This is a genomic window from Paenibacillus sp. MMO-177 (assembly GCF_037147795.1).
Taxonomy (GTDB): Bacteria; Bacillota; Bacilli; order Paenibacillales; family Paenibacillaceae; genus Pristimantibacillus.
In genome coordinates this window covers 1-57671 of sequence record NZ_JBBCUR010000016.1, presented here as the reverse complement: position 1 = coordinate 57671, position 57671 = coordinate 1, and the positions used below count along the sequence as shown (strand labels likewise).

The window sequence follows — 57671 nt, the reverse complement described above, 5'->3', positions numbered from 1 at the left end:
TAATTGGCCCGTCCCGCCGGAGCACAGAATCGTGGCTTTGCCGCGCACATGCAAGCGTTGTCCGTCCGGCTTCTGTACGATCGCTCCGCAGCATTCGCCGTCCTGCGTGACAAGATCGATCACGAAATGATCGTCCCATACGTCAATGCCCGGGTCGGCCGTTGCCTTCTCCGAAAGGGCACGCACGATTTCATAGCCCGTCGCATCTCCATTCGCATGAAGGATTCGGCGCTGGCTGTGCGCGCCTTCCTTGGTCAGCGCGAATTCACCATTCTCCAAATCGAACTGCGTCCCCATGCTGATCAGATTGTTAACGCCTTCCGGTCCTTCATGAACCAGAACGTTAACGGCGTCCTCGGAGCAGAGGCCAGCCCCTGCAATAAGCGTATCCTCACGGTGGTAAGCCGGGGAATCCTCATCCGAAATTACGGCCGCGATACCGCCCTGCGCGTAACGCGTATTGCTGTCGAGCAGTGATTTTTTCGTAATCATTAAGACAGACTGTTTATTCTCGCTTGCCCGAAGTGCGGTAAAAAGACCGGCGATGCCGGCCCCGATTACAATTACGTCCTTCTCTATTACCGGCAAGTCCTCGAGCGACAGATCAACAAGATATCTTGGTATCATCATCTTCGTAATGCGCCTCCAAGCATAGGAGTAGCGCATGCTCCTCCTATTTAACGAGTAACATGCGCTCCAGGGACTTACGGGCTTCGTCCGCAACATGATCAGGAACGTAAATTTGAGGCTGCATGGTTTCCAGGCATTTCACCAGCTTTTTCAAGTTGTTCACTTTCATGTTCGGGCAAACCAAATATTTGGATGCAAAATGGAATGTCTTGTTCGGGCTGTCCAGACGAAGCTGGTAGCCGGTACCGTCTTCCGTGCCGACGATAAACTCCTGGCAATCCGATTCCTTGCAATATTTAATAATCGCCGTTGTACTGCCGACGAAATCGCCAAGCTCCACAACCTCGGGACGGCATTCCGGATGCACAACGAATTGAGCATTCGGATATTTCGCTTTCATTTCTTCAACGTCTTTCACGGTGAGCATATCATGGGTGTTGCAGTAGCCTTCCCAGATAATCATTTTCTTGTCGGTGTTCTGCTGCACGTAATGGCCAAGGTTCTTGTCCGGTACCCAGATCACTTCATCGCTTTCAACCGAGTTCACCACTTTAACGGCGTTGGCCGAGGTACAGCAAATATCCGTCTCCGCCTTGATCTCTGCGGAAGAGTTAATATACGTAACGACGGTCGCGTTCGGATGCTGCGCCTTCAGCTTGCGCAGTCCGTCCACGTTAACCATGTCGGCCATCGGGCAGCCGGCACGTTCGTCGGGAATAATTACGGTTTTATTAGGAGCCAGAATTTTCGCGCTTTCTCCCATAAAATGAACGCCGCAAAAAACAATAACGTCCGCGTCGGTTTGTGCAGCCTTTTGCGCAAGCAGGAACGAGTCCCCGCGGAAATCGGCCACCTCTTGAATTTCATCTCGTTGATAATAATGGGCAAGAATGATGGCATTGCGTTCCTTCTTCAATTGCATGAGCCTTTCACGCAGTTCTCGATTCTGTTCCGCCTTGCGTTCCAGCGCCAGTGCTTCCACAGTTGATCCTCTCCTCTTATGAGGGATGGGCGATAAGGCCCATTCCGATTATGGCTATCCAGACTTTGTGAATTGATGCACAAACTATTTCAAAGTCAATGGCCGATTTGTGATTCTTTTGTTAAGGTTTAATTTACTCCAGGCGCAGGATGCTGTCAATGTATTTAGGCAATAAAAAACCTCTTCTCCGCAGCAAATTTTGCATAAGGCGGAGAAGAGGGCATAAACAGCTGCTGCAAGTGGATTCCGCTACCTTTTCGCCGGGTCGTACGGCTCGCCAAGGGCGCCTGGCGCCGCCGAGCGTCCCACCGCGCCCGCAAGCACAAGAAGCGTCAGCAGGTATGGCAGCATATAGAAAAATTCATTCGGAATATGATGCGACCATTCGAACAGCTGGGCCCAGTTGCGGAGCGCCTGCGCCATCCCGAAGAAGATCGCGGCGCCGGCAACGCCAAGCGGATTCCATTTGCCGAAGATCACGGCAGCAATCGCGATAAAGCCCTGCCCGGAAATCGTGTTATGGGCAAAGTTGCTTGTTGTTGTCAGAGCAATCGTTGCTCCGCCAAGACCGGCCAAAGCGCCGCTTAGCATAACGCCGATATAACGGTACTTCGTTACGCTGATGCCAACCGTATCGGCCGAGCTTGGATGCTCGCCCACCGCACGGAGACGGAGGCCAAAGGTTGTGCGGTACAAAACGATATAGCTGAGAATAACTACCCCGATCACAATATAAGTGGTTGGGTAAGCGGTGAAAATACCTTTGCCGAGCAAAGGAATATCCGATAGTCCCGGAATCGCAACCGGATTAAATACATATTCCAGCGTTGTTGTTTGTCCGGAGCCTTCATACAGGCTTTTCGTCAGATAAATGGCAAGGCCCGCTGCCAGGATATTAATAACGACGCCTACAATGGTCTGGTCGGCTTTAAACGTTATCGTGGCAACCGCATGCAGCAAAGACACCACAAGTCCAAGAACCAGACCGGCAAGCAGTCCAATCCATGGAGCGCCATGCTTCATACCGCCCTGAATGGCTTGATCGGTAAATACGGCAGCCCCGAAAGCGCCTGCGATCATAAGTCCCTCAAGACCGATGTTCACAACACCCGACCGCTCCGAGAACACGCCGCCTAGTCCGGTGAAGATCAAAGCGGTGGAGAAGACAAGCGTTATGCTTATTAATTGTCCGATTGTATCTAGTGCGTTCACAGGGCACTGCCTCCTTCCGATTTGCCTTTATTCGAGCGGCGAGCCATAAACGGCTTCAGGAAGAACTTCACGAGACCATGCGAAGCGACAAAGAAGATAATGGATCCGATAACGATCCTTACAATCTCGGGAGGCACATTCGCTCCGAAGCTCATGCCGGCCGAGCCGTAGCTCAATCCGCCAAACAGCACGGCGCCAAGGAACACGCCGATTGGCGTATTGCCGCCAAGCAGGGCAACGGCGATGCCGTCAAAGCCATAACCCCATGATGCGGCCATAACCGTCTGGTAACCAAAGACGCCGAGAATCTCGAATACGCCGCCAAGTCCGGCAAACACACCGCTAATAAACATCGAAGTAATGATCGTGCGGTTAACGTTCATCCCCGCATACAGAGCTGCATTCGGATTAAGGCCAACCGCGCGAAGCTCATAGCCTTTTTTCGTACGCCACAAGATGACATAAAACACAATCAAGCCGATGATCGCAAACAGCGTTCCCCAATGCATACGGGCATTGCCCATGCTTTCGGACAGCCACTTGATCGATACAAGCGCCGATTCATGAACCGGCTTCGATTTCTGCTGGCCTTCCATGACGAGATACGTACCTACGATATAGTTGGACAGGAAGAGGGCAATCCAGTTCAGCATAATGGAGGAGATAACCTCGTTTACGCCTCGCGCTGCCTTCAAGTAACCGGCGAGCGCCGCCCACAACCCGCCAAACAACCCGCCTACGATAATCGCAAGCGGCGCATGGATATACCATGGCAGATCCAGCGTTACCCCGATAATCGTTGCGCCCGTCATCCCCATCAGAAACTGACCGTCGGCACCGATGTTGAAGAGGCCCGTACGGAAAGCGAAGGCTACCGAAATACCGGTAAAGATAAGCGGCGTAATCGCGCGAATCGCTTCACCGATATCGTAAGGACTGCCGAACAGCTTCTTCACCAAAGCGGTATAAGCCATCCAAGGATCATAACCGCCCGCAAGCATCGCAAGCGCACCGCAGATGAGACCAAGGATGATCGCCACAAGCGGCACGAGGAAGGAAGACTTGTCGAATATTTTTCTCATCGTGTTCATTTCGCTCTACTTCCTCCCTTCTGCTGTAGCGGCAGCGGATGCATCGCCCGCCATCATGAGGCCAAGCTGCTGATCATCGCGATGATCGGCATCCACTTCGCCCATTAAACGTCCTTCGTACATAACCGCAATCCGGTCGGACAAGGAATAAAGCTCATCCAGCTCAAAAGAAACGAGAAGAATCGCTTTGCCTTGATTGCGCGCTTCGACCAGACGCTTATGCACGTATTCAATTGCGCCGATATCAAGGCCGCGTGTCGGCTGAACCGCAATAAGCAGGTCCGGGTTTTTCCAGAGCTCGCGGGCGATAATCGCCTTTTGTTGGTTGCCGCCGGAAAGCGATCGCGCTTTCGCATGGATACCGGAGCCGCGGACATCAAACTCGTTGACCAGCTTATCGGCCAGCATGTCCATTGCCTTAAAGTCGATAAAGCCATTCTTGCCGAATTGAGGATCGAAATAGCTGCCGAGAATCATGTTCTCGCTCAAGGTAAAGTCAAGGACGAGTCCATGCTTATGCCGGTCCTCCGGAATATGACTCACACCGGCTAGCGACACTTCGCGCGGCGTTCGGTTCGTTATATCCTTGCCGTTCAGGGTTACGCTTCCATCATTCACGCCGCGCATCCCCGTAATCGCGTAAATAAGCTCGCTTTGGCCATTGCCGTCAACCCCCGCGATACCGAGAATCTCGCCAGCCCGAACCTCAAAGCTTATACCATTGAGAGCCTGCTTGCCTTGATCGCCTTTCATACGCAGCGAATCAACGGACAGCACAATATCGCCAGGCTCCTGTTTCGATTTCTCGACTTCGAAGGTGACGTCTCTTCCGACCATCAACTCGGCCAAATGCCGTTCGTTTGTTTCCGAGGTTGGAAGGGTACGAATAACCTTGCCTCTTCGGATAACGGTTACCGTATCAGCCAACGCCATAACTTCCTTCAGCTTATGGGTAATCAGAATAATCGACTTGCCCTCTGCGGACAGGTTGCGCAAAATTTCAATCAGCTCTTCGATTTCCTGAACCGTAAGTACGGCCGTTGGCTCATCGAAGATGAGAATATCGGCACCGCGGTACAGGGTCTTCAGAATCTCTACCCGCTGCTGCATGCCGACTGTAATATCTTGAATCCGCATCTGCGGATCTACTTTCAATCCGTAACGTTCGGAGAGCTCCCGAACTCTCTGATTTGCTTGTCTATATTTCAGAAATCCAAATTTCGACGGCTCGTTGCCGAGCACGATATTTTCCGCAACCGTAAACGGCTGCACAAGCTTGAAATGCTGATGGACCATGCCGATCCCAAGTTCAATTGCTTTACCCGCACCGTCAATGACGGTCTTGTTGCCGTTAACCCAAATCTCGCCTTCTTCCGGCTGATACAAGCCGAACAGAATATTCATCAGCGTCGATTTGCCCGCCCCGTTCTCGCCGAGCAGGGCATGAATCTCGCCTTTTTTCAGTTCAAAATTGATGTTGTCATTGGCCACTAACCCTGGAAAACGTTTTGTTATTCCTTTTAGTTCAACAGCCGTTGTGCTCCGGTCCATTCTTCCATCATCCCCCCGGGGTTTCTACCTGTATGGCAAAAAAGGACAAGACCGGCTTCCTGCCGGCCTTGCCTTGACACAGCGACATCAAATTATTTTCGCAAGGAAAATTATTTGACTGGTACTGTAATCTCGCCGCTGATGATTTTTTGTTTGAATTCATCCACTTTCGCAAGAACGTCAGCCGGAACGTTTTTCGTCGAAGTCTCAGGCAAACCTACGCCGTTGTCTTTCAGACCAAGCGTAACCACTTTACCGCCTTGCCATGTACCGTTAATCAGATCCGTTGAAACTTTATATACAGCCGCTTCCACACCCTTCATCATCGAAGTCAGTGTAATTGCGTCGCCGAATTCAAGCGATTGGTCTTTGTCTACGCCGATAACCCATACGTCTTTGCCAGCGTCTTTACGGGATTTTGCTTCGTTGAAGACGCCATTGCCGGATGCGCCGGATGCGTGGAAGATGATGTCAACGCCAGCGTCATACATCGTTGCAGCCGCTTGCTTGCCAAGGTCAGGCTTGGAGAAGTCGCCTACATAGTTAATTTTCATATTTTTCGCAGCTTCAGGATTAACCGCTTCTACGCCCGCTTTAAAGCCGGCTTCGAACTTTTTGATAACCGGAATTTCCATGCCGCCTACAAAACCGATTTTGTTCGTTTTTGTCATCAGACCGGCAACAACACCAACGAGGAACGAGCCTTCATTCTCCGCGAAAGATACGGATTCAACGTTAGGCAGGTCCACTTCGGCATCGATAAGCGCGAATTTGGAGTTTGGATTTTCTGTCGCTACTTTGGTCATCGCATCCGTAAACAGGAAGCCGATACCCCAAGTCAGATCATATTTCTCCGATACGAAAGCCTTTAGGTTCGGCTCCATGTCGGCATCGCCTTTAGATTCAAGATATTTCGTTTCAGCGCCGGTATCAGCCGTTACTTTTTTCAGAGCTTCCCAAGCGCTTTGGTTAAAGGATTTGTCGTTAACGCCGCCAACGTCAGTCGCCATACCGATCTTCAGTTTGGAGGCTGCTCCAGAAGTTCCCGGGGATGCGGCACCTTCGTTGCTGCCTTTGTTAGAGTTATTGGTGTTGTCATGACTCTTGCTTCCGCATGCGGACAAGACAAATGTCAACGCCAGGATGATCATTAGCATTAAACCAACTTGTTTCTTCATACCTGTTCTCTCCCCTGCTTTTATTTGTGTTTAGGGCAATTGCACTATCTTTATTATTCTTGATGTCCAGCGCCACTATTCTCCTTAATTATAATTACAATCTAACAGCCGTCAATCACATTATGTCAACTAATTTGACACAGAAATTTTGTTCACCTTACACCGCATTAATAATTTTACATTTGTGCGAGTAAAATTTGGAATTTTCCGACAAATATCTTACATCAACCGGATATGCCACTTCGTTAATACCCCTAAAGCCCAAACGCCAAACAAAAACAGCTGCCCTTCGTTTGCTATGAGGCAAACTTCGGACAGCTGTTTTCTTATTAAGATCCCTTGTTTGGATCTTCGTCATCTGGTTTTTGTTCGTCCAGTTCAGGAGGTGTAATCTCACCTGCATCGCGGGTTTGAATACGAACCTTCACACCGCCGATCGTATCCACGATTGGCTCGGAAGAGGACTCCGCCGCACCGCTGCCTTCACCTGCAGGCTCGGTTCCGCCTGCAAGATCACCGGATTCGATCAAATTCTTGATTTGCTCAAGCTCGAGCGTTTCTTCTTTAAGAAGCGTTTGAGCGATCAGATGCACTTCTCTGCTCTTCTCCGTTAACAACTGCTTCGCGCGAGCGTAGCAATCATTGATGAAGAATTGCATTTCCTGATCAATCTCGTAAGCGATCTTATCGGAGTAGTTCTGCTCATGCCCAAGATCACGGCCCAGGAATACTTGGCCTTGCGATTGGCCGAACTGCATCGGACCAAGCTTGTCGCTCATACCGTATTCCATAATCATGCTGCGGACGATACCGGTCGCTTGCTTGAAGTCGCTGTACGCGCCAGTGCCAATCTCGCCGATAAACAACTCCTCCGCAACGCGTCCGCCAAGCAGACCCGTTACTTTATCAAGCAGCTCTTGCTTCGTTACGAGCATACGGTCTTCCTTCGGAAGCATAATGACGTAACCGCCGGCACGGCCGCGAGGGATAATCGTAACTTTGTGTACCATGTCCGCATGCTCCAGGAAGTAGCCGACAATGGTATGACCAGCTTCGTGGTAAGCGACAATCCGTTTCTCGCGGTCGCTGATGACACGGCTTTTCTTCTCCGTACCAACGATTACGCGGTCAATCGCCTCGTCAACCTCTTGCATGGCAATGTCTTTCTTGTTGCGGCGGGCTGCAAGGAGCGCTGCTTCGTTCAGCAGGTTCTCGAGATCCGCGCCGGTAAAGCCCGTCGTACGTTTCGCAATGACGTCTAGCTTCACGTCTTTTGCCAGCGGCTTGTTGCGCGCATGGACTTTCAGTACCGCTTCGCGTCCTTTTACGTCTGGACGGTCAACCGTGATTTGACGGTCGAAGCGTCCCGGACGAAGAAGCGCCGGGTCAAGAATATCCGGACGGTTGGTCGCAGCGACGATAATAATGCCCTCGTTGGCACCAAAGCCGTCCATCTCAACGAGCAATTGGTTGAGCGTTTGCTCGCGTTCGTCATGTCCGCCGCCAAGTCCGGCGCCGCGCTGACGGCCAACCGCATCGATCTCGTCGATAAAGATGATACAAGGTGCGTTTTTCTTCGCATTCTCGAACAAGTCGCGGACACGGGATGCGCCGACACCGACGAACATTTCCACGAAATCCGAACCGGAGATGCTGAAGAACGGCACGCCTGCCTCGCCGGCTACCGCGCGGGCAAGGAGCGTTTTACCGGTACCCGGAGGACCCACAAGCAATACGCCCTTCGGAATACGCGCGCCCACGACGTTGAATTTGCGAGGGTCCTTCAAGAAGTCGACGACTTCGACAAGCTCCTGCTTCTCTTCGTCGGCACCTGCGACGTCCTCAAATGTAATGCGCTTCTTCTCTTCGTTGTACAGCCTTGCGCGGCTCTTGCCAAAGTTCATCACTTTGCCTCCGCCGCCCTGAGCTTGATTCATCAGGAAGAAGAACAAAATAAATATGATCACAAACGGAATTATGGAAGTAAGGAACGTAAGCCAGATGCTGGGTGTATCCATTGGCTTGTAGTTCAGCTTAAATCCGTATTGCTTCTCTGCATCAAGAATATCCTGCCCCGCTTCTAGACCGATACGCGAGGAGAAGTTCTTTTCTCCGTTTTTGGAGTCCGCAGGCGGTTCTTTATATTTACCTGAAACCAAATAAGTATAACCATCGTACTTCACGGTCAGCTCTTCCACGTTATTGGAACTGATCGCTTGGCGAAGCTGATCGTAACGAATTCCGACGGTAGTATTATTTTGGCTGCTGATAAACTGAATAATCCCAACCGTTACTAAAAAGATGATCAAATAAAATCCAGTATTACGGATGATCCGATTCATCCCCTACCTCCTCTCAAGACGCTTTTAATATTTTAACATAGCATGACTTTCCATCTCAATAGAACCAAGAGTAAGGGGAGACATGCCGGTTTAACCGCAAATTCTATTTCTCGTAAACTTCCGGCTTCAGAATGCCGATGAACGGAAGGTTGCGGTATTTCTCTGCGTAATCGAGGCCGTAGCCGACAACAAACTCATCCGGCAGCGAGAACCCGGTGTAGTCTGCCTCCAGATCAACCGAACGGCGCGCAGGCTTGTCGAACAGCGTGGCAACCGTTACCGACTTGGCATTGCGGCGTTCCAGCACATCGATCAGGTAGCTGAGCGTCAGACCGCTGTCAATAATATCTTCGACGATCAGGACGTCACGCCCTTCTACGGAAGCATCAAGATCTTTAATAATCTTTACGACGCCCGACGATTTGGTCGAAGCCCCGTAGCTTGATACCGCCATAAAGTCGAGCTCAAGTTTAATCGGCATCTCTTTGACCAGGTCGGACATGAAAATAAACGCGCCTTTGAGGACGCAAATAACGAGCGGATTACGCCCGTCGAAATCGCGGCTTAACGTTTCCCCAAGCTCCTTCACCTTCGCCTTGATTTGTCCTTCGTCATAGAGTACCTCTTTAATATCGTTCAACAAAATGTAAATCCTCCTATATCTTTCACTTTATAATTATGAATACAGCAGTGCTTCTTATTCGTTCTCCATTCGAATGAACAGGAAGTCCGTTGTCTCATGACCGGTTTGAGCATGGCTTGAACGTCTTATCCCCGGAATCCAGAGCAGGCGGTTATCCGCGTCAACGAGCAGCGGATATCGTTCACGCTCGGATGGCGCGATCTTTTCGTCAACGAACATATCTTGCACTTTTTTGGACCCATTTAATCCTAAAACCTGAATTCGGTCGCCAGGCTGCCGATTACGTATCGTAAGCGGAAAAACAAGCTGGTCCGCATCAAAGCAAACCTCGCTCCGTCCCGCAGGTCTTACCGCTTCACCCCGCTTCAGCCGCTCGATATGCAGCGCTCTTCCGCCGGCTGTGATATGCACCGACTTCGAATCCCCGGAAATGGAAAAGGCATAGCCATCTTCGGACATGTCCGATGCCTTCAGCACTCGCACCCATCGGATGCTGCTATACTCACGGATGCACCGAACACCCGAGCCCGCGTCGTATCGCCAGGTACTCGGGGCTGCAGGGGCTGCCGCAAGCCGCATCGTCTCAATCGCGTCAAAGGAGGCAATTTCTGCATCCTTCGAAAGATAATTTAATATTAGTTTAATCAATCTTCTTTGTAAAGCGACATGAAGACCGTTCAGCTGACCGGTATTCAGCTTGCATTCATCCGCGGATAACGTTACAAGCGATGTGAACATCCGCCGCGCTTCATGCTCCATCCAGTCATCCTCCGCCCCCGCTACGTCGGCGATTCGCCTTAACGAGTGGGTAAGCTGAGGGTTAAATTGCGAAAGATAAGGAATAACATCGAGCCGAACGACATTCCGGAAGTAATATCTCTCATTGTTGCTGCTGTCGAGGCAATACGGAATATCCTGCTCGGAGCAGTAGCGCACAATGTCTGACTTGTTCATACGAAGCAATGGTCGAATAAGTTCCACGTTTTTTTCTTGCCGTTTTGCGGCCATTCCCGCAAGGCCGGTTAAGCCCGCTCCGCGGATGACGCGCATCAGCACCGTCTCCGCCTGGTCATCTGCATGATGGGCAAGCGCTATGGCGGACGCGCCGTATTTTACCGCGGTTTTATGTAAAAAAGCATACCGCTTCTCCCGCGCCGCGGATTGCGCATTCATTCCCGTTTCTTCTATGTATGCGGGCATATCGAGCTCGATCATCTCGAAGGGTACGCCCAGCTTCTCCGCATATTGGCGCACCATCTCCGCCTCCTGCCGGGAAGCCTCCTTGCGGAAGCCATGATTAACATGGGCCGCAATAATCGCGAGCTGCTCCTGCCGGGCCGCCAGCCAGAGCAGATGCAGCAGAGCCATCGAATCGGGACCGCCGGATACGGCGGCCACAATCCGGTCGCCCATTGACCATAGCTGTTCGGTTGCTCTGTATTTCATCATCTCGGTCAGCAGCTTATGGTCCCCCGTTTCCATACGCGTATGTATCTCTCCATTCCCCTCTAATGACATGTTCCTTCTATATATTACCTATATACCACTGCGAAGCAGCCAGTAAACCGAAATACCTAGAACAACCGCGGAAACAGCGGCAAGCCCCTTCAGCCATCCGGGCGTCTTGGCGCTTTTAACTCGCGTATCCCTGCGGTGCAGCAATCTCCGCCAGGCCTCCGCTCCTTCCGAAGCATCGAAGAATTGCCCGCTGAGCGCCTGTTTCAGCCATCCCGCTACGGGAGCCAACCCCTTGCACTCGCCAATTAAACGTTCCAGCTCTTCGGTTGAACGGATCTGCGGCAACCCTCCCGTCAGCGCGTGAAGCTTCTTCGGCTCATGAAGCATGATGCAAAGCACGGCGAAAGAGAATAGATCGTATCTGGCATCGGCCGAACGCGACCCGGCATTCCAAAAGCCACGGTCATAAATTTCCGTGAACTGGCGGATTCCTTTGCCCATCGCGGTAACGCCGCCATAGTCTACAAGCTCTACGTATCCGTAATCGGCAACCAGCACATTGTCGATCTTCAGATCGCCGAATACCCAGCCCTTACGGTGAAGCTCGGACAGCTTGCCAAGCAGGTTAAGACCAATGAGCGGGAACCACTCGGGCCCGCTTTTCTCCAGGAAGTCGGAAATCGTTACGCCGCGCACGTATCTCATAATATAGAAAGGATACTCTTTGCCATCCGGTCCAAGCAGGTCATCCACTTCAAAGAGGTAGGTCTGCTTCCGGTCCTGCTTCTCGAGAGCCTGCAGAACATTGATCTCAGACTGCAGATCAATGGCGTCCATCCCTACCTTTAACGCACACCAGCCGCGGTCAGCATGAACGAGATAAACCTTGCCGTTCGCTCCCTCTCCAAGCAACCGCTCGACTCGGTAACGGGACTGCTTCCATTTCCCCGTTACAACGGCACCGCGGCGGAGATTCAACCTAAACGACGTAGTCACTCATCATCCCATCCGTTTCATCGTTTCTGCTCTTCTTACCATAATCCCCCTGCCGATAAAAATCAATGACTTGCATCATGGCCGGCCCCGTTGGCGTCGTTCCGCTCATAGGGAATTTTGTAAATATGGAAGAAATGCCTTTCAGATTATCGGTCCAGTCCAGATCCAGCTTGCAGTCCTCGCCATGCTTGCTGCTTGGAAAATGGAATACGGCAATCTCGCTCTGCCCTTGGCGCGCCTGCAGGCTTAGCATAAGATCATGAATCGCTTCTTCCACCGCGCGAAGCTTAGGCTTCATGCTGGCGCTTGCGTCTATGAGCAGGGCAACCTGCAGCTTGGAGGTCTCGCCAAGCTCGTCGATGACCCGGACGACCTCGCTCCGCTTCTCGGGCGGGAGCGCCTCGATCGAGCCGTTTCCAAGCACCTGCTTCAATTCCTTTTGGACGGCCAGCTGAATCGTTTGAACGGCCGTTTTTCTCGTCATCATTTGAACCGTCTGCGACAGCTGCCGCATATTCACAAGCCTGCTCAGGCCGCCTCCGGCACGAGCAATCTCTTCTATTTCGGATGCACCAAGTTCTCCTACATCGCCGTAATCAAGAATACCTACCACGTTGACCGCGATACCTTCCGCCTTCGCATGCGCCGCCGCAACAACTGGACTCATTCCTACGTTGGAGCAGCCGTCCGTCACCAGCAAAATTTGTTTCATTATTCCTTGCCTCCTCTTCAAAACAAGCATAACCTCCCTATTAGTTTTGCCGTTTGAAGCGAGGGATAAACCGCTAGATTGCCCTATTTCCCGAGAAATTATGCAGCCTTCGCAAAGAAAAATTATTTTCGCGCTAAGCCATGCAAAAAAGCCCTTGGGCCAAAACGCAAACTGCCGCGCTTTAGTCCAAGAGCCTGCATCCGCCCATTTGTCATCTGCCTCCTTCAGCTAACCGTCCGCGGCCGCTCCAGCCGGTTAATTCCCGGCCAGCGGAATGACGCCCATTCCGGCAAATGCTTATCGATCTTTGCGACAAGCACCGTCATATCGTCTTTAATATCGCCCTCATGATACCTCACCACGGTCTCCAGCAAGGCATCGGCCATTTCCTGCGGTTCATCGGTCTTCAGCTCCTGAATAATTCTCTTCATCCACATCTCCTTATTGACCGCATGTCCCGGCGCGTCATAAATTCCGTCGCTCATCATGACGATCGTGTCACCCGGCTGCAGCGGCATGGAGATCAGGTCGAATTCAATATCCTGCAAAATACCGACCGGCAAATTATTTGCCGTTACCGGAATCACCTCGTTTCCTCGTTTAATAAAGCTTGGCGTCGAGCCAATCTTCATAAAGGTCGTCCTCGCTGTATATAAATCAATCATCGCAAGGTCAATGGTCGCGAACACTTCATCCGGCGACCTTAAAAGCAGGATTGAATTAACGGATTTGATGGCAAGCTTCTCGTCCATCCCGGACTTCAGAAGCTGCTGCAAAATCGACAGGGCTGCGCTGCTCTCCTGGCGCGCGCGTTCTCCATTGCCCATGCCGTCACTAATGGCCACGGCGAATTTGCCATTGCCAAGCTCGAGCATACTGAAGCTGTCTCCCGACAGCAGATCGCCTCCTTTGGCGGCACCGGCAATGCCTGTCTCTACCTCGAATTCCTTGGCTGAACCAAACACGACAAGGGTTGGCTCACCATTCTTCTCGGCTGGTCTCTCGGATTTAACGGCCACATGCTCGCCCAGAATATCCGATAAGAGCGGAGCGATAATTTTGCGGCATTCATCGTAGCCCCTGGCAAAGTGGTGATACAGCTCGATTTCCACATTCCCCTCTTCCAGATTAATAACCTCAATTTCCTGTATGGATAATCCTAGTCCCTCCAATGCTTCACGGATCTGTTCTTCCTGCAGGTGCAGGGTCTGCCCCTCCCTTTTAATTTCATGCGCCAGGTCCTCCATTACCTGCGATACGCCTGATAATTGATCCGCGACAAGCTGGCGGGAATCGAATATTTGTTTTTTCCAGTGCATATCATTCTTATAAAGCTCGTACTCCTGCTCGATAATGCCAAGCACCTGTGCTGGCCTCACGCAATGGGACGCCCATGTGCGCGGCATATTATGCGTAGGGATGCGGTCCTCGTCGACCGCCGAGATCATATCCTTCATCATTTGATAGGTTTGAAAGTACTTGCCCTCCCAGCAAGCTTTGTTCCTATGGCAGTCCGCGCAGCTGCGCGCCGATACCGCCTGCATGAAATGATTAAGCTCCTCCTCCTGCTTCACGGCCCCCGCCGTGTTATTGAGCTGGCCAAAGCTCTTCGAGAGCTGGCGGAACACCTCCGAATATTGGGATACCCGCTCCGCGGTTACATCGCGCACGCGCTTGGCATACTCATGCTGCGACTTGGCATGCTCGTTTGTACCCGGAACATAGCGGGCGATGGTTCTAATCATAATTTTTGGGGTAAGCATAAGCAGGACAGCCGCGGTGACCGACTCCCATGTCGAGGTCATCACGTCCGATCCGCTTCCCACGTAGATGGCAAGGATTGAGGTGCCGAGCAGCATGCCGAAGGCAACCGCCGCTTTGCCTCCTTCGCGCAGAAGGCCGGCCAGCAGCCCCGCGAAAGCAAGCAGGCTCATTTGCACAACCGCGTTAAAGTCGGCGAGACTAAGGATGAGTCCGGCTACCACGCCGACACAGGCGCCAAGCGGTGCTCCGCCTGCAAGGGCAAACAATAAGAGCAGGAAGCGCGACATAATATGTTCAACGGACAGACCGTAAATTTGCCAGCCTACCGCACCGGTCATAACGGAGGCAAGCAGAATCATGAGGCAGATAATCTCTTCATTCTTGAGAGAGGCGGTTTTCTTCGCCATGGTCAGAACCGGTATGGCCTGAATAAAGACAAGCGTAAGCACAAAGCTGAGCGCCGCCTCCACCACTACCATCATGAACCCATACCAGCTCATCGTGTCTCCTATGAAGAGTCCAAATAGCTGCACAAGTAAGGTGGAGATAAAGACGAGTATGGGAGCAGTCCCGAGCTCCGCCTTCTCGTAAGCCTCCAGGCCTTTAAATAATAAGAACAGTACGGCGAGCTCCATCCCGATCCATAAGGGTGCGGGCGTAACCGCGAACCAGCTCCCGGCCACAAGCGAAACGGCTGTCCAGGCGAACGCGTCTTTTCGAAGAAAGTAGACGACCGCAAAGTAAGCCGCTGCGAAGGGCATCAGGGATTCCAGAATCACCGCCCTTCCAAGCAGAAAGCCAAGCCCCACGAGCATGATTGTCCATTTCTTCGCCAGCACCAGCTGGACCAGCCTTCTCGAAGATAACCATCCACGCCCCTTCTCCATTATGGAACGTCCCCATCCCATCTGTTGTTCACCTGCGGGAAACATAATCACGTTTTCTTTTTTCATACGAACACCACCTATTCGTTTTGTTGTGGTTCTCATTATAGGAGCATGTCCGTATGAAGTTTGTCAGTTTACCGTGGGCGTACCAAAGTTTTTTCCGACAAAAGCCAAATGGCCCGCCCACAAATTGTCAGCGCTATCAAAACCGCGTCATTCCTCGCTTTAAACCTGACACGTGACTATTGGCACTGCTGCCGCTTCAACAAAAACCGTCGCGCCGCGCCGTGGGCTTCCCGCGAAATCTTTGTTTTCTGCTGTCGGGAATGCAGAGAGTATCGGGGAAACAAGCTAAAACTTTTTTTGAAAGGAGGTATATTTTTTGAAAAAAGCGCATAGCAGGGGTTGAAAAACGTTAAAAGGGCATCTTTTTCTTGTATCTGCGGCCAGCAAAGGCGTAGTGGAACTCCTTAAGCAGCTTCCTAGGGCTGCTGGAGTCTTCTTTTTATGAGGAAGTTTGTCGCTCCGTACGGGATGATCTTTATCCAAGCAATTCGAAGATGGGCGACCGCGCTTAGCGGTAGGTTTTATCGCCGAATGGATGTGGTGAGAAAACCTTTATCGAAGCAATTCGAAGATGGGCGACCGCGCTTAGCGGTAGGTTTTATCGCCGAATGGACCATATTCATGGTCCATTGCGGTAAAAAAGGCAGAACCGTTTAGGTTCTGCCCTCATATGATTGTATAAAATCCAGCTTAGACCCGTTTAGCGCCGCGTCCGCCGCGTTTGCCTTCGGTATTTTTCTTCAGGGAGGAGATACGTTCTTCGCTATCTTTCAGGAAGCGAGACATTTTATCCTCGAATGACGGTTTGTTGTAAGACGGTCTGCCAGCCGACTGCTTGTTGAAAGGACGTCCACCGCGATCTTGACCGCCGCCGCCTCCACGGTTAAAACCTCCGCCACCGCCTGCACGTGGTTCACGTTGTGGTGCTGCTTGGCCCTCAGGCCGGTCAACTGCCTGTTTGATGGAAAGTCCGATCTTACCGTCTTTATCAACGTTGATCACTTTGACTTTAACAACATCGTCAATTTTCAGGTGATCCTTCACGTCTTTGACGTAGTTATCGGCAATTTCCGAGATGTGAACGAGCCCTGTGACACCCCCGGACAAATCAACGAATGCTCCGAAATGCGTTATGCCTGTCACTTTGCCTTCTAACTTGGCTCCTACTTCAATTGCCATAAAATAAAATGTTCCTCCCTAAGCTAAATAGCGTTACTATCGTGATTATAACCGAATCGTCAAAGTAAGGTCAACAGACGTTCACCCGTTGTAGCGTCTATTTAATGACCTGAATCTGCTGTTCCCCAGGTGTTACCATTCCTTGTTCCTTCGTTGCAAGTTGTCTGATATATTCCGGATCGTTAAGCCGATCTATCTGTTGTTGAAGCTGCTTGGACTGCAGATTGGAGTCGTCGACCTGTTTCTTGATCTCCGTCAATTGCGCCTGTGTCGCACGCGCATCCTTGATTTGACCTATAAAGGTATACGCCGCCCAGCACAAAAATAGAGTGATGCACATGGCCCATATGCGCAGACGGCGTTTGGATCCTGCGTTCCCTGTCGATTGATTGGCTGTGGCAGTCGTCATAACGGTAAACCTCCTAAAATGAGTAACACATTAAAACAGGCGTTTCCATAATTTTATAACACCCGATAGGATCTTGTCCCATCTTTCTTTGAGCTGCAGACCGGAAAGCTTTGGTCCAAGCCATCGCCATAGCGGGCGTGTAAGCGGACCAAGCAGAAAACGCAGCAAAAGCCAGAACGGACGTACCAATTGTAGCACAATTTTTAACAGGAAAATAGTGAGTGCGGTCCCAAATCCGATTAAGACGCGGATAAACCGGTACAACAGAACAATCGGCTTCACAATTAGAAGGTCAAAAGTCCGCAGCGTGAACCGGATGAGGGCTCGTACCGCATCAATCAGCCATTTTACCGTACGGATAACCGGTTTGCTCAGCAGCCAATAATAGCATAGCACGCCAATAAGCAAGCCGAGGAATACATACGCCCGCACCTCGCCGTAGTTGCTGGCGTACAGCACACGAAATACAATGAGCGATGCGGCCAGCCAGTACACCATATCGAGTACCGGCAGCGTCCACCGCGGAAAGCGCAATTCGTTCGACACAACCCGGTAGCCGTCGAAGATCACGCCCATCCCGATGCCTGACAGCAGCATCATCCCCATTGTGAGAAACTGTAGGCTTAAGGAGGTCACTTAAACAGCTTTCCGAATAAGCCTTTTGTTTTGGTAGAGGTATTGGCGTCCAAATAGGCGAGTGAATGGACATACCCCTCGATGGCAACCAGGTTCTGCTCCAGATTGAGATGCTTGATATGCAGGTTTTGCCCTTTTATCATCAGGAAGCCAAGTTCGGTATCGAGCAGAAACTCTTCGCTGTCAAAACTTTCTACATTTAGCACGCCGGTAATTTCGAGCAGCTTGCGATTCAGCATTTTGACTTCCTGCCGCTTCTGCCCTTTGCTTTGTTCAACCATTGACCCGTCCCTCCACTTCGAAAGCATAGCTTGAGACTAGCTTATGGGGGTTGGACGAACTTTAGAACATCCGCGGAGGGCTATTCTACTCTTTCATATTCGGTTTCGCTAGAGCGCCGGATTGCCTCCATCCCTCGCGCTTTTTACGCGCTTCAGCTGCGCTACGATAATGACGCTGATGACAACAAGCAGGAACCAGGAGCTGATTTTTCCCAGGTGGACAATATGCCAGACATGCTCCTGGTCCGGATAAGCCCATGCTCCCATAAACGTCGAAATATTTTCCGCCAGCCAGATGAAGAAGCCGATAAGCAGGAAGGACAGCACAACATGCATGCGATATTCCCTGCCCCCCACCTTGTAAGCAAAGGACGTCCGGTAAAAGACGATAATCAAAAGCAGCGTCAGCACCCACCGCAAATCCCACAAATAGTGATGGCTAAAAAAATTCAAATAAATAGCCGCGCAGACCATTACGGCATAACGCTGCCGCGGCCAACCGTATACCGAGATCGACAGCCTCCTCCATGCCTGGCAGATGTAACTCGCAACGCTGGCGTACATAAATCCGCTGTAGAGCGGCACTCCAAACAGCTTCGACCAGCCTTCTCCCGGATAAGACCAGGAGCCCATATGCACTTTGTACAGCTCAAGCATCAATCCGATAGTATGGAACATGCAGATTACTTTTAGTTCGTCGACGGTCTCCAGTTTAAATACCACCATGCCAACCTGGGCAAACAGGCAGATCAGCAAAAGCACATCGTAACGATGAACGTAGGGTATGGATATAACCTTGGTTAAGGCGAGCGACGCGAATATAATAACCGGAAAAATACAGGACATGGCCTGCTGATAGCCAAAAATAAAAAGCTGCCAAATACGGCGGATCCAGACGGCATTCAATAAGGGCTGCAATTCCATGGGTATGCCCCTCCTCTGCATAAGTGAAAAGTCACCATTAAAGTACCACAGCGTTTATCGTTTTACAATAAACATTTAATGATATCATTAATATATTTGTTGTTATAATAAAAAGAGCACTTCTCCGGAGAGAAATGCTCTTTTCTTTAGACGACCGTTTATGCCGTGACGGCAGCTTCTTCAGCAGCCTGAGCGGCCGCCGCATTTTGCTCCGTTCTGATCTTAAGATACAAAACAAGAGATAGAGTAACTCCAATCAGCGATACCCAATCTATGAACAGGTAATACGCCGTCACCGTAATCCCGTTGATGTTCCCCGATTCTACAAGCCATTTGCTCGCGCCCCAACCTAGGAAAAAGCTGAATAGATTTATGGCAGCGCCAAGTCCGATAAAACGCCAGAATTGCCCCACGGCCATATTGCGGCTGCTCTCGAGCGGATTCGTCACGGAAGTATTCTCGATCGAGACGACAGCGGGAAGCAGCAGAAGCCTTGCATACATGAACAACCCCGGAATGACGAACAACAGGAAACCTGCGGAAAGAATAACGCCTTGAAGAAAATTATACATAATCATCCGCAGCCACTTGCGGAGCCCCCACCGGTAAGCATCGGCCACGCTGCCCTTGCCGCCCCGAAGTCTCTCAATTAAGTAGTAAACTACAGCAGGGGTCAGCAAGGTTAGGAAAAGCTGAGAGATAATCATGTCCTTGAGGAAATTATCGATAGACAGGTCAGAAAAACCGTAACAGACGATGATTTCAACCGGCACAATCGTAATTGCCGTAATAAGCAGCAGTGCCGCGGCATTTTTAACAAAGAGAGAAAAGGTGAGTCCTAATACGCCTCCGCTTTTTGACGGACGGATTTCAGGCAAATTCGTCATGGCTGGAATCACGGCTGTCTGCCTCCTGAGCATCAAGGTGAAACGGCTTAGCCGTCCTTATAGGAAACAAATATAAACTCTTGGAATTGAAAAAAAGAGCTGCCACGAAAGGTGACAGCTCTTTGTTGTTTACCAGCCGAGGTTGTCCTCGCGCGGGCGTTGTTCTTCCTTGATCAAAGTGTAAAGCTCACCGGCTTCATCCTTGCGGGTCGTCTCGGCAATTCGTTCGACACGAACGGTTACCGTCTTCTGCCCGTATTGGATCGTAAGCTCATCCCCTGCTTTAACCGTGCTGCTGGCTTTCGCTTCACGGCCGTTGATCCACACGCGTCCTTGCTCGGACACGTCCTTTGCTACCGTACGGCGCTTGATCAACCGGGATACTTTGAGGAATTTATCGAGACGCATGAATTACTTGATAGCGTCTTTCAGTTTGTTGCCTGCTTTGAATGCAGGAACTTTGGATTCTGGGATGGAGATTTCTTTACCCGTTTGCGGGTTGCGGCCTACGCGGCCGGAACGTTTACGAGTTTCGAAAGTACCGAAGCCGATCAGTTGTACTTTATCTCCGCTTGCAAGAGCGTCAGTAACTTCGCCAAGGAAGCCGTTCAGTACGGATTCTACGTCACGTTTAGTCAAACCGCTTTTTGTTGCAATGTTGTTGATCAGATCTGTTTTGTTCATTATTAATATCCTCCTAAATTCAATTCGCTTGTTTTGTTCGGTCAGCGCTGCTATTCTGCACTGCCGTTTGTTTGGTAATTTTAAGCATAAACACAAACACGTTGATACTTATTCTGCTTGTCTGTAAAAAAATCCTGCTGCACGAGTAAAAAAATTTACCGAAAGATGCAGAAATGTTGCGATTTGTGGCGAATTTGAGGCTCTATTGTCGCTTCGCTTCCTCCCACCAACGATCCATTTCTGTTAAATCAGTCTGGTCAAAAGTTTTGCCGTTTATACGAAGCTGCTCCTCAATATAAGAGAATCGGCTCTTAAATTTTGTATTGGTTCGAGAGAGTGCTTCTTCAGGATCCGCGTGGATAAAGCGAGAAGCGTTCACAACCGCAAACAGCAAATCTCCCAGCTCTCCTGCCTGCTCTTCCGAATCCTTCGAATCTATCGCCTCGCGCAGCTCGCGAAGCTCCTCTTCTATTTTGGTCAGAACCGGCTCCAGCTCCTTCCAATCAAAGCCAACCTTCGCCGCCTTCTTCTGAAGCTGGTAGGCCTTCATAAGCGCCGGCAGATCCTTCGGAATGCCGTCCAGCTGCGACTTGCGGGCATCGGCTTCGCCTTTGCGCTTCTTCTCCTCCGCCTTCATCTGCTCCCAGTTGCCAAGCGCTTCGCTGGCATCCCCGGCGCTGCGGTCGCCGAACACATGCGGATGGCGGAAGATTAGCTTCTCGTTCAGGCTTTCGATAACGTCATAGACAGAGAACGCTCCCGTCTCCTCTTCCATCTGGCTGTGCAGCATCACCTGCAGGATCACATCGCCAAACTCCTCCCGCATATTGTCGGGATCATCGTTATCGATGGCTTCAAGCGCTTCATACAGCTCTTCAATGAAATTCTTGCGGATGGACTGATGCGTCTGCTCGCGGTCCCATGGACAGCCTTCAGGGCTGCGCAGAATGGCAACGATCTCATGCAGACGGTCGAACGTACGGTTAAGAACGGCATCCTCTTCCGTACGGGGTACCCAAATCAGCGACAGATTGCCGAAGCCCGGCGTCCGGTCGAGTTCATACAGCGGAACCTTAAGGATCTGTTCCTCGCCCGTTACTCCAAGCGCATGACCGACGACAACCTCGTAGTCATCCGGGTAACGTTCCATCAGCGCAAGTTTTACATCGGATGCCGTATAAGCATCATAGACCTGCCCAATAATCGTATGTACGCGCGGCTGAACATGAGCCGCCTTCAGCTCGGCCGCATCAAGCAGCGCAAAGCCTTCGATCGGATCAATGCCAAGACGGATAAAGGCTTGGTCAAGGAAGCTTTCGCCGCCAATAATTTCGAGCGTTATACCAGCCGGCGAGCAGCGCTCGCGCAGCAGCTGCACCGTACGCTCCGCTACCATCGGATGTCCCGGCACGGCATACAGAATTGGCGCGGATGCTTCCTGCGCCTTGCGGACAAGCGTATTCGCTATTGTATCATAAACCTCCGGAAAGGTGTCATGCTGTTCATAAACGCTGTCAAAGGACGTGTAAGCCAGCTGATGCTCCCGCAGAAGCGACATCACCGGATGCTGCTCCGTGCGGACATAAATGGCTTCCGCCTCCTGCAGCCTCCGCCACACGCCAAGCGTTAATTGATCGGGATCGCCCGATCCCAAGCCAACTACCGTTATTGTTTGTGCCATATTCGCAATGCTCCTCCCTGCCGTATGCAGATTCTACACGTAGTATACCATTTCTTGCATCAGGATTAATAATGCATGAGCGTCGAGATTTGCTTATCCGATGCTCAGAGGGAGGAGATTGGCCCGCAACGCCGGTCGCTCCCCTTTAGCAGGCATTTTACCTGCTACTGCTGGTGTTGGCTGGCCCTGCCGGCCTTACTCTCCTTTTTAGCAGGCATTTTACCTGCTACTGTATGGGCTGGCGAACCGAATGAACATTTCTTCCCCACTCGGCGCGGTGAGTACGCAATCAGGTATAATAAAAGCAATAAAGGAGAAGGAGATGGCTGCTCGTGAAAATCGTTATAGCACCGGATTCTTTCAAAGGCAGTTTGTCCGCCGCTTCGGTGGCAGAGGCCATTGCTCGGGGCATCTGGCGGTGCGCGCCGGATGCCGATATCGTTAAGCTTCCAATCGCTGACGGCGGTGAGGGAACACTTGACAGTCTGCTTGCCGCTACCAGCGGTGAACGCATTACCGTTAACGTGACCGGGCCGCTTGGGACGAGCGTTAATGCCTCTTACGGAATAATCGGACAGACGGCCGTGGTTGAGATGGCGGAAGCTTCCGGCCTTTGCTTACTAACGGAGGTGCAGCGTAATCCAGCCCTGACGACAACCTATGGTACAGGCGAGCTTATTCGCCATGCGCTGGACCTTGGGTGCCGGCGGTTTCTGCTCACCGTAGGCGGCAGCGCCACCAATGACGGCGGAACCGGCATGCTGCAGGCGCTAGGGATGCGTCTGCTGGATCGGCATGGGATGCCCGTACCGCCTGGCGGAGGAGCCCTGGCGGATATCGCAACGATTGAAGACAGCTTATGGGATCCGCGCATTTCGGAATCTTCTTTTGTTATCGCCACTGACGTGCAAAACCCGCTTATTGGGGAGCAAGGGGCTACACGCGTCTTTGGTCCCCAGAAAGGCGCGTCTCCCGAGATGGTAGACCAGCTTGAGCAAGGGATGGCGGTGTGGGCTGATTTAATCGAAGCGAATACGAGAATCCGACTTCACAATCGCCCCGGCGCAGGAGCAGCAGGCGGATTGTGCGGCGCCTATCTGGCCTTCTTCCCCGCCTCCATCCGCCGCGGCATTGATGTGGTTTTGGAGCATGTGCGTCTGGAGGAGCATCTACACGGGGCGGATCTGGTCATAACCGGTGAAGGCCGGATCGATCACCAGACCGCCTCCGGCAAAGCGCCGATGGGCGTCGCCCAACTGGCCAAGAAGCATGGAATTCCAGCGATTGCGTTGGCCGGATCCGTCGGCTCCGGTATTGATGTTCTGTACTCGGAAGGTATCAGCAGCGTGCATAGCATCATGAATACGCCGATGGCCTTGCAGGAAGCGATGGAGCGTGCCCCCATCCTGCTTGAGCAGACGGCCGAGCAAGTAATCCGTACTTTTCTGGCAGGACGCGTAAGCAACCCTTAAAAGACCGGAGGTATTCTGAAATGAAATATGAGTGGAAAAAGAACGACAAGCATCTTTATCTGCCCAAAAATGTCCCTTCCGTCGCCGAAGTCCCCGCAATGAACTATTTCATGCTAAATGGCAAAGGCAACCCCAATCATTCGGAATTTGTTGAAGCAGTGGGAGTACTCTATTCCTTATCCTACACCGTAAAAATGCTTCCAAAAAAAGGAGCTGTGCCAGAGGGGTATTACGATTATTCCGTTTTTCCGCTGGAGGGTATATGGGATCTGGAGGAAGAGGCCAGACAAGCGGCCGTTCTCGATAAGGACAAGCTCATCTACACCCTTATGATCAGACAGCCCGACTTTGTAACGGAGGCATTGGCTCAAGAAGTGATCGAGACCGCCAGCAAGAAAAAGCCTCACCTGCTTCTAAGTAACGCAACGTTCGGAAAGCTGGAGGAGGGGCGCAATTGATTCACGTTTCGTTCTTTCCTGAGGACGCATGGCGATCTCGGTTCAGAATTGTATCTCTTCCGGTTGCTGTTGCCCTTTTAAAGCTTGAACTAACTCGATTATACGAGGCTTTAAAATGGCAAAGGCGAACGCTCCGCTCCTACAGAGTACAATTCCTCCCCTCAATCCATTGCTATATATACCACAATAGGCTACCCGATGACCCGGGCAGCCGAGCTATTTTAGGGACGGCCTGAGCCCATCCAGGCCCTCAATAAAAACAAGGCCGCCCCGATATGCATGGGCGGCCTAATTATGCCTACAAAACCGCGCTTTGTGCGGTTTTTGATCGCGTTGCGATCGATAGATAGGGAAAGGGTATGTAGCTCGTGGAGGAGCGCAGCGTTTGCCTTTGTGGCCCCGAATACTCGTTATACGAGTTCATTCAAAATTCGGGGCCGCAACAGCAACCGGAAGGAGCTACATTCCCTGCCCCCGCCCACCATCGATCACCCCGCATCACTTAAATGCCGGCAGCCAATCCCCATGAGCCTCGATCAAATCGTCGCACAAAGCCACAATATCATCCATGGACAGCTCCGCCGAAGTATGAGGATCCAGCATAGCGGCATGGTAGATATGCTCTTTCTTCTGCGTCAGCGCCGCTTCAATCGTCAGCAGCTGCGTATTAATGTTCGTGCGGTTAAGAGCAGCCAGCTGCGGCGGCAGATCGCCGACATACGTCGGATTGATGCCCGAGCGGTCGACAAGGCACGGAACCTCTACGCAAGCTTCCTTCGGCAGGTTGGTAATCAAGCCGGTGTTCATAACGTTGCCGCCGATTTTGAACGGTTTGCCCGTTTCAATGGCCTCCATAATATGGGAAGCGTATTCATGACTGCGTTTATGCTCGATATTGCTGTTGGCAAGCAACGATTCACGCATATTATTCCAGCCTTTGATCTGCTCGACGCAACGGCGCGGATACTCATCCAGCGGAATATTGAAGCGCTCGATCAGCTCCGGATAATTGCGCTTGATGAAGTACGGATGATACTCCGCGTTATGTTCGGACGACTCCGTGATGTAATAGCCGAACTTCAGCATCATTTCGAACCGGACCATGTCATGATGCTTCTCCTTCTGCTTCTCCGCCGCACGGCGCTTAATCTCCGGATACAGATCCACGCCATCCTTCTTCACTTCAAGCAGCCACGCCATATGGTTGATGCCCGCAATCTTGGATTCCACTCCCGTAGCGTCCATTTCCAAGCTTCTGAACAGATCGGACACGCAAGCCTGCACGCTGTGGCACAAGCCCACCGTTCTAACGCCGCCCGCCGTCGACAGCACGTTCGTCAGAACCGCCATTGGATTGGTATAATTCATGAACAGAGCGTCCGGACATACCTCGCGCATATCCTTTGCGAAATCAAGCACGACCGGAATCGTGCGCAGGTTGCGGAAAATGCCGCCAATGCCAACCGTATCGGCAATCGTCTGACGCAGACCGTATTTTTTCGGGATTTCAAAATCGGTGATCGTACAAGGATCGTAGCCGCCAACCTGAATAGCGTTGATCACATATTTCGCGCCGCGGAGCGCTTCCTTGCGGTCCGAGTAAGCCTTCACCACACAGTTGCTGCCAAGCGATTCTTTCATATTCAACAGCAACTGCTCGGAATCGCGCAGACGCCCTGCATCAATATCGAATAAGGCAAGCTCGAAGCCTTGCAGCGGCTCCGTCAACATTACGTCACCCAGTACATTTTTCGCGAATACCGTGCTTCCCGCACCTAGAAAAGTAATTTTAGACATCTTTGCTTCCGCCTCCGTTTTCTAAAAGGAATTGACTCCTCCACTATATATCCGAAGGGGATAAGCGAACATGGCAAAGCCTCTTATTTATTTGTCATAATCCCATTTCCTTATGACGAGCCGGCCCTCCGGCTTTATAATGATAATATAAGCTGTGTACCATCCAACTGGAGGGAACCGCCCTATGCCGTTATCCGAAATTTATCTACCCAGCCCGGCAACAGAGCGTTATATGGACTTAAGCTTGTTGTTCTGGGGCAAGCAGGATTGCGATCCCGGGCACTATTGGGGGCCTGGTCTGCGCGATATGTACATTCTTCATTACATCCACAGCGGCACCGGTCAATTCCGGTTAGGCGAGCTCAGCTTTGAGCTGCATGCCGGCCAAGGCTTTCTTATCATTCCGGGTACGCTTGTGTATTACAAAGCAGATGAGAATAACCCCTGGACCTACTCCTGGGTCGGACTTAAAGGGCTTCACGCGAAATCTCTGCTGCAGCGGGCCGGGCTTAACCATACGAGTCCAATATTTGACGCAACGGAGCAGAAGGGCTTTTTCGAATCGGTCTATGAACAATTCCATCAGGCCCTTGAAGGTCATGCCGGCAGCGGAGATCTATTCAGCCAAAGTCTTTTGTACCAGTACATGGCTCGGCTGATCGCCTGCAATAAACAGGCGTCTGCTCCGGCGCATGCCGTCAATACGAAAGAAGCCTACATCAACAAAGCGGTAGCTTTCATCGAGAACAGCTACAGCCTCCCAATCTCCGTTCAGGACATCGCGAATTTCGTGGGACTTGACCGTACTTACCTGTCCGGTTTATTTAAAGCGCAGCTTGGAGTCTCCTTGCAGGCCTTCCTGCTCCGTTTCCGGATGAACAGGGCCGTTGAGCTGCTGCATCATCATGAGCTTGCCATCGGCGACATCGCCCGCTCCGTCGGTTATACCGATCCTTTTCTGTTCTCGAAAATGTTCAAGAAAGTAATCGGCAGCTCGCCCCGGGCATCCCGGGATCATATCAACAGCGCGACACAAGCGTAATCGCCTGCCCCGTTCTTTAAGAGAAGCATACGTTTCATGAGCGAAATAGGAAAAGACTTGGTTTCCGTCACGATGCACCCTGCAGTCGGTTTACGGGAACCAAGCCTTCATTTTCGCTTTATTATTGTTCCATTTGTTTCGCCAGGAAGCCTGCCGCCGTTTCCACCATTTTGGTTTCCATCTGCGCCATTTTTACCGCTTCGTCTTTGCTGAGCAGGACAACGGTGCCGATCGGATCTCCTCCTGCAACAATTGGTGCTGCTACATAAGCGGAGTATGTGTCATGCATATCCTTAACGATCTCGTATGTGCCGGAAGAGCCTTCAATCGTCTTGCGGTTATCCATGCATCCTTCCAGAATCGAGCCGATTTGCTTCTCCAGCAGTTCTTTTTTCGAAGCGCCGGCTACGGCAATAACCGTATCGCGGTCGGTAATGAGGGTAACATGGTTTGTGCTTTCAAATAAGGATTCAGCATACTCTTTGGCGAAGTCACCAAGCTCACCAATCGGAGAGTATTTTTTCAGGATTACTTCACCATCGCGGTCAACAAATATTTCGAGCGGATCTCCTTCACGGATACGTAAAGTACGGCGGATCTCCTTCGGAATCACCACACGCCCGAGATCATCGATGCGACGTACAATTCCAGTTGCTTTCATTTCTTGTTGCCCCACTTTCCTAAAGGATTTTAAGTCACTGGATACGATTAGCCTTCATAACAAGCGATTGCCGTCTTCCCCGTTATAAGCCAAGGATTAAAGCGTTCTCGCGGAAAAAGAATGATTCAGCTAGCGGAGCGCCTATTCTAAAGCTGCCGTTATGCTGGTTGTGGTTCGGCGGCTCTTATGTCTAGCGCGTTCGATAACGAATTCTTTTGTGAATCTGACCATAGTATTCATCGGCTCCCAATTTCTTATGCACCGCTATCCGCCGCATCATGCGGGTTTCCTGCTGAAGCCAGGCATTCTCGGACAGGCATCGTAAGATAAGCCTTAAAGCACCATTTAAAGCATTCCCTTCTATGCCAAAAACCTTGCTTCATTTCCTCTTTTTTAATAATTAACCCCACTAATTGTTCCACGTGAAAAAACTTATTCAAAAAAAACCGCCGCTCCCCCTTAAGGTTGGAACGGCGGTCTGCTAAGCATCACTCATTATTGACCGGGTTATTGGGCGCCCTCTTAGGCAGCCTTCCGGCCTTGCCAAGCGCTTCCCGGAGCAAAAACTCGATATGCCCGTTCACGCTGCGGAACTCATCATTCGCCCATTGCTCGATGGCACGGTGTAAATCTGGATCAAGCCGGAGCGCAAAAGCTTTCTTCTCTTTCCCCATTGGACTGCCCTCTAAGAGTACAGCGTGCCCGTATTAATAACCGGCGTTGCACCGCGGTCGGATACAATGGCGACCATCAGATTGTTGACCATTGCCGCGCGACGCTCCTCATCCAGCTCGATTCCATTCTCCGCCAACTGCTTCAAAGCGGAGTCCACCATGCCAACCGCTCCTTCTACAATTTTTTGACGTGCCGATACGATTGCAATTGCCTGCTGGCGCTGCAGCATCGCGTTTGCGATCTCAGGAGCGTAAGCCAAATGCGTCAGGCGGGTCTCCAGCACCTCTACGCCGGCTACCGCAAGACGATTCTGCAGCTCATTCATCATCTCCGCCGCAACTTCATCCGCATTGCCGCGCAGCGACTGCCCAGCGGTGTCGGAGAAGGTATCGTAAGGGTATTGAGCAGCGATATGACGAACAGCCGTCTCGCTCTGAATTTCCACGAAGCGTTCGTAGTTATCCACGTCAAAGGAGGCCTTTGCGGTCTCCGTCACTTTGAACACGACAACGGCGCCAATCTCGACAGGATTGCCCTCCGCGTCATTTACCTTTAATGTCTGGCTGTTGAAGTTGCGGACCTTCATCGATACCTTCTTTTTGTTCGTAAACGGCACAACAATCCACAAGCCGCTCGCGCGGACAGTCCCTACATACGTACCGAAGAACGTAATGACCTTCCCTTCATTCGGCTGAACGATTGTGAGCGAGGATACCGCTACGATAAATACCACTTCAAGCAATATCCCGAGAACAATCAGAAAAACATTCGGATCCGGCTGATCGGAGCCAAATATGATTAATGCAATACCTCCGGCAAAAGAAATAATCGCGGCGAGCAATGCGAGGAATCCATTGATATGCCAAGCCTTATATTCCTTCATAAGAACACTCCTTATATTACTTCGATATAATAATGATATCACTTTTTACAAAAACAAGAAAGTCCCTCAAACAATAAAAAAAGCTGATCCATCATGTACATGATGAGATCAGCTTTCTTTAAAGGCTTTATTTAGCTGCCGGGGACTCCGATGCTGCCGGAGATTCGGATGCCGCAGGCGACTCCGAAGCACCTGGCGATGCGGATGCGCCTGGGGAAGCGGATGCTTCAGGCAGCGTGATCTTTACGTCTTGTTTCGGCATTTCATCCGTCATGAACGCATTCATGTGGGTGTAAGCCACAGCGCTTTGCACTTCTTGCTTTTGCTCGGCCGTAATTTTGTCATACGCTACTTGGTCGCGTTTTTCAACTTCGATAACGTGGTAGCCGTATTCGGTCTCAACCGGATCGCCGATTTTGCCGACAGGCTGCGTCAGAGCCGCATTTTTAAAGCCCTCTACCCAATCCGAAGCTTTTGCGTCCTTGTATTCGCCGCCGCTGTTCTTCGAACCTGTATCGTCGGAATATTCTTTAGCAAGGGCTGTCCAGTCTCCGCCTGCATCAAGCTTCGCTTTCACTTCTTTTGCACGGGCCAGAGCTTCCTCTTTCGTGCGAAGCGTCTTCGTGGAGTCCGAAGGGTCCGTTGTTGCTACGAGAATATGACGAACGGTAACCGGGTTGTAATTGCCGATGTTTTTCTCGTACTCGGCTTTCATTTCGTCGTCCGTTACTTTCGAGTTCATATGCTCAACCACAACCAGCATCAGGTTGAGATATGTTCTTACATCGGCTGTGGATACTTTTTTATCATCGAGTGTTTTCTTCACGTCGGCATTTGTTTTAAGCGTATCTTCAAAGCTTTTCATCTGATCGTTCGTTTCATCGCCGGCTTTTTTAAGCGTTGCTTCGGAAGCCTGCTTGGCAAGGATCTTGTACGAAACGAATTGCTGAAGCAATTGCTCCTTGAACTGCGGGATTGCAATCACTTGCTCATAGCCCGGCTGCATGATGTTGAAGATATCCAGGTACTTGTTGAATTCCGCTTCCGTGACGTTGCCGTCTTTGTAGGTTGCAACGACAGTACCTTTGCCCGCTCCTGCGAAAGTAAGGCCCGTGGAGCCGCCCCCGCTTTCTTTCTTGCCACCGCAAGCCGCCATGATCGTCATGACAAGCACTGCCGCGATTACGAGCAGCGCGCTTCTGCGCCATGTCGATTTGCGTGTTGTGTGCAACATGTTGAATCCCCTTTCAATTTGAGAAGTTTATTGTATTGTAACAGAAAACGACAAGGCTTGACCACAAGGTTGTAACGGCTGCCCCTCCCCCGGGAGGAGCAGCCAGTCATTTTTAGATGGGATACAAGCCTGGCATAGGAAGTACTGTACATACGTTCAAACTCATGTTTTCGCGTCCTGAAGCGCTTCCTCGCCTTTTCTGGCATCCTTGAATTTTTTCAGGAAGCCCTCCAGAAGCTGTACCTTCTGATCCATCTCAAGCCCTTTGCCCCGCAGCAAAAGCGTCGGATATTCATCCTGTATCGCGCCTTGGCGGAAGCGGTTCTCGTACTGCACGCACAGCTGATCCACCAGCTTGCGGTCGATCCGCTTCTTCTCTCGCTCGTTGAAGCGAACGATGAGATCATCGCCCTTCTGGCTGATCTGTTCAATGCCGTATTGCGTGCCGTATACCTTAAGCCGGGCAACGGAGAGCAGATTTTCGACCGCCTGCGGCAGATTGCCAAACCGGTCGATCAGCTCCTCAGCAAGATCCTCCGCCTCATCAATAGACGTAACGGTAGCCACCTTCTTGTAGATCTCAATCTTCTGGATGCTGTCGTAAATATAATCCGATGGCAGGTATGCGTCTATGCTGACATCGATCAGCGTTGTTACGCGGCGCTCTTCCTTCACTTCTACGCCTTCCATCTCCGCCTTCCGCTTCGCAATCTCGTCAGCCAGCATCTGCGAATACAGATCAAAGCCGACGGACGCGATAAAGCCGTGCTGCTCCGCCCCAAGCAGATTGCCCGCCCCGCGGATGGAAAGGTCGCGCATCGCGATCTTGAAGCCGGAACCCAGCTCCGTAAACTCCTTGATCGACTGCAGACGCTTCTCCGCCACCTCGGTGAGCACCTTGTCCCGTTGGTAGGTGAAGTAGGCGTAAGCGATCCGGTTCGAACGGCCAACCCTACCCCGTAGCTGGTACAGCTGGGAGAGGCCCATTTTGTCCGCATCATGCACGATCAGCGTATTTACGTTCGGAATATCGACGCCGGTCTCGATAATGCTCGTGCTGACAAGCACGTCGGACTCGCCGTCCAGGAAGTCCAGAATCGTCTTCTCAAGCTCCTGCTCCGACATTTGGCCGTGTCCGACGGCAACTTTGGCGTCCGGCACAAGCGCATTGATCTGCTCGGCCATCTGGTAAATGCCTTGCACGCGATTATACAGGTAATAAACCTGCCCGCCGCGGGCCAGCTCCCTCTCAATCGCTTCGCGCACAAGCGAGGTGCTGTATTCGACGACATAAGTCTGCACCGGGAAACGGTTCTCCGGCGGCGTCTCGATGACCGACAAATCGCGAACGCCCAGCATAGACATGTGCAAGGTGCGCGGAATAGGCGTAGCGGTCAGCGTCAGCACGTCGACATTGGTCTTCAGTTTCTTTAGCTTCTCCTTATGCGACACGCCAAACCGCTGCTCTTCGTCGACGATAAGCAATCCAAGATCCTTAAAGATAACATCCTGAGACAGCAGACGGTGCGTGCCAATCACGACATCCACCGTACCCGCCTTCAGGCCCTTCATCGTATCATTCTGCTCCTTGCGGGAACGAAACCGGCTTAATACCTGAATGTTGAACGGATACCCGGAGAAACGCTCGCGGAACGTTTCGTAATGCTGCTGGGCCAAAATGGTCGTTGGTACAAGAATAGCGACCTGCTTCCCTTCGATCGCAGCCTTGAAAGCGGCGCGAACCGCCACTTCCGTTTTGCCGTAGCCTACATCGCCGCACAGGAGCCGGTCCATCGGCTGCGGCTTCTGCATATCCTTCTTGATCTCTTCGATCGCCCGCAGCTGATCTCGCGTCTCATCGTAAGGGAACATTGCTTCGAACTCGTTCTGATAGGCCGTATCCTGGCCGAAAGCAAATCCGGGCGCAGCCTGGCGCTCCGCATACAGCTTGATCAGGTCATCGGCAATATCCTGGACGGAGGCGCGGACTTTGTTTTTCGCCCGTACCCATTCACTGCCGCCCAGCTTATTGATTTTCGGCTCCTTCTCTTCGGAACCGACATACTTCTGAATCATGTCGACTTGCTCTACCGGTACGGACAGCTTATCGCCGCCGGCATACAAGATATGCAGGTAGTCCTTGTGAATGCCGCCGATCTCCAGCGTGCCGATACCGACGTATTTGCCGATACCGTGGTTCTGGTGAACGACGTAATCGCCGACCTTCAGCTCGGTATAGCTCTTGATCCGCTCGGCGTTGTCGATCTTCTTGTCCATTCGGCGCGCCTTGCGCTGCTTCTGCGAGAACATCTCGCCTTCCGTAATAATGACAAGATGCGAGGAAGGCAGCTCAAAGCCGGATTGAAGATTACCCTCAATCAAGATCGGAGGCTCGATATGATAATCCTGCAGCACGCGGCGGATCCGGTCGAGCCGCTCGGCATTGCCGCCCAGCATCATCACCTTCGCGCCGGTCTTCTTCCACCGCTCCATCTCCGCCTTGAGCACATTCATCTGCCCATGGAAGTTTTGCATCGCGCGGCTCGTCATATTCAGAATATTTTGAGGCTGCGAATGCGGAATTTGCCGCAGGAAGAGCGACATAAACAGCGTTTGGAACTTCCGGTGGTGCAGTATCTCATCCGATTCCCGGGCAAGCGTAAAGCTTGGCAGCGATTTGCCGTTGGAGAGCAGATGGGTTGACCATTCCGCCTCATCCCGCTCCAGCTGGCGCCCCGTCTCGATCAGCCTTGTCGGCTCATCCAGGATAAGAACCGTATCTTCCGGCATATAGTCCAGAATGGTCTGTCTTTCCGGGTACAGCAAGGATATATATTTATAGATTTCAGGAAAATAGACTTGCTCCCGCAGCTTCTCAATCTCGCCGCCGATTTCCTGGCGGAGGCGATCCTTCGCCATTCGGTCCGTCATCTTGTCGAGCTGCTGTTCAAGGAGTGTTGCTGCGTGATCCGCTGCAGAGCTAAAGCGCCGCTGGTCGGCAACAATCTCCTGACAAGGCGTTACGGTAAACGTCTGAAGGTTATCAAGGGAACGCTGGTCGGAAGGGTCGAAGGCACGGATGGAATCTATCTCGTCGCCAAACCATTCGACCCGGTACGCGAGCTCCGCCGTCAGCGGGTAAAAGTCTACGATACCGCCCCGTACGCTCATCTCGCCTTTCGACTCGACGCGGTCCGCGCGGACATATCCAAGTCCCGTCATTTGACGCAGGAAATCATCCAGTTCAATCGTGTTGCCAACCTTAATCGCAATCTTCGCATCCGACATAATTCCTTTAATCGGCTGATAACGCCGAATGCCGGAGAACGGAACGACAATAATCCCGCGGAAGCCTTCGGACAGCTTGATCAGCACATCCATGCGCTGCGCCAGCGTCTCAGGACTTGAGATCGCCGCTTCGGCAGCTACCAGCTCGTTCGCGGGATATAACAATACATCATCGGCAGAGATGCATTCCTGCAAATCCTCTGCAATCTTCTGTGCGGCATACATATTATGCGTGACAACAAGCAGCGGACGGTCTAAATCATCCTTCACCGCCGCAACGAGCACTTGCCTGGAAGAACCCGCAAGTCCCGATATCATCTGTTCGCGCATACCTTTGCGGACGCCGGCTATAATCGACTGTACATCCGGATCCGCGGCAAAAGCCTGTACTAACGCTTTCAATCGTGAAGGCACCCCGTTTCTATACACAAGACAAAAGGCAAAGAAATAGAAGCAATATTTATCAATATCATCGAAAAGAAGCCTCAGCCGGATGCTAAGGCTACAGATCCTATTGAGTTGCCCTACTGCAGCGGATTTACGACGAGCAAGAGCTCCGGATTTGCTTCCAGCGCCTCGCGGCAGTAATCGCAAACAACCTTAACCGTAATATCGCCGTTCGAGTTATACGCTATTATATCGCTGCGTTCTTCGGGGGTCAAGAAATGGAAACCGAGTCTCGACTCGGAAATTTCCTTCTCCTCTATCGTCCCCATCGGCGTCCGGCAGTGCCGGCAAATATAATTTACAGCCATATGTATGCCTCCTGAAGAATAGTTATACCCTTCAGTATGCCCGTTTTGCTCGAGCTTAGGCGGTTACTTGTTAAACTTGGCCATTGTATTATCGAAGCTCGCCTTGAGACTATACTCCACCGCGTCGCAAGCCTGTTCAATCATGCTCTTCAGCGCTTCCTGCTCGCTCTTCGGGAAGTTATCGAGCACGTAGTCGGCAATGTTGCGGCCCGGCTGCGGACGCGAGACGCCCATTCGGATCCGGTTGAACTGCTGTGTGCCCAAATGCTGAATCAGCGACTTGATGCCGTTATGGCCGCCAGCGCTGCCCTGATAACGAAGCCGGATTTTTCCAACCTCCGTATCCATATCATCATAAACAATAAGTCCGTCTTCCAGATCGGCCTTGAAGTAATCCATGAACCCCCGCACCGATTCCCCCGACAGATTCATGTAAGTCATCGGCTTGATGAGGACAACCTTCGTACCTTGTACGTTTCCTTCTCCAAGCAAGGCCTTGCACTTGCTCTGCGTCACCTGAATATTCCAACGCCGAGCCAATTCGTCTATAACCATAAAACCTACATTATGCCGCGTGCTTTGATAGGTTGTGCCGGGATTCCCCAGCCCTACAATCCACTTCATGCTATCCTGCTCTCCAATCTCATTTTGCGTATGTCTTTATTCATTCTACACGATGGGCAATATTCCCTGCACGAAAGGAAGAAACGGTATCTTCCCCGCAAAGGGCAGATACCGTTTATCCGTTGCTTTATTTCGCAAAATCAACCTCGTGCATTTGCGCCTCCGTCGAACGCGATACCGCTTCCTTCGCTTCCACTTCCTGCGCCTCTGCTTCTTCGGCCGTCAAGTCCTTCTGAGGTACCAGGACCGTCACAAGCACCGCCGAAGGATCGGTTACGATCGTTACGCCAGCCGGAGCCTGAACATCGCCAACCAGATAGCTGCTGCCCATCAGAAGACCCGTTACATCAACCGGAATCGAATCCGGAATGCTGCCCGGCAAACAACGCACCTCCAGCTCATGCAGCAAAGCCTGCACGATGCCTCCTTCGCGCTCGCCTTGCGAATCGCCAACCAGATCGATACGGACATGCGTTGTTACTTCTTCATTCATATTGATTTGCTGGAAATCAACATGGATCAGCTTACGCGACAGCTTCTCGCGCTGTACGTCGGCAATCATGACCGACTGTTTGCCCGCGCCCGGAATGTCCAGGTCGATGACCGCATTCGGATGGGAACGCAGCAAAGCGAGCAGCTCCTTCTCCTGGATGGCCACGGAAGCCGGGGAAGCGAGCTGCTTGCCGTAAACGACGCCGGGGACCCGACCGCTTGCCCTCAAGCTGCGGAGTTCGCTCTTCATGGTTGTATTTCTTTGTTCTGCCGTCATAGCTATGGACATCGGGATAGGAACCTCCTAAAAGTCAATTTCCATATCACTTTGCCCAACCTTTGGAAAACCTATTCTTTCTTGCTTCTTTCTTTCTTCGCTTTCGCGCGTGCGCGGATCTTGTCCGCATAGCCCGGTTTGTTCACCTGACGCTCGCGCGCGATAGCCAAATCGCCGGACGGAACATCCTGCGTAATCGTGGAGCCCGCTACGACATAAGCGCCATCGCCAAGCTTCACCGGAGCGATCAGGTTGACGTTGCTGCCTACAAAAGCATTGTCGCCGATTTCCGTAATCGCTTTGTTGAAGCCGTCGTAATTGACCGTAATCGCCCCGCAGCCAATATTAACGTCTTTGCCGACTACGGCATCGCCCACATAGCTCAAATGGGACACTTTGCTGCCATCGCCAAGCGTAGCGTTTTTCAGCTCGACGAAATCGCCAATCTTGCAGCCTTCGCCAAGCTTAGAACCCGGACGCAGGTTCGCGTAAGGACCAACCGTGCTGTCCTTGCCCACAACCGAATCGGCAACCGTCGAATATTTCACGGCAGCGCCGCTTAGAATCTCGGAATCGGTAATATCGGCCTGCGGCCCGATTACGCAGTCCTCGCCGATAACCGTATTGCCGCGCAGAACGGTACCCGGATATATAATCGTATCCGCTCCAATGCGCACATCGGCTTCAATGTACGTATTCGCAGGATCAATAATCGTTACTCCTTCAATCAGATGCTTGCGGTTAATGCGCTCGCGCATGAAGCGTTCGGCATCCGCCAAAGCTACGCGGTCGTTTACTCCAATCGCTTCCGCCAGATCCGGCGTGCAGTATGCTTGAACCGTATCGCCCGCACCACGGAAAATACCGATCACATCGGTCAAATAGTACTCGCCTTGCGAGTTCTCGTTCTTCACCTCGGCCAGAGCCGCAAACAGCTTTTTGTTATCGAAGCAATACGTACCCGTATTGATTTCCTTCACGGCCGCTTCTTCAGCCGAACAGTCCTTCTGCTCAACAATGCGCTGCACGGCGCCGTCAGCGCCGCGAATAACGCGTCCGTAACCGGTAGGATTATCGAAGGACGCCGTTAGAACCGTTGCAGCCGCGCCGCTGGACGCATGAAGGGCAAGCATCGATTGGATCGTTTCCGCCCGCACTAGCGGGGTATCGCCGCAAATGACGATCGTTGTGCCTTCTTCGGAACCGAGAAGCGCCTCTGCCTGGCGTACAGCATGGCCGGTGCCAAGCTGCTGCTCCTGCAGCACGTATTCCGCGCGGTCGCCGAGGTAGCCTTTAACCATCTCTGCTCCGTGGCCAACGATTACAACCGTCCGCTCGCTCTTTGCTTCATTAACCGTGTCGAGCACATGGCCCACCATTGGCTTGCCGCTTACTTGATGAAGAACCTTATATAGTTTCGATTTCATCCGCTTGCCTTGACCGGCAGCCAATACAATCGTCATTACTTTCAACTGTAATTCCTCCTACACTATCTATTTGAATGATTGATATTTATAAGTTTGAATGTCCTACGAATAAAATACGCATAAATACGCGCTGCGCCGCCAGAGGGCGGCAACCACCGTTGTTAAAGACTATATCCCATTATACACAAAAAGAAAAGAGAGCCTCACGGCCCTCTTTTCTATTATCCCTTTGCTGGAACGGCGTCTGCCGTCCCGGCAAAGGAACGCAATTCCGTTACTTAAAGGATAGGCTTAAGCTCCTTCTTCAATTGCCACTTCTTCCACTGCCGCACGCTCGTATTCAGCGAGTACAGCAGCTTGGATTTTCTCCCGGGTCGTCGAAGAAATTGGGTGAGCGATATCCCGGAATTCTCCATCTGGCGTACGTTTGCTAGGCATAGCCACAAACATGCCATTGTTACCATCGATGACGCGAATATCGTGAACAACGAATTCATTGTCAATGGTGATAGAAGCAATAGCTTTCATACGCCCTTCCGAATTTACACGGCGGAGTCTGACATCAGTAATTTGCACTTGTGTTCACCACCTTTGCCTATCTGAGACTTGGTGTATACTTCCACATTTTTGTGCTAATTCCTTCTGCTTTTTTGGAAAAATATGCGATATTTAAAATATTTTTTTACAGATAATTTTTTTTCGTTTCTATTCGACAACAGTCGATGCAATGAGCTCGATTTCGACAAGCACATCCTTCGGAAGCCGCGCCACTTCAACTGCGGAGCGTGCTGGCTTATGGTCGCCAAAGTAGGAAGAATAGATGCCGTTAACAATTGCAAATTGATTCATGTCTTTCATAAATACTGTTGCTTTTACAACATTATTTAATGTTACTCCTGCTTCTTCTAACACAGCCTGTAAATTAAGGAAAACCTGGTGAGTCTGTTCCTCGATTCCGCCCTCTACCAATTGGCCCGATGCGTCCAGCGGAATTTGACCGGAGGTGAACAGCAGATCCCCTACCTTAATAGCCTGCGAATACGGCCCGATTGCGGCCGGCGCTTTATCTGTAGCAATAACTTGCAGCTTTTTGTCTGTCATTGCGAATTCCCAACCTTTCTATTCATGTGATTCAAGCAAAGCGGCTGCGCCGCTTTGCTCTTTTATTTGAAATAGTTGCCCGGAATAACCTTTGTCTGCTTCGTCTTCAGATCAACGGCAGTCAATGTCGCAAGCGATACGTAATCCTCGAGCAGACGCTCTTCATGCTCCACTTCGCCCGATTCTACAAATACGCCCACACCCGCTACGGTCGCCTTGAATTCGTAAAGCAAATCCATCATCCCTTGTATCGTACCGCCGGCTTTCATGAAATCATCGATAATAAGGACGCGGGACTGCTCCTTGAGGGCACGTCTGGCGAGGGACATCGTCTGGATCCGTTTGTTGGAGCCGGAAACGTAATTGATGCTTACCGCCGAACCTTCCGTCACTTTATTATCTCGCCTAACAATGACAACCGGCAGGTTGAGGCAGGCTGCCGTTGCGTAAGCAAGCGGAATTCCTTTGGTCTCAACCGTCATAATCACGTCAATATTTCGGTCAGCAAAAGCTGTCGCAAACATTCGTCCAACATCGGCCAGCAGCTCCGGTTGTCCCAGCATATCGGTCATATACAAATAACCGCCCGGAAGTACCCTTTCAGGCTGTTCCAGTTGGCGGCAAATGTTGTCCATAATCGATAATGCTGTAGAGGTATGCATCTTAGGCGTGTATTTCACGCCTCCTGCAGCACCGGCAAGCGTATTTAATTCACCGAAGCCTTCTTCTTCGAAGACCTCTTTTATAATGGCCAAATCTTCACTGATGGAAGATTTTGCAGACTGATAGCGATCAGCAAATGCTGTGAGCGAAATTAACGTGTGGGGACGACTCAGCAAATATTGCGTCATCTCTACCAGTCTTGCACTTCGCTTCAATTTTTTCAAAGCCATTCCCCCCACTAAATCCGAATAATATAAAGTCAATATAACATTTTTATACGGATTTAATCAAGAAAAACGTCAGCATTATGTCAGCATTCTTACCACGTAGACTTCCTTGCAGAATCCGCGAAGTCCATTATAGATACGTGGAAGCTTGGCTTCCTTCGAGACTAGACCAAACACCGTTGGTCCGCTGCCCGACATGAGGACGCCATCAGCACCTAGCTTTTGCATGCTTTCTTTCAGCTGCAGCACTTCCGGATATAAATCCAATGTCACATTCTCGAGCACATTGCCGAGTCCGGCGCAGATATCCGAGAATGATCCGCGTTCAATGGCCGACACCATCTCCTTCGTTGAAGGATGGCTCTTCAGCTCACCCGCCCGCAGTTTGCCGTATACATCGGCTGTTGATACGTTAATAGGAGGCTTGGCCAATACGACCCAGCACTGCGGCGGATTGCCGATCCGCTCCAGCTTCTCCCCGCGCCCGCGCGCGATCGCGGTACCGCCCGTCACGCAGAACGGTACATCCGAGCCAAGCTCCGCCCCAAGGCGGCACAGCTCGTCCTCAGAAATATTCAGCTGCCACAGGCGGTTGAGCCCGCGCAGTGCAGCCGCAGCGTCGCTGCTGCCTCCGGCGAGCCCTGCGGCTACCGGTATCTTTTTGTCCAAATGTATATAGACGCCTTTGCGGACGTCGTAACGCTCTTTGATCAGACGCGCAGCCTGGAAGGCCAAGTTCTTCTCATCAAGCGGTATGTATCCAGCCTGGCTCGAGATAATAATCGTATCCCTCGGCAGCTCCTCCAGCTCCAGACGGTCAGCCAGATCGACCATCGTCATGATCATCTCGACTTCATGGAATCCGTCCTCCCGCTTCCGCAGGACATCGAGCAGCAGGTTGATTTTTGCCGGAGCCTTTTCGTAAATTTTCATGGCAAGCTCTCCCGTTCGTTGTTAGCTAAGCAACATTATAACAAACGGGCACAAGAAAAGCTAAGAGGTCAGCGCTGGCCTTGAGCGCCCCGCTCTCTTAGCTTTTTTAACGGCTGTATTTCTGTTTATTGCTGACCATGGTTTCTGGCTGCGGCTTGCTCAGCAAGCTGAATTGCCCGCTTCACCATATTGCCGGCATCCTTTGTGCTAATGCTGCCCCAGCCTTCCTGTTCAACCTTGTTGATAAAGCCCAGTTCCTTCGCCAGTTCGTATTTCAGTTGCTCGGACATGACACTTCTTCTGCGGCCCATGTTCCGTGCACCTCCCGTCCTTAGAAATGAGTGTGATTGCGGTTTAGTATGCGCAATGCCGGCGGGCGCTTATACAGCAGACAGATTTCAAGGAACACCTGTACGAAAAAAAACGCGAATCCCTTCGATTCGCGTTTAAGCATGCTGCATGCATCTATTGTTGAATATGGGTGATTCGGACTTGACCTTCATCATTGCACACGGTCACTTCAACAGACTCTGTCAGTATATCCGCATAACTGTAGGAAACGCGCTTAAACGCGTGAGACTCCTGATCCAGTTTGACAATGAAAACAGAAGGGTAGATTTCTTCTAACGTGCCGGTGCGTTCGATGGTCTTTCGCCGGCCGCCGTTAGCTCGAAGACGGATTTTGGAACCTACGTGAGCTTCCAAATTGCGTTTAATTTCCAATAGCGCGTTTTTTGCCATTGTCCACTACCACCTCTTTCCTTGTCCATTATAACCAGAAAGAGGAGGTTTGTCAAATGAAGCAAAATATTATATCAGCGTTTTTATTTTCTTGTCAACGGTTTTTTCGCCCATTTTTTCGAATTTGATGCATATTTATCTAAAAAATGTACATATTAAGACGTTATCTTCATACTTGCCGTGGAATGAGTCACTTTTTTGGGCTTCGGAAGCCCCATCCGGTGCCGTCCCATCGTCTCGATTCCGCCTACCCCGTCAATTCCGCTTATGGTCCCGTGGATCACGTCCGAGAGGTTGATCGACTCCCTGACGGAGGTATAGCTTGCTTTAATTGCAATATAAACAGGATCCAGCGCGTGGATCAGTATTCTTCCCGGGGAGCTAGCGAAGTTGGAGCCTGACTGGAGCAGCGCTTCAAAATGCGATTGGCAGGCGCCGGCCACCACAACAAGCCCATCCATGTTTTTCTCATATTGGCGGGCAACACGTACGGCATTTACGAAATGCTGCGAATTTTTATAGCTGCTTAGGCTGTATAAATCTTCACCCTCGCGATTCTTGAGAACTCCGTCATGACCGGTGATCACGACGATATCGGGCTTTACCTGCGGGAGCAAACGGTACAGCAGTTGCGCCATTTGCGATTCATGAGCATGCACGCCATGTGCGGGTACCTTCATCGTCTGGTACAACTGCATGCTTTTACGTAAGTAATTGCCGTCCCCGTCCAAATGAAGCACTTTGCCCGGCAATTCGAAATAAGACTGGCTTTGCTGCTGCAAAGCCGTTCGGTCAGGATTCGATAGCACGGTCAGATGCGCCTTCTCCTGCCTCATCCGTTTAAGAGAGTCGTTTACTTTAATCTTCACTTGCTGCCGAGCGCTTGTCGCTTCCGGATCGCGAACAACCGACAAGTCGGGAATTGGCGCATCCGCAAGCAATCGGTAATCCGTGCCTTTTAATAACGCTTGATCGGATCGCATCTCTTCAACTCGGAACAGCACGTCACCGCCATAGGAATTGCGGACGACCAGGTCCCCTTGCTTCATGGGTAAATCACCTCTTCGTCTATCGTATGGGTGGAGAGGGCGGAATGTGCGGAGAAAATTGTGCGATTGCGTAGGTGGGCGGGCTCCGGCTGCCGCACTGAGAGACGGGGTAGCTTCCAACTGCCACTGTTGCCTGTACATTGCTCGAACTTATGCCACATGGGTGGCAAAGTACAGGCAAAGGCGGGCGCTTAAAACTTTCCAAGGGAAAGTTACTTCGGAAGCATCTGCTCCGCTCCTTATGGGAGTTACCCCTTACCCTCTTGCGGGTAGCCTGCGCCTCTCAATTGCCTCCCCACATTCCTTGTGGGTGGCAGAAGCTGCCGCGCTGCTGCGCAGGCGCGGCGGTATGACGGGCAGTCAGCGGCGTTGCTTGCCCCGCTGTGCCACGAGTGCCTTACAAGCGTGACCCACCGCTGCTCCACACGCAGCGTAATGGCGTAGCTATGCCTGCCTGTGACAACAGCCTGTAGACAACTTAGGGCAAGGGAAGGTAATTAAACAGCAGAAGCGCCGCTTCTGTGGCCTATAGGCAAGCCACACACATGTAGGACGACTGTTTGGCACTGCAGCACTCTGTGCCGCCTTTTCTACTTACTTGGTGTACCTCGCCCTCCGCCGAGTTAGCCAGTTGCGGTACTATGTATACCCTCCCTAAGGAATAAAAACTGCTCCCCCTGGAAATAAGATTTGCGTTACGCTGCCTGAACAATTTCTCTCATTTACACTCTTGCGTATTGCCCGGGTAATGGTGGAACGATGGTGAGACCCTGTAAGTCGGTTTTTTCATGCTACAGGAACTTTTGATGGCGCTCACAGCTCTCTTGATGAGACGTAAGAGGGTATTTTCATGTTACTGAGGTTGTGGAGGGCGGATGAAGAGAAGATAAAGCCATGTAAGTCGGTTTTTCCGTGTTACAGGAGCATTAGATGGTGCTTGTAGCGCTCTTGATGAGCTGTAAGAGGAAATTTCCGTGTTACTGGGGCATCAGGTAGTCGATGGAGTACATTTGGGGTCTGAGCCTATTAGAGGTTGATGGGGCCTATGGAGCTGCTGTAAGTGCCGAGGACCCGCACGGCGCTTCGTTGCCGTGCCTTGGCCCTCCCACCCGCCAAGACGGCGGCGGGTGCGGCCACAACAAAACCGGCGGCGCTAACCGCTCGCCGCCGGCTCAAACAAGGCTCGGCCACTAACACCAGGCCGAGCTAACCCCGCCAGCCCGCCGCCAGAAAGGCGCGGCTGATGCGGGCGAACTCGTCGAGGGACAAGGTCTCTCCTCGACGGCCAGGATCAATCTCGCAGCCGATAAGCAGCTGCGTCATCTCCTCGCGGCGTTCCTTGCCCACGAACGCCGTTAGATTATTTGCCAGCGTCTTGCGGCGCTGGGCGAAGCTCGCCTGGACGATGCGGAAGAAATGCGCCTCGTCCTCAACTTCCACCGGCGGCTTCTCTCGCACTGCCAGCTTGATGACAGCCGAGTCGACATTCGGCTGCGGGATGAACACCGTATGCGGCACGATGCAGACAAGCTGCGGCTCGCAGTAATACTGAACGGCTACGCTCAAGCTGCCGTATTCCTTGCCGCCCGGCTTCGCCGCCATCCGCTCCGCGACCTCCTTCTGAATCATAACGACGATGTTCTCGAGCGGCAGACGCTCTTCCAGCAGCTTCATCAGAATCGGGGTCGTCACGTAGTACGGCAGGTTCGCCACAACGCTTACGCCGCTCACGTCTGCGAAACGTTCTTCGAACAGTTTTTTCAGATCCAGCTTAAGCACGTCGCCGTGCACGACCTTCACATGCTCCTCGCCCGCCAGAATGTCGCCTAGAATCGGAATAAGCCGGTTGTCGATTTCAATAGCCGTTACCGTGCCCGCCGCAGCAGCCAGATGCTGCGTGAGTGCGCCGATGCCCGGACCAATCTCAAGAGCGCCCTTCGTCTTGTCGAGTCCGGCCGCGCTTACGATCTTGTGCAAAATATTTTGATCAATCAGGAAGTTCTGGCCCAAGCTTTTCTTAAACTGAAAGCCATACTTCGCGATAATTTCCTTCGTGCGTTTTGGCGTTGCCACCTCAATCGCCTTCATATCGTTTCCGCTCATACTGTTCACTCCTGTCCCTGTTCCATCGTACGCAGAGCCTCCGCAAACTCTTCGCGGGAGATACGGAAGCTTGTACACCGTTTGAAAAACTGCTTGCCATTCGCATATCCGATCCCTAGCAGCTTGCCCATCTGAAGACGGCGGTTTGCCGCGTCCGGATGGACGATAAGTCCCGCTTCCATCAGATCTTCCCAGGTAATATCCCCTTCGCCGGCCGCCATCTCCGTCCGAAGCTCGGAGAGCGCCTGACGGATCGCTTCAGGGCTTGCGTTCTCGATTCCGATATCGCCTTTGTACATCGCCTTCTCCTGCGGCAAAAAAGCATGCTTGCAGCCCGGCACGCGCCGCGCGACAATTTTGCGGATTCTCTCGCCCGCATGATCAGGGTCCGTAAATATAATAACGCCTCTGCGTTCCATCGCCAGCTCAATCCGGCGCAGCACTTCCTCGCCAACCGCAGAGCCGTTCGTTTCAATCGTATCCGCTTCAACGGCCCGCTTCACGGCAACCGTATCGTCTTTGCCTTCCACCACAATAATTTCCTTAATCACAAGCGAACATTCCTTTCTAAAGCAGCAACTTTCGCTCTTCTTTCGCCGTCAATGATAATGCAGCCTGCTTAGCATCTCCATGCACACAAAAAGAAGAGGCAGCGCCTCTTCTTATAATGGCATATTTAACAATGAAATACGATAGCATTAAGCCATTAGCTTGCGGTTGGCTTGGTTGGTCCAAGCACGTATACGGTATACCCTTTTTTCCGGCCGAACTTATTGGCATAGCTGGTGCTGTCAAAGTAAACGTCGATCTTGTTGCCATTGATGGCACTGCCTGTATCCTCCGCCCTGCGGAAGCCAATGCCTTCGATGTACACCCACCAGCCGATTGGAATAACATCCGGATCCACCGCGATTGTACGTCCTTCCTTCACCTTTGCGCCGGAAGCCGTAATGCCGTATCCCGGATGGCTCTCATCCTTGCCCGTAGAAGCTACTCCTGCGGAATAGGCGGTTAAAGTTACATTCTTGATAATCTTCTTTGGCTTAAACGTTACGCCGCTCTTTGTGTACGAGGCTGTGCTCACAGCTGAGAGCGTATGTACGTCCTTCTTCGAGCCGACTGCTACGACCTGACTGACCGTATGCTTCTGTACAACCTTGTCGACCAGCTTGGAGGAGACAAGAACGCCGTTCTCGTACTTTTTCTCCACGCGCTCGATAACGAGGCCATTCTTGCCGGATTGCACCAGCTTCTCCTTCCCTTTCTCGAGGGTTGGATCTTGTTTCTTCACGATCGAGAACGGCAAAGTCCGTTCAGTCTCTGCTACCTTCGTATCGACGCGGGTAACGGTAACCGTCATTGCCTTCGAAATCTGAGTATCGAGAGACGGGTTAACTCTATCTTGATCGCGAACAGGAATATTTAATTTCCCGATCGCCGCCTGTACTGTTTTCTCTGTCGTGTACACCGTCGATGTTTTGCCATCTGCTTTTACGGTAACCGGAACCGCGTATTTGATTTCGATGCGGTCTCCGTCTTTGATGGACGCATTCAGAGGATGGGATACCTCGTCATAGGGTCCAACCGTTATAGCTTGTTCATCCAGTAGGCGTTGCAGGACCCATTGTTTTGTCTTAACAACAGTTTCTTGTCCGTTCACTACTACGGATACGCTCTTATCAGCCGATCCGTACAACAACACCAAAAACATGAAAGTCATAGCGATTGAGATAATTGCACTCAGAACAATTAAACGCAAATTTTCATGCTTCCATCGCAATGCGAAAGTCATGCTGGATGATCGCTTCCCATGGGTCTCCTTAGCCTGGATCATTCCCACTTCTATCGGTCCTCCTTCATAGCCCCGCCGCCAAACTGTTACGCATGATACTATTGACGCGACTATTAAGTATATTGGCGTGACTAGCACGCTCCAGTGTTACGACCTCCCACCTCCAAGATTTACCCTGTAAAGACTATTTCCGAATACCGAAAATCGAAAATAAAAAGAAGCCTTCGACAGAGGATCTGATCGTGGCTTCCTGGGTAATCAAACATTCAGGAAAAGGTGAATACACGAGGTTGATCGCTCTCTATATTCGCTTACGAGGTTAGCTGACGGGTTCGGGCGAGAGAGCTGCCCTATCCGCGGAACGAATGCTCATGGCAATCGCCGCAAAATTCACCCCTGAAGAATTCATACGCAGCGCGATGCTTCAAAACGTCTTAACTATGCATCCGCTGTCGTTGGTTCCCCCGCTCTCCGGCTTTCGGAGATTAAGCGCAAACTGGAAATCCAATACAAAAGTTAAAGCTCTGAGAAAAATCATACATTCCTGACCACGGAATTGTAAAGATGCGTTAAAAGACGATTTTAACGAAATTTTAGGATTCTGAAGGCAAATATCGGCGATTCCGGCAAGTAAAAAGAGTTTTATCGCGGCTATAGTCTTTATTTCAGCGGTTTTAGACCGTTTTTAAACAATACCAAAACATTTTTTACCGTTTGCGCTTGTAATAACTGCGATTTCCTCCTTGGATTTTCCTGTTATTTCCGCTGCAGCCTCTGCGACTAAAGACACATAAGAGCTCTCATTCCTCTTCCCTCTAAATGGATGGGGAGACAGATACGGGGAGTCCGTTTCGATGAGAAGTCGGTCAAGCGGAACCTTCGCAAGCACCTCTTTTGGCACCCTTGCATTTTTGAAAGTGACCGGTCCGCCGAACGATATATAGAAGTTCATATCGAGGCACATTTTGGCCGTTTCCCAGCTGCCCGAGTAGCAGTGCATGACCCCTCCGACTTCAGACGCCTTTTCCTCCCGCAGAATTCGGACAATGTCCTCATGAGCATCCCGGTTATGAATGACAATCGGCTTACCCAGCTTCCGGGCAAGGCGGATTTGCTCCCGGAATACCCGGTGCTGCACATCCTTCGGAGAGGTATCCCAGTGGTAGTCAAGACCGATTTCCCCAATCGCTACGACCTTCGGATGGGAGCAAAGCGTCTCGATCCATTCCAGGTCCCCCGGCTCCATAAAAACGCTGTCTACCGGGTGCCAGCCAACCGCCGCATAAATAAAATCGTATTTTTCCGCGAGCTCCATCGTAGTTGGGATTGTCTCCCGGTTGAAGCCGATATTGATCATTAAATCGACACCGGCAGCACGCGCCCTTTCGATAACTTCGGCGCGGTCGTTGTCGAATTGCGGAGAGTCCAAGTGAGTATGTGTGTCGAATAAAGATATCATCTTAGCTGCAAGCTCCTTCTATATAAAAAGTTAAATTTTGAACAACTCCCGGACAGCCGGGCTTAGCCGGTCAGCCGCGGCAAGGAGCGGCTCAATCGGGTAATAAATATGATACTGGCCTTGATGCAGGCCGCTGATGGAACGGACAATGTCGGATTTCACCGATATTTCGCTTAAGCTGTTATCGTCGCTCAGCAGCAGGATCGGCGCTTTTTCCTCTTTCCCGCCTTTTTTCGCATCCGGGCGATAAATGTCGTAAGGCTGGTCAAACGGGAAATCGATTTCCATATGGTAATCCGGAATAAGGCCGATCGCGATGAACTCAAGGGCTGCTGCTTCCAATAAAGAATCCCCCGGATCATCAAGCGTAATGTATTTGTACAGCTGGCGATTGAGAAAACGGTCGCACAACTCGGCTAGCAGAGCGTCCTTCTCCTCGGTCCATAACGAGAAGATCGTCTGCATGTAGGCCTCGTCCAGCTTCAAATAGTCCGGCACTTTAATGCTTCCGTCCAGAAGCTTCTTAATTGGGCCCGGCATCCAAGAGAAGGTATAGCCGCTGTCGTACAGCTCCTTGGCACGGCGGGTAATTTGCCTCAATATAATTTCCGAGCTCCGGGTAACCGGATGGAAATAAATTTGCCAATACATTTGGTAACGGGACATCAAATAATGCTCAATGGCGTGCATCCCGCTTTCTTTCACGACAATCTTGCCCTGGACAGGACGCAGGACGCGCAAAATCCGCTCCAGATCAAAGTTGCCGTAGTTGACTCCTGTAAAATAGGCATCCCGCAGCAGATAGTCCATTCGATCCGCATCCATCTGGCTGGAGATCAAGCTTACAACGATCGGATTCGGGTACGTCTTGCTGATTACCGAAGCTACCTTATCCGGGAAATCCTCCGAGACGCGGCGCAGCACCTGATTGACTTCCGTATCCTCCAGCAAGATCGCACAGGTCCACTGTTCATGATGGGTATCGAATACCTGCTCCAGCGAATGGGAAAAGGGGCCGTGACCAACGTCGTGCAGGAGCGCGGCGCAGAGCGCCAGCAGCCTCTCCTCCTTCGGCCAGTCCGGGTACTCGTTGCGCTCAAACTGCGAGATGATTTTCCTCGTTATTTCATAAACCCCAAGGGAGTGGGAGAATCGGCTGTGTTCTGCGCCATGAAACGTCAAATAAGAGGTTCCAAGCTGGCGAATTCGTCTAAGCCTCTGAAACTCCTTCGTATTGATCAAATCCCACACCGTCTGATCCTGCACGTAAATGTATTTGTGCACCGGATCCTTAAAAACCTTCTCTTCGGTCAGCTGCTGATTCATTCGCCCTTTCAACTCCTTTGTTCATGGTTTCGACACAAAACTTTGATAGAATGTCGAATACTGTCGTAATATAGTTTCCAAATTGTCGAAGCTGTTGTATTCTATAGTAAGATTAATATGACCTTGCTATAGAGTCAAATTCCCATAATTAAAGGTCTTGTAAGGTCTATCACAGACTTTCTCAGTTGACTATTATGGGAATGGTTGGTATTATAGTAGCCATAAAAAGAAAAACTATGTCGAATAGTGACGAAATGTAATTTCCTGAGAGGAGAAACAAAATCATGATGAAATCTACTGGTATTGTACGTAAAGTCGACGAATTGGGTCGCGTTGTTATTCCAATCGAATTGCGCCGTACGCTTGGTATTGGCGAGAAAGATGCTCTGGAGATCTATGTAGACGGCGAGCGCATTATGCTTAAGAAATACGAGCCTGCATGTATCTTCTGCGGCAATGCAGAAAACGTATCCTACTTCAAAGGCAAAATTGTTTGCCATATTTGTTTATCTGAAATGCCTTCTCCTGTGACAAAATAAGAAATATAGGTTATAATAGAAATACACCAACTTGTTAATTCTAACCTTTTTATACTCCTTGATGCCTTCCTGTGCTAGAACCCGGCCAGGAAGGTCTTTTTTTGCCCAAATAACGCAGTAATCTATCGATTAACTGCGTTGTAGACTTCCCGCTTCGGCAGACCCCGGTCGTGAGCCGCTTTTTTAATGGCTTCTTTGCGATCAATTCCTTCGTTCTCGTAATGGGTTACATGCTCTTCAAGCTCAAGCGATGTCCACCAAGTCTCTCCGTTATCTCCTGCGTCTCCAGCTCCTGCAGCTGCCCCTTCAATAATGAGGCAGTATTCCCCTAGGGGAGGATTCTCCTCAAGAAAAGCGAGACATTCGGAGATGCTCCCGCGAGCAGCCTCTTCATGGCGCTTAGTAAGCTCTCTGACCATTGCAATTCGCCGGTCGCCCCAGTGCTCCAGCATGGCATCCAGTGTCTTCTTCAGGCGATGGGGTGATTCGTACATCATAAGCGTTCCTTCTTGACGGTCAAGACGGGTCAACCATTCGGCAAGCGGCTTTTTATCCCGTGGAGGAAATCCCGTGAACATGAATCGGTCAGTCGGAAGTCCCGATATGATCAAGGCCGATAACGCAGCATTCGCTCCCGGTATAGGTACTACCTTTATACCCGCTTCTACGGCATCTTTAACAAGGTCGGCACCAGGATCACTCACGGCAGGCAAGCCTGCATCGCTGACAAGCGCAATAGACTGCCCTTCCATTAATAGACGAATAAGCTCGCTTCCGCTGGCCTGCTTATTGTGCTCATGATAGCTGACCAATCTGGTGGAGATTTCGAAATGCGTCAGCAGCTTGCGGGTCTGCCTTGTATCTTCGGCCGCAATAAGCTGTACTTCCTTTAATGTCCTTATTGCCCGGTAAGTCATATCTTCCAGATTGCCAATTGGAGTTCCCACCAAATAAAGGATGCCGCAATCACTATCCGCTTGATCTTTAAAGCTTTTTTGAATTTGTATCATTTGCCTGCTCCTTCCTGTCCGTAATATTGTTTATTGATATACAAAGACCGGCGGCAGCAGTCTAAGCTCCGGCTTGCCGTCCCGTATCGCTTCTATTAATACCATATTGGCCTCTCCTTGCGCATTTGGGTGAATGAATTGCACGCGCTTTGGTTCAAGCCGGTATTTCCGCATTGTCTCCATAATATCGATAAACCGCGAAGGACGATGAACCATCGCCACTTTGCCTCCGGAGCGGACAAGCCTTGCACAGGCATGAACGACATCATCCAGCGTGCAATGTATTTCATGACGGGCGATTGCGTAATGATCATTCTCGTTGGAATCGCCTGCATTTACCGCCATGTATGGAGGATTGACCGTTACGGCGTCATAAATACCATTGCCCGCTTCTTTCATGAATATTTTCAGGTCCGCCTCTATAATGGATACCTGCCCCGACAGATTATTCATTTCTACGCTGCGTCTTGCCATATCCGCCAGTCTTGGCTGAATCTCAACCGCATCAATCCGTGCCTCGGTCCTGGTCGTCAGCAGCATCGGGATTACCCCGTTTCCCGTGCAGAGATCAAGAATCCGTCCGCGCTTAGGAATGGTAGCGAACTTCGACAGGAGCACCGCGTCCAGAGAGAAGCTGAATACTTCCCGGCTTTGAATGATATGGAGGCCCGTCTCCGTCATCAAATCATCAATTCGTTCATTGGGTTCCAGTTTTACTTCCCACACCTTTGACCTAACTCCCCTGACATAAAGATACCGCCCTTCATAGACAAGGACGGTATGCATGCAATGTTCTATTATTTATTGAGGAAGGATAAGCAGAACAAGCAATCTCCTTCTGTCCTCAAATGCCCGTAATATACGTTGCAGATGTGGAATCCTTCGTGATACAGCCTAGCCAAATTATCATGCGCCTCACCGACGAGACCGGCTTGCTGCGATGTATCGTGAACCGTATCTTCCTCCGCATGTACTGCAACCTCCCGGCGGGCAGGCTGGACGGCTTGTCCTCCCGGACGGCCTGCAGTAGTTTTTGGCTTCGGCGACGTCTCTCGTTTCAATATTTTGCGCAGCTGTTCATTTTCCATGCTCAGCTGCTGATTTTCCTCCAGCAGTTCTTTGACCCGCTGCTTCAGAACGCCCAGATGAACGTGGAAATCACCCATCCGGCTTTCTAATTCATCCATTTGATTAAAGATTTCTTTGTTCTCCAAGCTTTCACCCCAGAGCTTTCAAACGTAGTCGTTCAATTTTCCTTCACAACCACATCGTCGAGCGGCAGCTCCTTCGGTTTACCCGACACATCGAACAACTGCACGTACACAGACTTCGTGGAAGCGTTGATGCCCGTTACTTTGCCTTCGCCATAAGACGTGACGACGATTTTTCCTACGGTAGGAAGCTCCTCCCGTACGCTTTCGTAATTGTCATGCTCAAATTTCAAGCAGCACATAAGACGGCCGCATAACCCCGAGATTTTCGTAGGATTGAGCGATAAGTTCTGATCCTTGGCCATCTTAATCGATACCGGTTCGAAATCTCCGAGCCAAGAGGAGCAGCACAATACGCGTCCGCATGGCCCGATGCCTCCCAGCATCTTTGCTTCATCGCGTACACCGATTTGCCTAAGCTCAATACGTGTACGGAATACACTGGCCAAGTCTTTTACCAACTCCCGGAAGTCGACCCTTCCTTCAGCCGTAAAATAGAAAATGATTTTGTTCCGGTCGAACGTGAATTCCACATCAACCAGCTTCATCTTGAGTTGATGATCTCTTATCTTGTCCAAACAGGTGGCAAAAGCGTTCTTCGCGGCCGCACGGTTCTCCTCCACGACCTTCGCATCTACCTCGCTGGCAATCCGGATCACTTTCTTCAGCGGAAGGACAACGTCTTCTTCACCGACTTCTTTCTGTCCGACCACGACTTTACCATATTCGATCCCCCTGGCCGTTTCGACAATAACATGCTGGTCCTTGTCCACGGGGTGCAGGGCTGGATCAAAGTAATAAATCTTGCCCGCTTTCTTAAAGCGGACACCGACAACGTTATACAAGGATTTAGCCCTCCTGTAGGTTTACCAATAGTTGCTCGACAGCAAGCTGCGGAGATACGTTGGAACGTATTTTCTTACCCGCTTCAAGCGTGTGCTCGATACAAGCAATCCAGCTCTCGATCGGGCGGTTAAACGCATGCTTGCCAATCCAGTCCAACTGATCTATATAAACAATGCTTTCCTGCCTTCCGGCCTGAAATTGAATCATATCTTTGAACCATAATACAAGTAACGACAGCATAAGCTGCGCTTCACCCGCAAGGTCCGTTTTGAAAAATTGCTGCTGGGCGGTGAGCATTCCCGCGGTGAATCGGGTCAGACTCTCCTTCCCTAATTGTATCACTACGTTTCTGATTTCTGCAAACTGATTCTGTTGGATAATCTCTCTAGCGCCTTCCAGTCCGGAGCTCAGTTGAACGGCAGCACGGGCAAGAGTCGGCGGTGCTCCTTCACCAACCAGAGTCTGCAGCATCTCGTTTGACGAGAACGGCAGAAACGGCACCCACTGCGCTCTTGAACGAATGGTTGGAAGCACGGCTTGTCCATTATCAGTAATTAGTATGGCGACAATAGGAGAAAGCGGCTCTTCCAGAAATTTCAGCAGGCTGTTAGCTGCCTGAAGGGTCATTGTCTCCGCACGTTCGACAATATATACCTTCCTTGAAGTTCCGCTTCCCCGGTAAGCAAGCTCGCGCTGGAGCTCTCGTATTTGATCAATCTTGATGGATTGCCCATCCGGCGTTATGGTAAGCAGGTCCGGCTGATTCCCATTCTCGAATTTACGGCATTCCAAGCAATGATCACAGGCATCATCCCCGCCAGACGTGCAAAACAGCGCCTTGGCGAAGGCTCTGGCCATAGCCTTTCTTCCTGTGCCGGAAGGGCCGTAGAACAAATAAGCATGCGACACCTTGCCGCTCTGCAGCGCATGCTTTAATATTCGCTTTGCTTTCCATTGGCCGGCTACTTGTTCCATGCTCATTGCTGCTTACCCTTTCTAAAACAATAAATTAATAAGAAGTCCGCGAATTTCTCCGATCCGGCCAAGCAGCTCGATTCTGCCTTGTTCCGTCTCCAGCAGTTCCTCTGCCATGGATACCAGGGCTGAATCAATCTCGTCGAGCAGCTTGTATCGCTTGGTTCGGCCCCTTCGATCAAAGCCGCGCAGCTCCTTCAGCCCGATTCCGCGTTTGACGGTATCCTCCAGGAACCGCTTCACCATCTGCCGGTACATCTTCAGCTCGCGGACCGTCATCGTCCTGGCCAGACGCTCGCCTTGATTATGAATTTCCGTAAGCTTCTGCTGCAGCTGCTCCTGCGTCCGCAGAGCATCCTGCTGTACCAGGGCATCAGAGAAGCTTCTGGCAGGAGCCGGCTTTGTCGCCGTATCTCCGCCTGCGCGGTTCTGGCCAAGCGGACGCCAGCTTTGATCGATTTTCATAGCTATTCACGTCCAATCAGAAATGTTCGAAACGCTCAACAGGTACGACAAATACCGCCGCTCCCCCTACTTGCACCTCTACAGGGAAAGGAATGTACGAATCGGTCGAGCCGCCGATTGGAGATACAGGCGTAACCAATTGATCTCTCACCTTGCAGTTCGAGCTGATGACTTGCAGAACCTCATGAACACGCTCATCTTCTATGCCTATCATAAACGTTGTATTGCCGGCGCGAAGGAATCCCCCTGTACTTGCAAGCTTTGTAGCGCGGAAGCCATCCTTCACAAGAGCATTCGACAAACGGTTGCTGTCCTTATCTTGCACAATCGCAATGACTAATTTCATCCTCATTCCTCCCAATTGGTTAGGTTAATAGAACAGGCACGAAGTCATTCCTACTTTGTTTATTGCACATCGGCTGCGAAAAATCCTTTAAATCTGCGGTCAATCGTCAAAATAACTTCTTCCAGAACAGCATTTGCCGCTTTCCCCGCATCAACCTGCACGATCCGCTCCGGAAACTGCTCCAGCAACTTCTGATACCCTTCCCGTACAAGCTGGTGAAAAGCAAGCGACTCCAGGTCCAGGCGGTTGACTTCGCGTTCGCCTGCGGATCTGATCCGGGCTAATCCGACTTCCGGATCTATATCCATGTAAATCGTAAGCTGAGGCATTGCTCCATCTACCGCAAAGCGGTTGATCGACCATACCTCCTCCATGCCAAGTCCTCTGGCATGGCCCTGATAAGCGAGGCTGCTGTCCACGAAACGGTCGCAGATCACGATCTGCCCATTTGCAAGCGCCGGCATAACCTTCTCGACCAGATGCTGGCGTCTTGATGCTGCATACAGCAAGGCTTCCGTACGTGCATCCATTCCCGTATGGTTACGGTCCAGTATGACGGATCGGATCTGCTCCGCAATCGGGATGCCGCCTGGCTCGCGGGTCGTAATGACGGCTTTGCCCCGCTGCTGCATCGTATGCGCGAGCTGCTCAATCAGTGTTGTTTTGCCGGCACCTTCGCCGCCTTCTATGGTAATAAAGATTCCCTTATTCAACCTTGTATGGCTCCTAACCTAAGCTAGTGGTAAGTATATCTGTGTATTATATCTATTCTAACAAAGCCACTACCCTTGTACAATTAATTTTAGCTAATTAGCGGGGATATACGGCAATTGTCTGCATCGTGCTGTCGATTGCTCCCTGAAACTTGGCTCCGGTCCCTGCTAATGTCGAAATGTACCCGATCAATTCTTTGGTCAGCACTTCCCCTGGGTATAGGATCGGTATGCCCGGAGGATACGGCACGACCAATTCCGCGGCCTCACAGCCCTCTGACTCTACCAAAGGCAATCTTTGATGCTCCCTCTTTTTCCGGCTCCATTCTACCGGCTTCGGCGGATTTGGAGAACCAATACCCGGATAATATCTAGTTGAAACACTGCCTCTCTTGGAGGAATTGGCCTTGATGATATATTCGATCTGCTTGCATGCAGCCTGAAGCTTTTGCATTGCATCCTCACCTGCCCGGCTTCCCCACACCAGCACAACATGCCTGATATCCGCCATCTCCGCCCAGCATCCCTGCTCCTCCAGCAGCTTCTGCAGTTCAAAGCCGGTAACCGTCCCCGTACGATCCCATAAAACAACTCTCAGCGGATCCAAGCTGTCGTAAGCTGATGAAGTTTGATCGGCCGGGAGTACCTTCAAAGCCCCGTCCTCTTGCTCTATCCAAGCCCGGAAAGCCTGTACGGAAGCAACCCCCGGCTCAAACCATGCAGCCCTATACCGGTCTACCATAACGCGCGCAACATCCAGGGATGCCATAATCGGAAAGGATGGACTGGAGCTTTGAATCGCGGCTAGCACTTCCTTTATCGAAGCTATTGGAACCCGGCTTCCCTTCAGATGAAGCATAGCTCCCATCGTTAAGGCGGACAGCGTTTTATGGGTAGACTGGACAACGGCATCTGCGCCTGCCTGAATAGCCGATTCCGGGAACGCAGGGTGCAATCCGTAATGCGCGCCATGAGCTTCATCTACAAGCAGCGGCTTATCATAGCGCTGTACGAGCTCCGCATAGCTTGTCAGCTTCGTAGTCATGCCGTAATAATTCGGATTGGTCAGCATAACGGCTTTAGCTTCCGGATACAACTCAAGCGCTTGTTCAATGTCTTCTAATGAAGGAGTTGTTGGAAGGCCCGTTCCCTCATCCATTCTAGGCGTAACAAATACCGCTTTCGCCCCTGCCAGCTTTAATCCGTTAATGACTGACTTATGGACATTGCGCTGAACGATAAGGAGATCGCCAGGCTCGCATACGCCCAGAACCATCGCCAAATTTCCAGAGGTGCTTCCTCCTACAAGAAATAAAGTCTCATCAGCCCCAAAGCATTGTGCCGCAAGCTTTTGCGCTTCCGCTATGGATGTCTCCGGATGATGCAGATCATCGGTAGAGGACAGCTCCGTTACATCCAGCTTCATCATGCCGGACAGCCAACTCATCGCTAAAGATTGTTCATTCTCATATATATGTCCATATCCATGCCCAGGTACGTGAAAACCAACCGGCTCCGACTCGTAATGTTGTACCAGTGCCTCGAACAAAGGGGCTTGCAATCGATTCATGGTCTAAAAGCTTCCCTTCTATCTATTATTCGTCTATTGTAACGGATTTAGGCACAAAAAAAGAGCGGCGTCCTACTAAAGGGATTCCGCTCAGGCGTTTTTTTCGATAAAAATCTGTTTCATTTGATGAATAAAGAAAGGGTATTTGGCATCCTTAACGTCTGTTCGGACCATCTCGGATTCACATGACTCGCAAATAAACTCTGACACAATGCGGATCCCTTCACCCTCTGCTTTATGCTCCCCGCAAATAATACAATGAAGCGCGCGTTCTTCCGACATACCCATCCCGCCTTTCTGTCATCCTATATAGCTATTATTATGGCATATATTCTAGCGGTTTATACTTGTTTCATAGCCCATTTCAAATATTTCTATATCGTATGCAGCTTCCGCCTAAATGGTGAATCCAAAATTGCCGATATATTACCTGAGTAATTACGAAGGGAAGTACAATATGCGTCAATCCTTAATGGACCAGCAAGCAGCCACGATTTATCAATATAAGCTAATTCGGAGAAAAATCATCCGTCCTGAGCTTGTCCAAAGCCATATCCTCATTGCTGTCATCCTGCTTGCCTTCCAGCTGCTGATGTACCGCATGGACGGCTTATTCAGCTGGCTATTTGGATTTGCTATCGTTCAAGTCATTCATCTTGTTATTCTGCTGCTTGCCTTTATACGCGTAGACGATGCCGTAGACCGGCGCTGGGTTTGGGGGATCACACCGCCATGGTTTGGCTTCAAGCCCGCAAATGATATCCGTCTCGCCCTATACCGCCGCGTACACCGCCATCTCTTCTGGATTGGCCTCTGCGCAGTTGCGGTTATGTATCCATGGATCAAGCCATCCCTCTTGATCAGCATCCTCTGCTGGCATTTATGGCTTATCATCCCTCGGATGCTTCTATCTCTTGCCTTCCGCAAGCAGCGCAAGGACGGCATTCTCCGCCTCCAAAAAAACGAAGCCTCTTATTATCATCAATAAAACCCAGTAACAAAACAAAAAGCCTGCCGCGTAATGCGGCAGGCTCTTCATTGCTTGGCGACGTCCTACTCTCCCAGGACCCTGCGGTCCAAGTACCATCGGCGCTGGAGGGCTTAACGGTCGTGTTCGGTAAGGGAACGCGTGGTTCCCCTCCGCCATCGCCACCAAACGTAAGGCGTTATTTGCGCCTTGAAAACTGGATGCGAAAGTGTAACTCTTTAAGTCTTTAGGATAAGCCCTCGACCGATTAGTATTCGTCAGCTCCACACATTGCTGTGCTTCCACCCCGAACCTATCAACCTCGTCGTCTTCAAGGGGTCTTACTAATTGGGAAAT

The 57671-nt window shown here is 51.1% G+C and carries 59 protein-coding genes, 2 rRNA genes and 1 riboswitch (1 of these 62 running past the window's edge); of the genes, 5 read left to right on the top strand and 56 right to left on the bottom strand.

Going from position 1 to position 57671, the window contains the following annotated elements; translation table 11 throughout:
- From nadB to mazG, 21 genes are all read right to left on the bottom strand, one after another.
- Positions 1 to 627, bottom strand: the start of a protein-coding gene (gene nadB / locus WFK81_RS28920; RefSeq protein WP_336790756.1) for an L-aspartate oxidase. 990 nt of this gene lie to the left of the window's left edge; the window shows 627 of its 1617 coding nt (coding positions 1–627); the start codon lies at positions 625 to 627; its stop codon lies off the left edge, out of view.
- A gap of 46 nt (positions 628 to 673) precedes the next feature.
- Complete coding sequence (gene nadA / locus WFK81_RS28915; protein ID WP_336790726.1) at positions 674 to 1612, bottom strand: quinolinate synthase NadA; 939 nt, start codon at positions 1610 to 1612, stop codon at positions 674 to 676.
- Positions 1613 to 1861: 249 nt separating this feature from the next.
- A complete protein-coding gene (locus tag WFK81_RS28910; RefSeq protein ID WP_336790724.1) occupies positions 1862 to 2824 on the bottom strand; it encodes an ABC transporter permease in 963 nt (320 codons plus the stop codon).
- Positions 2821 to 3915, bottom strand: coding sequence for an ABC transporter permease (locus WFK81_RS28905; protein WP_336790723.1), 1095 nt, complete (start codon positions 3913 to 3915; stop codon positions 2821 to 2823). Before WFK81_RS28905 ends, WFK81_RS28910 begins: the two co-directional genes overlap by 4 nt.
- A gap of 6 nt (positions 3916 to 3921) precedes the next feature.
- Positions 3922 to 5466 (bottom strand): ABC transporter ATP-binding protein, encoded by a 1545-nt coding sequence (locus WFK81_RS28900; RefSeq protein WP_336790721.1) that lies wholly within the window; start codon positions 5464 to 5466, stop codon positions 3922 to 3924.
- 110 nt (positions 5467 to 5576) lie between these two features.
- Positions 5577 to 6644, bottom strand: a complete 1068-nt coding sequence (locus WFK81_RS28895) for a BMP family lipoprotein (protein ID WP_336790719.1) — start codon at positions 6642 to 6644, stop codon at positions 5577 to 5579.
- A gap of 329 nt (positions 6645 to 6973) precedes the next feature.
- A complete protein-coding gene (gene ftsH / locus WFK81_RS28890) occupies positions 6974 to 8986 on the bottom strand; it encodes an ATP-dependent zinc metalloprotease FtsH (protein ID WP_336790717.1) in 2013 nt (670 codons plus the stop codon).
- Positions 8987 to 9089: 103 nt separating this feature from the next.
- Positions 9090 to 9629, bottom strand: a complete 540-nt coding sequence (hpt, locus tag WFK81_RS28885; RefSeq protein ID WP_336790715.1) for a hypoxanthine phosphoribosyltransferase — start codon at positions 9627 to 9629, stop codon at positions 9090 to 9092.
- Between the two features lie 54 nt (positions 9630 to 9683).
- Positions 9684 to 11111 carry a tRNA lysidine(34) synthetase TilS gene (gene tilS / locus WFK81_RS28880; protein WP_336790713.1) on the bottom strand — a complete coding sequence of 476 codons (1428 nt, stop codon included), beginning with the start codon at positions 11109 to 11111 and terminating at the stop codon, positions 9684 to 9686.
- 54 nt (positions 11112 to 11165) lie between these two features.
- Entirely contained in the window at positions 11166 to 12083 is a 918-nt protein-coding gene (locus WFK81_RS28875) for a protein kinase domain-containing protein (RefSeq protein ID WP_336790711.1), read from the bottom strand.
- Complete coding sequence (locus WFK81_RS28870) at positions 12067 to 12795, bottom strand: vWA domain-containing protein (RefSeq protein ID WP_132312927.1); 729 nt, start codon at positions 12793 to 12795, stop codon at positions 12067 to 12069. Before WFK81_RS28870 ends, WFK81_RS28875 begins: the two co-directional genes overlap by 17 nt.
- A gap of 224 nt (positions 12796 to 13019) precedes the next feature.
- Complete coding sequence (gene spoIIE, locus WFK81_RS28865; protein ID WP_336790709.1) at positions 13020 to 15512, bottom strand: stage II sporulation protein E; 2493 nt, start codon at positions 15510 to 15512, stop codon at positions 13020 to 13022.
- A 690-nt stretch (positions 15513 to 16202) separates the two neighbouring features.
- Positions 16203 to 16691: a S1 domain-containing RNA-binding protein gene (locus WFK81_RS28860; protein ID WP_127496997.1), complete on the bottom strand. Its 489-nt coding sequence runs from the start codon at positions 16689 to 16691 to the stop codon at positions 16203 to 16205.
- Positions 16692 to 16788: 97 nt separating this feature from the next.
- Positions 16789 to 17100 (bottom strand): FtsB family cell division protein, encoded by a 312-nt coding sequence (locus WFK81_RS28855; protein WP_336790708.1) that lies wholly within the window; start codon positions 17098 to 17100, stop codon positions 16789 to 16791.
- A gap of 30 nt (positions 17101 to 17130) precedes the next feature.
- Complete coding sequence (yabQ, locus tag WFK81_RS28850) at positions 17131 to 17736, bottom strand: spore cortex biosynthesis protein YabQ (protein ID WP_336790706.1); 606 nt, start codon at positions 17734 to 17736, stop codon at positions 17131 to 17133.
- Positions 17733 to 18017 (bottom strand): sporulation protein YabP, encoded by a 285-nt coding sequence (yabP, locus tag WFK81_RS28845; RefSeq protein WP_012772055.1) that lies wholly within the window; start codon positions 18015 to 18017, stop codon positions 17733 to 17735. Before yabP ends, yabQ begins: the two co-directional genes overlap by 4 nt.
- A 108-nt stretch (positions 18018 to 18125) precedes the next feature.
- On the bottom strand, positions 18126 to 18941 hold the full coding sequence (locus WFK81_RS28840; protein WP_336790704.1) for a DUF817 domain-containing protein: 816 nt from the start codon (positions 18939 to 18941) through the stop codon (positions 18126 to 18128).
- Positions 18942 to 19099: 158 nt separating this feature from the next.
- Complete coding sequence (locus WFK81_RS28835) at positions 19100 to 19840, bottom strand: hypothetical protein (RefSeq protein WP_336790703.1); 741 nt, start codon at positions 19838 to 19840, stop codon at positions 19100 to 19102.
- A 117-nt stretch (positions 19841 to 19957) separates the two neighbouring features.
- Complete coding sequence (locus WFK81_RS28830) at positions 19958 to 20236, bottom strand: RNA-binding S4 domain-containing protein (RefSeq protein WP_012772052.1); 279 nt, start codon at positions 20234 to 20236, stop codon at positions 19958 to 19960.
- A 3-nt stretch (positions 20237 to 20239) separates the two neighbouring features.
- A complete protein-coding gene (locus WFK81_RS28825) occupies positions 20240 to 20512 on the bottom strand; it encodes an HU family DNA-binding protein (RefSeq protein ID WP_336790702.1) in 273 nt (90 codons plus the stop codon).
- 202 nt (positions 20513 to 20714) lie between these two features.
- Positions 20715 to 22193, bottom strand: a complete 1479-nt coding sequence (gene mazG / locus WFK81_RS28820; protein ID WP_336790700.1) for a nucleoside triphosphate pyrophosphohydrolase — start codon at positions 22191 to 22193, stop codon at positions 20715 to 20717.
- A 332-nt stretch (positions 22194 to 22525) separates the two neighbouring features.
- Here mazG and WFK81_RS28815 point away from each other — a divergent pair, with 332 nt between their 5' ends.
- A complete protein-coding gene (locus tag WFK81_RS28815; RefSeq protein WP_336790698.1) occupies positions 22526 to 23665 on the top strand; it encodes a glycerate kinase in 1140 nt (379 codons plus the stop codon).
- A 20-nt stretch (positions 23666 to 23685) separates the two neighbouring features.
- A complete protein-coding gene (locus WFK81_RS28810; protein ID WP_336790696.1) occupies positions 23686 to 24123 on the top strand; it encodes a hypothetical protein in 438 nt (145 codons plus the stop codon).
- A gap of 498 nt (positions 24124 to 24621) precedes the next feature.
- On the opposite strand, the gene WFK81_RS28805 is transcribed toward WFK81_RS28810, so the two are convergent.
- Positions 24622 to 25920 (bottom strand): alpha-glucosidase/alpha-galactosidase, encoded by a 1299-nt coding sequence (locus WFK81_RS28805; protein WP_336790694.1) that lies wholly within the window; start codon positions 25918 to 25920, stop codon positions 24622 to 24624.
- A gap of 184 nt (positions 25921 to 26104) precedes the next feature.
- Between WFK81_RS28805 and WFK81_RS28800 the strand changes: the two genes are divergently transcribed.
- Positions 26105 to 26962, top strand: a complete 858-nt coding sequence (locus WFK81_RS28800) for an AraC family transcriptional regulator (RefSeq protein WP_336790692.1) — start codon at positions 26105 to 26107, stop codon at positions 26960 to 26962.
- Between the two features lie 121 nt (positions 26963 to 27083).
- Here WFK81_RS28800 and spoVT read toward each other — a convergent pair whose 3' ends face one another.
- From spoVT to WFK81_RS28690, 22 genes are all read right to left on the bottom strand, one after another.
- Positions 27084 to 27623 carry a stage V sporulation protein T gene (gene spoVT / locus WFK81_RS28795; RefSeq protein ID WP_336790690.1) on the bottom strand — a complete coding sequence of 180 codons (540 nt, stop codon included), beginning with the start codon at positions 27621 to 27623 and terminating at the stop codon, positions 27084 to 27086.
- 254 nt (positions 27624 to 27877) lie between these two features.
- On the bottom strand, positions 27878 to 28045 hold the full coding sequence (locus WFK81_RS28790) for a hypothetical protein (RefSeq protein WP_336790688.1): 168 nt from the start codon (positions 28043 to 28045) through the stop codon (positions 27878 to 27880).
- Positions 28046 to 28111: 66 nt separating this feature from the next.
- A complete protein-coding gene (locus WFK81_RS28785) occupies positions 28112 to 28297 on the bottom strand; it encodes a hypothetical protein (RefSeq protein WP_336790686.1) in 186 nt (61 codons plus the stop codon).
- Between the two features lie 11 nt (positions 28298 to 28308).
- Complete coding sequence (locus tag WFK81_RS28780; RefSeq protein ID WP_336790684.1) at positions 28309 to 29181, bottom strand: SPFH domain-containing protein; 873 nt, start codon at positions 29179 to 29181, stop codon at positions 28309 to 28311.
- Positions 29182 to 29308: 127 nt separating this feature from the next.
- Positions 29309 to 30415 carry a peptidylprolyl isomerase gene (locus tag WFK81_RS28775; RefSeq protein ID WP_336790683.1) on the bottom strand — a complete coding sequence of 369 codons (1107 nt, stop codon included), beginning with the start codon at positions 30413 to 30415 and terminating at the stop codon, positions 29309 to 29311.
- A 162-nt stretch (positions 30416 to 30577) separates the two neighbouring features.
- Complete coding sequence (mfd, locus tag WFK81_RS28770; protein ID WP_336790682.1) at positions 30578 to 34105, bottom strand: transcription-repair coupling factor; 3528 nt, start codon at positions 34103 to 34105, stop codon at positions 30578 to 30580.
- Positions 34106 to 34227: 122 nt separating this feature from the next.
- Positions 34228 to 34458, bottom strand: coding sequence for an anti-sigma-F factor Fin family protein (locus tag WFK81_RS28765; RefSeq protein WP_012772040.1), 231 nt, complete (start codon positions 34456 to 34458; stop codon positions 34228 to 34230).
- A gap of 63 nt (positions 34459 to 34521) precedes the next feature.
- On the bottom strand, positions 34522 to 35082 hold the full coding sequence (gene pth, locus WFK81_RS28760) for an aminoacyl-tRNA hydrolase (protein ID WP_336790680.1): 561 nt from the start codon (positions 35080 to 35082) through the stop codon (positions 34522 to 34524).
- A gap of 127 nt (positions 35083 to 35209) precedes the next feature.
- Positions 35210 to 35863: a 50S ribosomal protein L25 gene (locus WFK81_RS28755; RefSeq protein ID WP_336790678.1), complete on the bottom strand. Its 654-nt coding sequence runs from the start codon at positions 35861 to 35863 to the stop codon at positions 35210 to 35212.
- A gap of 59 nt (positions 35864 to 35922) precedes the next feature.
- Complete coding sequence (glmU, locus tag WFK81_RS28750) at positions 35923 to 37323, bottom strand: bifunctional UDP-N-acetylglucosamine diphosphorylase/glucosamine-1-phosphate N-acetyltransferase GlmU (RefSeq protein ID WP_336790676.1); 1401 nt, start codon at positions 37321 to 37323, stop codon at positions 35923 to 35925.
- Positions 37324 to 37569: 246 nt separating this feature from the next.
- Positions 37570 to 37854 carry a septation regulator SpoVG gene (spoVG, locus tag WFK81_RS28745; RefSeq protein ID WP_012772036.1) on the bottom strand — a complete coding sequence of 95 codons (285 nt, stop codon included), beginning with the start codon at positions 37852 to 37854 and terminating at the stop codon, positions 37570 to 37572.
- Positions 37855 to 37983: 129 nt separating this feature from the next.
- A complete protein-coding gene (locus WFK81_RS28740; RefSeq protein WP_336790674.1) occupies positions 37984 to 38379 on the bottom strand; it encodes a RidA family protein in 396 nt (131 codons plus the stop codon).
- Positions 38380 to 38441: 62 nt separating this feature from the next.
- The gene (gene purR, locus WFK81_RS28735) at positions 38442 to 39266 is read right to left on the bottom strand and encodes a pur operon repressor (protein WP_012772034.1); all 825 of its coding nucleotides are present in this window, start codon (positions 39264 to 39266) and stop codon (positions 38442 to 38444) included.
- 81 nt (positions 39267 to 39347) lie between these two features.
- Positions 39348 to 40202 carry a 4-(cytidine 5'-diphospho)-2-C-methyl-D-erythritol kinase gene (gene ispE, locus WFK81_RS28730; protein WP_336790672.1) on the bottom strand — a complete coding sequence of 285 codons (855 nt, stop codon included), beginning with the start codon at positions 40200 to 40202 and terminating at the stop codon, positions 39348 to 39350.
- Positions 40203 to 40327: 125 nt separating this feature from the next.
- Positions 40328 to 40513, bottom strand: coding sequence for a small, acid-soluble spore protein, alpha/beta type (locus WFK81_RS28725; RefSeq protein WP_336790671.1), 186 nt, complete (start codon positions 40511 to 40513; stop codon positions 40328 to 40330).
- A gap of 154 nt (positions 40514 to 40667) precedes the next feature.
- A complete protein-coding gene (veg, locus tag WFK81_RS28720) occupies positions 40668 to 40943 on the bottom strand; it encodes a biofilm formation stimulator Veg (protein WP_012772031.1) in 276 nt (91 codons plus the stop codon).
- A gap of 155 nt (positions 40944 to 41098) precedes the next feature.
- Positions 41099 to 41992, bottom strand: coding sequence for a sporulation peptidase YabG (yabG, locus tag WFK81_RS28715; RefSeq protein WP_336790669.1), 894 nt, complete (start codon positions 41990 to 41992; stop codon positions 41099 to 41101).
- Positions 41993 to 43198: 1206 nt separating this feature from the next.
- A complete protein-coding gene (gene rsmA / locus WFK81_RS28710; protein WP_336790668.1) occupies positions 43199 to 44095 on the bottom strand; it encodes a 16S rRNA (adenine(1518)-N(6)/adenine(1519)-N(6))-dimethyltransferase RsmA in 897 nt (298 codons plus the stop codon).
- A gap of 5 nt (positions 44096 to 44100) precedes the next feature.
- Positions 44101 to 44646 (bottom strand): ribonuclease M5, encoded by a 546-nt coding sequence (gene rnmV / locus WFK81_RS28705; protein WP_127497027.1) that lies wholly within the window; start codon positions 44644 to 44646, stop codon positions 44101 to 44103.
- A gap of 155 nt (positions 44647 to 44801) precedes the next feature.
- Positions 44802 to 45935, bottom strand: coding sequence for a ubiquitin-like domain-containing protein (locus WFK81_RS28700; RefSeq protein WP_336790666.1), 1134 nt, complete (start codon positions 45933 to 45935; stop codon positions 44802 to 44804).
- 244 nt (positions 45936 to 46179) lie between these two features.
- Positions 46180 to 46389, bottom strand: a riboswitch (cyclic di-AMP (ydaO/yuaA leader).
- 183 nt (positions 46390 to 46572) lie between these two features.
- Positions 46573 to 47346: a TatD family hydrolase gene (locus tag WFK81_RS28695; RefSeq protein WP_336790665.1), complete on the bottom strand. Its 774-nt coding sequence runs from the start codon at positions 47344 to 47346 to the stop codon at positions 46573 to 46575.
- Between the two features lie 30 nt (positions 47347 to 47376).
- On the bottom strand, positions 47377 to 48672 hold the full coding sequence (locus WFK81_RS28690) for an HD domain-containing protein (protein WP_336790663.1): 1296 nt from the start codon (positions 48670 to 48672) through the stop codon (positions 47377 to 47379).
- A gap of 284 nt (positions 48673 to 48956) precedes the next feature.
- Between WFK81_RS28690 and WFK81_RS28685 the strand changes: the two genes are divergently transcribed.
- Positions 48957 to 49211: an AbrB/MazE/SpoVT family DNA-binding domain-containing protein gene (locus tag WFK81_RS28685; protein WP_012772023.1), complete on the top strand. Its 255-nt coding sequence runs from the start codon at positions 48957 to 48959 to the stop codon at positions 49209 to 49211.
- Between the two features lie 122 nt (positions 49212 to 49333).
- On the opposite strand, the gene rsmI is transcribed toward WFK81_RS28685, so the two are convergent.
- From rsmI to WFK81_RS28635, 10 genes are all read right to left on the bottom strand, one after another.
- Positions 49334 to 50221: a 16S rRNA (cytidine(1402)-2'-O)-methyltransferase gene (rsmI, locus tag WFK81_RS28680; protein WP_336790661.1), complete on the bottom strand. Its 888-nt coding sequence runs from the start codon at positions 50219 to 50221 to the stop codon at positions 49334 to 49336.
- A gap of 30 nt (positions 50222 to 50251) precedes the next feature.
- Positions 50252 to 50902, bottom strand: coding sequence for a tRNA1(Val) (adenine(37)-N6)-methyltransferase (locus WFK81_RS28675; RefSeq protein ID WP_336790754.1), 651 nt, complete (start codon positions 50900 to 50902; stop codon positions 50252 to 50254).
- Between the two features lie 116 nt (positions 50903 to 51018).
- The gene (locus WFK81_RS28670; protein ID WP_336790659.1) at positions 51019 to 51435 is read right to left on the bottom strand and encodes an initiation-control protein YabA; all 417 of its coding nucleotides are present in this window, start codon (positions 51433 to 51435) and stop codon (positions 51019 to 51021) included.
- A 32-nt stretch (positions 51436 to 51467) separates the two neighbouring features.
- The gene (locus WFK81_RS28665; RefSeq protein ID WP_336790657.1) at positions 51468 to 52277 is read right to left on the bottom strand and encodes a PSP1 domain-containing protein; all 810 of its coding nucleotides are present in this window, start codon (positions 52275 to 52277) and stop codon (positions 51468 to 51470) included.
- 4 nt (positions 52278 to 52281) lie between these two features.
- Positions 52282 to 53259: a DNA polymerase III subunit delta' gene (gene holB, locus WFK81_RS28660; protein WP_336790655.1), complete on the bottom strand. Its 978-nt coding sequence runs from the start codon at positions 53257 to 53259 to the stop codon at positions 52282 to 52284.
- A gap of 15 nt (positions 53260 to 53274) precedes the next feature.
- Positions 53275 to 53718, bottom strand: a complete 444-nt coding sequence (locus WFK81_RS28655) for a YaaR family protein (protein ID WP_012772017.1) — start codon at positions 53716 to 53718, stop codon at positions 53275 to 53277.
- 16 nt (positions 53719 to 53734) lie between these two features.
- Positions 53735 to 54064 (bottom strand): cyclic-di-AMP receptor, encoded by a 330-nt coding sequence (locus WFK81_RS28650; RefSeq protein ID WP_012772016.1) that lies wholly within the window; start codon positions 54062 to 54064, stop codon positions 53735 to 53737.
- Positions 54065 to 54123: 59 nt separating this feature from the next.
- A complete protein-coding gene (tmk, locus tag WFK81_RS28645; protein WP_336790651.1) occupies positions 54124 to 54777 on the bottom strand; it encodes a dTMP kinase in 654 nt (217 codons plus the stop codon).
- Between the two features lie 97 nt (positions 54778 to 54874).
- Entirely contained in the window at positions 54875 to 56347 is a 1473-nt protein-coding gene (locus tag WFK81_RS28640; RefSeq protein ID WP_336790649.1) for an aminotransferase class I/II-fold pyridoxal phosphate-dependent enzyme, read from the bottom strand.
- Positions 56348 to 56437: 90 nt separating this feature from the next.
- Positions 56438 to 56629: a sigma factor G inhibitor Gin gene (locus tag WFK81_RS28635; RefSeq protein ID WP_127497050.1), complete on the bottom strand. Its 192-nt coding sequence runs from the start codon at positions 56627 to 56629 to the stop codon at positions 56438 to 56440.
- Between the two features lie 175 nt (positions 56630 to 56804).
- Here WFK81_RS28635 and WFK81_RS28630 point away from each other — a divergent pair, with 175 nt between their 5' ends.
- Positions 56805 to 57335 (top strand): transposase, encoded by a 531-nt coding sequence (locus WFK81_RS28630; RefSeq protein WP_336790647.1) that lies wholly within the window; start codon positions 56805 to 56807, stop codon positions 57333 to 57335.
- A gap of 52 nt (positions 57336 to 57387) precedes the next feature.
- Here the strand turns inward: WFK81_RS28630 and rrf are convergent.
- Together rrf and WFK81_RS28620 are read right to left on the bottom strand one after the other, a co-directional pair.
- A 5S ribosomal RNA gene (gene rrf / locus WFK81_RS28625) occupies positions 57388 to 57504 on the bottom strand.
- Positions 57505 to 57562: 58 nt separating this feature from the next.
- Positions 57563 to 57671, bottom strand: a 23S ribosomal RNA gene (locus tag WFK81_RS28620); the annotation flags it as partial.

Excerpts from the sequence above, each read along its gene's own strand:
- WFK81_RS28755 (WP_336790678.1), bottom strand. The coding sequence starts at position 35,863 with ATGTCCATAGCTATGACGGCAGAACAAAGAAATACAACCATGAAGAGC.
- tilS (WP_336790713.1), bottom strand. The coding sequence starts at position 11,111 with ATGGAAACGGGGGACCATAAGCTGCTGACCGAGATGATGAAATACAGA.
- WFK81_RS28765 (WP_012772040.1), bottom strand. The coding sequence starts at position 34,458 with ATGGCTGTAAATTATATTTGCCGGCACTGCCGGACGCCGATGGGGACG.
- WFK81_RS28650 (WP_012772016.1), bottom strand. The coding sequence starts at position 54,064 with ATGAAATTAGTCATTGCGATTGTGCAAGATAAGGACAGCAACCGTTTG.
- WFK81_RS28635 (WP_127497050.1), bottom strand. The coding sequence starts at position 56,629 with ATGTCGGAAGAACGCGCGCTTCATTGTATTATTTGCGGGGAGCATAAA.
- WFK81_RS28655 (WP_012772017.1), bottom strand. The coding sequence starts at position 53,718 with ATGAAAATCGATCAAAGCTGGCGTCCGCTTGGCCAGAACCGCGCAGGC.
- yabP (WP_012772055.1), bottom strand. The coding sequence starts at position 18,017 with ATGGTTGAACAAAGCAAAGGGCAGAAGCGGCAGGAAGTCAAAATGCTG.
- WFK81_RS28900 (WP_336790721.1), bottom strand. The coding sequence starts at position 5,466 with ATGGACCGGAGCACAACGGCTGTTGAACTAAAAGGAATAACAAAACGT.
- WFK81_RS28860 (WP_127496997.1), bottom strand. The coding sequence starts at position 16,691 with ATGGCAATTGAAGTAGGAGCCAAGTTAGAAGGCAAAGTGACAGGCATA.
- WFK81_RS28805 (WP_336790694.1), bottom strand. The coding sequence starts at position 25,920 with ATGTCTAAAATTACTTTTCTAGGTGCGGGAAGCACGGTATTCGCGAAA.
- holB (WP_336790655.1), bottom strand. The coding sequence starts at position 53,259 with ATGAGCATGGAACAAGTAGCCGGCCAATGGAAAGCAAAGCGAATATTA.
- WFK81_RS28800 (WP_336790692.1), top strand. The coding sequence starts at position 26,105 with ATGCCGTTATCCGAAATTTATCTACCCAGCCCGGCAACAGAGCGTTAT.
- WFK81_RS28855 (WP_336790708.1), bottom strand. The coding sequence starts at position 17,100 with ATGACGACTGCCACAGCCAATCAATCGACAGGGAACGCAGGATCCAAA.
- WFK81_RS28695 (WP_336790665.1), bottom strand. The coding sequence starts at position 47,346 with ATGATATCTTTATTCGACACACATACTCACTTGGACTCTCCGCAATTC.
- WFK81_RS28830 (WP_012772052.1), bottom strand. The coding sequence starts at position 20,236 with ATGCGTCTCGATAAATTCCTCAAAGTATCCCGGTTGATCAAGCGCCGT.
- WFK81_RS28905 (WP_336790723.1), bottom strand. The coding sequence starts at position 3,915 with ATGAACACGATGAGAAAAATATTCGACAAGTCTTCCTTCCTCGTGCCG.
- WFK81_RS28690 (WP_336790663.1), bottom strand. The coding sequence starts at position 48,672 with ATGAATCAGCAGCTGACCGAAGAGAAGGTTTTTAAGGATCCGGTGCAC.
- WFK81_RS28780 (WP_336790684.1), bottom strand. The coding sequence starts at position 29,181 with ATGAAGGAATATAAGGCTTGGCATATCAATGGATTCCTCGCATTGCTC.
- pth (WP_336790680.1), bottom strand. The coding sequence starts at position 35,082 with ATGAAGTGGATTGTAGGGCTGGGGAATCCCGGCACAACCTATCAAAGC.
- spoVT (WP_336790690.1), bottom strand. The coding sequence starts at position 27,623 with ATGAAAGCAACTGGAATTGTACGTCGCATCGATGATCTCGGGCGTGTG.
- rsmA (WP_336790668.1), bottom strand. The coding sequence starts at position 44,095 with ATGAGCGGAAACGATATGAAGGCGATTGAGGTGGCAACGCCAAAACGC.
- WFK81_RS28725 (WP_336790671.1), bottom strand. The coding sequence starts at position 40,513 with ATGGGCCGCAGAAGAAGTGTCATGTCCGAGCAACTGAAATACGAACTG.
- ispE (WP_336790672.1), bottom strand. The coding sequence starts at position 40,202 with ATGAAAATTTACGAAAAGGCTCCGGCAAAAATCAACCTGCTGCTCGAT.
- ftsH (WP_336790717.1), bottom strand. The coding sequence starts at position 8,986 with ATGAATCGGATCATCCGTAATACTGGATTTTATTTGATCATCTTTTTA.
- veg (WP_012772031.1), bottom strand. The coding sequence starts at position 40,943 with ATGGCAAAAAACGCGCTATTGGAAATTAAACGCAATTTGGAAGCTCAC.
- WFK81_RS28840 (WP_336790704.1), bottom strand. The coding sequence starts at position 18,941 with ATGGAATTGCAGCCCTTATTGAATGCCGTCTGGATCCGCCGTATTTGG.
- WFK81_RS28640 (WP_336790649.1), bottom strand. The coding sequence starts at position 56,347 with ATGAATCGATTGCAAGCCCCTTTGTTCGAGGCACTGGTACAACATTAC.
- WFK81_RS28740 (WP_336790674.1), bottom strand. The coding sequence starts at position 38,379 with ATGACAGACAAAAAGCTGCAAGTTATTGCTACAGATAAAGCGCCGGCC.
- WFK81_RS28685 (WP_012772023.1), top strand. The coding sequence starts at position 48,957 with ATGATGAAATCTACTGGTATTGTACGTAAAGTCGACGAATTGGGTCGC.
- WFK81_RS28895 (WP_336790719.1), bottom strand. The coding sequence starts at position 6,644 with ATGAAGAAACAAGTTGGTTTAATGCTAATGATCATCCTGGCGTTGACA.
- yabG (WP_336790669.1), bottom strand. The coding sequence starts at position 41,992 with ATGAAGCAAGGGGACCTGGTCGTCCGCAATTCCTATGGCGGTGACGTG.
- WFK81_RS28775 (WP_336790683.1), bottom strand. The coding sequence starts at position 30,415 with ATGTTGCACACAACACGCAAATCGACATGGCGCAGAAGCGCGCTGCTC.
- mazG (WP_336790700.1), bottom strand. The coding sequence starts at position 22,193 with ATGGCACAAACAATAACGGTAGTTGGCTTGGGATCGGGCGATCCCGAT.
- rsmI (WP_336790661.1), bottom strand. The coding sequence starts at position 50,221 with ATGATACAAATTCAAAAAAGCTTTAAAGATCAAGCGGATAGTGATTGC.
- WFK81_RS28810 (WP_336790696.1), top strand. The coding sequence starts at position 23,686 with ATGAAATATGAGTGGAAAAAGAACGACAAGCATCTTTATCTGCCCAAA.
- WFK81_RS28675 (WP_336790754.1), bottom strand. The coding sequence starts at position 50,902 with ATGACGGAGACGGGCCTCCATATCATTCAAAGCCGGGAAGTATTCAGC.
- WFK81_RS28825 (WP_336790702.1), bottom strand. The coding sequence starts at position 20,512 with ATGAACAAAACAGATCTGATCAACAACATTGCAACAAAAAGCGGTTTG.
- WFK81_RS28630 (WP_336790647.1), top strand. The coding sequence starts at position 56,805 with ATGCGTCAATCCTTAATGGACCAGCAAGCAGCCACGATTTATCAATAT.
- WFK81_RS28870 (WP_132312927.1), bottom strand. The coding sequence starts at position 12,795 with ATGAAACAAATTTTGCTGGTGACGGACGGCTGCTCCAACGTAGGAATG.
- WFK81_RS28785 (WP_336790686.1), bottom strand. The coding sequence starts at position 28,297 with ATGGGGAAAGAGAAGAAAGCTTTTGCGCTCCGGCTTGATCCAGATTTA.
- spoIIE (WP_336790709.1), bottom strand. The coding sequence starts at position 15,512 with ATGAAAAAAGAAAACGTGATTATGTTTCCCGCAGGTGAACAACAGATG.